The following is a 42621-nucleotide window of genomic DNA, read 5'->3' on the forward strand; positions in this document are numbered from 1 at the left end:
TGGCGGCGGGCCCTACCATTTTTTTGAAAGGAGCTCGCGAAGGGCGGCTGCATCGAGCATCTGCTCGGCAAGAAGCTTCTTCAGCTTCGCGTTCTCCTCCTCCAGGGTTCTCAGCCGCTTGGCCTCGGAGACATCCATGCCGCCGAATTTGGCCTTCCAGTTGTAGATCGTCGCTTCGGAGATCCCGTGCCTGCGAGCCAGATCGGCCGTCTTCGCCCCGGCCTCATGCTCCTTCAACACCGCGATAATCTGCTCTTCCGTAAACCTTGCTCGCTTCATCTGTCCGTCCTTCTTCAGGCCGGACTCTAACTACTTCTGGAGGAAATACTCAGTGGCAGGTCAAAGGCATTGCCGACCGCGCCTATCTCTCAGCGGCCCTTCATTTGGATGGTCAGTGGAACGCAATGCGAAGGGCCGGGCTGCATATTCTGCCGACCGAAGGAAAGTCGAACATCCTTCAGTTGCTGACGATCGCTCAAGAGCTGGAGATTCCCTCTTTTGTCATATTCGATGCCGATGGCGATGAAACGCATCCCGCCCGTCGGCGCCGCCAGGAGGTCGACAATAAGGCGTTGCTGACAGCTCTCCAGCTAGAATGTGGCGCCTTCCCGCCGCAGATTGTGTGGAATGACTGCTGTGCGATCTGGCCTAACAATATCGAAGATTCGGTTAGGCTGTGTTTTGACGCTGCGGATTGGGACAGGATCAACAATGAGGCTCGGCGCGCCATCGACCCGTCTGCCGGAGGTCTTGGGAAAAATCCTGCGTTGATTGGCGAGCTGCTTGCCGTGGCGTGGGCTGAGGGTAAAAGGCCCGAGGTTTTGGTGGAGCTCATGAAGCGGCTGCATGCATTTGGCGACCAGAAGGAAGCCGCAGCATGATGAGAACACCGGTCCGATCGGCGACATTGGTCTCTGTGGGCTACGATGAAGTCAAACAACTGCTAGAAATCGAGTTTCGAAAGAGTTCCGTCTATCAATACTCAGGGGTGCCAAAGTCGGTCTACAAGCAGCTGATGGCCGCCTCATCGAAGGGTAGGTTTTTCGACCAGCGTATCCGAAACCAGTTCAAGACCTTGAGACTCTCCTAATCCGAACGTGCTTTGACGGCCATCTCACAGGCGGGTGACTTTGTCCGGAGGGCGCTCGGCCCTGCGGAGCTCCTTGCGTTTTTTTGGGCATTACGGAGACGGCAGCCGAAGCGCATCTCGAACGCCTTTCCTCTCTAATTTTGATCGCTAGCCCACTCGGGCCGGGCATTCTCGCTAAATCTCGCACTTCTCAGAACTGGTAGGAGAAGGTCGGTCGCATTCGGCGTATTCGTGGCGAGCACGGTGGCATGCGACTAGCGTCATAGCGTCCTTCACCCGCAACGAGGTTTGATGTCGCTCCATTCTATAAGTCGCCCGACAATTCAGCGACTGTTCGCGATGCGAGCCGGCATGCCTACGTCACCTGCGCCTCAGCCGGTCACGAGGGCACACGATGACTCCGCTCCTCGACTCCACCTCGCGTAGCTCGGCCACAAGAATCGTTCTTGTTGGCAGGAATCGGGCCGGTTGCTGGGTCGCGCTTGAAGAACGGGGCTGCTTTGGCGGCCTATTTGTCAACCGCGACCAAGCCATAAAATATGCGCTGGTCGAGAATGGAGGCCATCCAGAGAGCATCATCGAGGTCACGCGTGAGATTGAACTGGAGATTCGTACCAGCCCATGAGCGGCGCAGCGAGGTTTCGCAAACAGATGGGGCGAGCCGAACATTGCAGACATCAGCCCAATGCAGGATTGCCATACCCGCCACTCGCGTCCATGCCGCACGCGAATACGACGTTAGAGCTTAAGCAGAGCAATCCACCTGAACTGCCGACCCACATCCATAACGAAATGCCCCGCTTTTTCTTCCCGTGTCACCTATTATGCGATCAAGATCTCACCTCACCTAGTGGTCCGCGGCGCCCCGCAGAGACGATCGGCGACGAATTAGAAGCACGCCTACCCATAGTAACAGCGCCTGTATGTCGGCTATGCAGCTGCGGCCGCGCAATTCACTCGCGTTCCGCCGCAGCGACCTACAGTTGCCCGTTACATTTCGCTAGATCTGCGTCAGCAGAACCGAACCGCGGCCGTTACTCGATAAGACGCAAACGTCGCGCCTTGACGACGCATTGGGTACGGCTGGTCGTTTCCAGCTTTCGCATCGCATTCTTGACGTGAAAGTTGACGGTGTTCTCGCTCACTTTCAAGATGACTCCGATGGCCCAGGATGACTTCCCTTCCTCGACCCATCGCAAGCATTGTCTTTCCCGTTCCGACAGCACAACCTCTTGCACATCCGCCATGAGTTTCTCCTGGAGCCGAGAGGACGTGGAACGAGATCAGCAAATGCCATACCAGTCAGCGGCACCGCAAACTCTCGCGGCAGGACAGGATCGTAGGAGATTGACGGCTCACTTCTCCGGAAGACTGCCATCCAACTACAGCCCTATCAACGCAATCGCGACATATGTCGCAAACGCAACAGCAGTAACTACGACAACCATAGGAGCCGATGTTCGCTCAACATCGGTGTGAGCTGGATATTATCTTTTGGCCAAGCGTTCCTCCCGCAAGGGGGGGGAATGCTCTGTGAGGGGCCGTAGCGCCCGGCTTGCGAGCCAACGTCTCGGCTCGGATACACCCATAACAAGCCCCGCGCTCGGCGCCGATCCTCTGGCGATCATGCAAGCTTTTACGTCCCAATCAACTACCAGCGCTGGTCATTGATCGGCATCCCACCAAAAAGGTATGAGCAGTGCAGTCTGCGCCAATTGAAGGCCGGCTTCCAGGATTTCTGCATGAAGTATCAACTACAATCCGCTCCGCCGAAGGCAAGTCATCAATGCACTCGGCCATCGCCTGTTGAAATGCTTCGCGCCGAGGTCTGCTCGAATGGTGAGCTCTCGTATCTGATGGAGGCGCATGATGGCCTGTCCGCTACGATCGCCGAGCGCTCCGGGTTCAAGGGGCTCTGGGCGTCTGGTCTGTCGATTGCCTGTTCTCTAGGTTACCGAGACGCGAATGAAGCGTCGTGGACCCAACTTGTCGACGCCGTTGAGCGGATCGTGGATTCAAGCCAACTTCCTGTCCTGGTCGACGGAGATGGCGGCTTCGGGAATTTCAACAATGCTCGCCTCCTGGCTCGCAAGCTCCTCCAGCGCGGTGCAGCCGGCCTCGCACTGGAGGACAGCTGTTTTCCGAAGATGAACTCGTTTGTTGGGGATAGGCACCCCCTCGCCGACATCGACGAATTCTCGGGCCGCCTCCGGGCAGTGAAGGATACAGTCGCAGACGACTTGGTTCTGGTGGCAAGGATCGAGGCGTTGATCGCTGGGTATGAGATGGACGAAGCACTTTTGCGCGCTCACGCCTACGCCGACGCAGGAGCCGATGCGATCCTCATTCATTCGCGAAGGAACACCCCGGACGAAATCCTTTCGTTCGCGCGCGCTTGGCAGAGCAGATTGCCCGTCGTGATCGTTCCGACGAAATACTACCGAACGCCGATCTCTGTATACCGTAAGGCCCGCATCTCCACGGTGATCTGGGCCAACCACTCCATGCGAGCGGCAATAAAGGCAATGCGGCAAGTCTGCAGTCGCATCATCGCTGAGGAAAACATCGCAAGCGTTGAGCCGAATATTGCTACTCTCGACGAAGTCTTCGACCTTTTGAAGTACGACGAACTCGCCCGTGCGGAAGCGTTATATCTGCGGCCCTATACTGAATTGCGCAAATAAATGTTTCCTCGACACAGGAGCATATTCGTTGCCCAAGCCTACCGTCCTGGACTTCCTGCTACCTGGCCAGGTGCGACCCAAATTGATTTCGCTGTACTGAGATGTCCTTAGATGGCCTAGCACGTCTCACTCGGCCGAAATACGCATTTCGCCATCTGGGCAGCACCCCGAGGTACCGGATCCATGGCCTCCCTCCTCTTTGAAAAAAGGACCGACGAGGACCATTTGCCGGCCGCCACGCTTGGAGCCCGATTTTCAAGGGTCCGGCAGGGTTGACTTCGCTTCAGCAAGCACACGCTGCGGGCAACCACACTCGTCGGTGTTTCACTTTAGGGGAACGACGAAAAGGAACTGAATTGGTGATCGACGCTCCGAAGAACGCCGTTATTCTCGCCGCCGGCTGCGGCTCTCGCCTGCGTCCTCTGACAGATCTGAGGCCGAAGCCGCTCATCGAGGTCAATGGCATTTCGATTCTTCACAATGCTTTGCGCAATCTTGAAACTGTTGGCGTGGAAGAGGTGACGATCGTCGTGGGTTACCGCAAAGACGCCATTCAGTATGCCTGCGGCAGCCGCTTTGGCGGGCTCAGAATCAAATATGTCGAGTCGACTGTTTTTGAGCGCACCGGAAGCGCCTATTCTTTGTGGCTGGCGCGCGACGCTCTTCTCTCTGGAGACTGCTTTCTTCTCGAGGGCGACGTCTTTTTCGAAGAGGACGCGTTGCGATATTTGATGATCTGCCGGGGGACTGACGTCGCTGCAGTCGTTCCCTTCGATGCTTGCATGGAAGGATCAGCCGTTCTGCTGTCGCAGAACGGCTTCATCTCAGGCTTTCGAATGAAGCAAACGGCGTCAAATCTTGTTGCGGATGGCCCAAAGCTATTCAAGACGATGAATCTATTGCGTCTCTCGGCGCCGACACTCAAGGCAACGATCATTCCCGCGCTGGACGATATCATCGCTGCCGGGGCTAGGCAGACCTACACCGAAGCACTTTTGGGTTATCTGATAGAAAAACGAGGTCTACAGCTCGCCGCGGCGCGATGCGATGGCCTCAACTGGTACGAAATCGATAATGCTGAGGATTTGCAAATTGCCGAGCGCATTTTCAGGAACCGAATGAACCCCTACACGCCCAGACGTGATTTGCAGACTAGGTGACGGTCCAATGCTAAAATATCTTTGGGATCCAGCGAACGCCATAACGATCACAGGTCTCCTCTTTTCCTCCACCAGCCTATTTCTTGCTCTCTCTGAGCGCCTCGAGCTATCTGTGGCAGCAGCGCTTTGGGCCGTTCTATCGGACCACCTCGATGGGTTTGTGGCAGGTCGTACGAAGGGCCGCGATCCAGATGTAGCAAAGATGGGAGCGAGCCTCGACGGATTTGCCGATATCGTCTATGGAGCCGTTCTGCCTGCGGTCATTGTGGTACAAGTCAGTCAGGCCTCCCCGCTCGCCCTTGCGAGCGCAACCATGCTACTGATCGCTGGTGCAGTAAGGCTTAGCTACTTTGCGAACTTTGGTCGGTCATACGATCAATGCTTCTTAGGCGTTCCCTTGTCTTACGACGTGCCGTTTCTGGCGCTCTTATTTCTTCTTAAACCTCTCATTCCTGCTGAAGCATTTTCCGACGTCGTGAGCATTGGCTTCGTGCTGCTCGCTATGGCGCATGTCGCGCCTGTTCGTGTGCCACCACTCAACGCAACAATGTATGCGGCAATAAGCATCTTCGCAGTCGCATCATCGGCGGCTTTGGCCAGTCGGTGCCTTTGATTGCGGATGGACGTATGATCCGGCGAGTGCTGCTGCGTATTACAGGGTTTTCTACCATACAGGTCACGTGATGATGTTTAGTCTCGCCAATCGCAATGTGCGCTCCCCAGTCTTTGCCGGGCAACTTTCCACACGAATCGGCTCTGAGCGATGGTTGTTCGCCGTGAGCTAATCGAGAGGACGCGATCGTTCTGGAATATTCGTCGGCCCTGAAACATTTCAGCTGGTCTCACTCATGAACAGCACTGCACAAACCAGCCCACCACTTCGGTCGGACGACATCTCTGTCCTCATCAACCGATTCCCCGGCGGCTATTGGAAATATGACATGAAGGACTTCGTCCTTCTGGTGAATCCCTATTTTCCGCCGCAAGCCTTCCTTGACGAACTCAAGGACGCTCTCCCGCGGCTTATCACCTGCTATCCCTCTCCTAACGTGGAGATGGTTCAGCTTCTTGCCGATACCGTGAAGATTCCGGCACATAATCTTGTCATTTGCAATGGCGTGGCTGAACTGATTCCCATCCTTATTGGTCGGCTCGGTATGCGGATTGCGGTCCCGGTCCCAACCTTCAATCCCTATGAAACCACCGCTTTGCCCGGACGGTTGTCGCGCTTCATCCTGCCACCGCCGGATTTTGAACTCGATGTGCAGGGCTATGCAGCGTTTGCTCATGCAAATCGTGTCGACGCCGCGGTCGTGATATCGCCGAATAATCCAACTTCGCGGATGGTTCCTTATGCGGATTTGCTATTTCTGGCTTCTGCGCTTCGAGCTCAACAGCAACTTTTATTGATCGATGAGTCATTCATCGAGTTTAGTGAATTCGGTCGAGGTGCGAGCCTGGAAAATCACTTACTCGACTTTCCCAATGTGATCGTTCTCAAAAGTCTCGGAAAGATTTACGGGACATGCGGTTTGCGAATCGGGTATGCGGCATCTGCAAATGCACAGATGATGAAAGAAATGAGAGCTGCCCTGCCCACGTGGAATGTCAACACGTTTGCGGAGTTTTTTCTAAGCAAGCTTCCTCACCTGGCGCACGCGGCAAAACAGAGTTGGATGAGGGTGGGCAGTGACAGGGACAAATTGTACGCAGGCCTGTGCAGCATCGACGGAATGAGAGTTCTGAAACCAGATGCAAATTTCGTGTTCTGCGAACTCCCGCCCCATTTTCCGGATGGGGACGTGATCGCCTCAAAGCTATTAAAAAATAGACGGATGTTGATCAGACACAATGGCGGCAAGACGCTTCAGAATGGCAAACGATTCTTGCGCATTGCAAGCCGCACCGAAGACGACAACAAGCTTTTGGTGGAAGCACTGAAAGATCATTTCTGATTAGCGCAACGGGATTTCCGCGACGGTCTGTGATGCGATAAATAGATCCTGGTCTAGCCGTGCTACCATCCAGCCAACAGTGACTCTGACGGCTGCGGTTTGATGACGTTACTGATGATGCGCCCTTTTTCGCACGGCCGCGTCAGGTCGAGATCGGCGCCGACGAGTGGCGAGCGACGGAATGCGTTCAAGACGCCAGTGGGCTTGGAGGGCGAGACGGCCTGTTGAATCGTGCGCCGGAGATTGCCGACTTCCGGCCCTTCATCAGTCAGCTTGCGCAAGTGCTCTGGTGAGGTCGCGATCGGTCTCGAGGGCCTGGAGTTCGAACCGCACAATGTCGCACTTCGTCAGCCGGGATCGGGCTCTTGCTCACTGATCGCCTCATTATATCTGGTTATACATCGGGATATTCGGCTCGCTGAAGGCCGCCGCTCGTCTGTGATCACGAGAGTGGCGTCGGCGCCAGGATCTTAAGATCCTGCCGCCGTCGGCACAAACCGTTGGTCTCTACATGACTGCACATGATCGCCTGCGCTTTGGGCGCGCGGCGATGGGCGATCGCGGGGCCAATTCGTCTCGACGAGTGCGCGCCGGATCTCGGCCTTCACCTGAAATTTTGCTGCGGGGCGAGCGCTCTACCGTTGTACTGTCGGCCGCCGACTACGACGCGCTGCGTGCCGGTCGACCTACCTTGATCGACGACTTGCTCGCCGGTCCAACTTGGACGACGAACTAGGTCGTGTACTCAAATTCGTCTAGCGGATCAGGGCGGACCATGATTCAAGCTACCGAACATCGGAGCTGGGATCATGCGCTACGATCTGACGGATTTTGAGTGGAGTGTTATCGAACCTCTTCTCCCGAAGGACCGTCGAGGTCGCAAGCCAGGCAACAACCGGCGTGTTCTCAACGGCATTTTCTGGGTTCTGCGCGCGGGAGCGCCGTGGCGCGATCTGCCCAAGCGCTACGGGCCTTATACGACCGCTTACAATCGTTTCAACCGCTGGCGCAAAGCCGGCATCTGGGACCGGCTGATGGATGCGGTCGTCAAGGCACACGATGGCAAGGTGCAGATGATCGACAGTTCGATCGTGCGGGTCCATCAGCATGCTTCCGGGGTGAAAAAAAGAAAAAGGGTGGAGATCGTTGTGTGGGCCGAAGCCGAGGCGGCCTCACCACCAAAATCCACGCACGCGTCGACGCGAAAGGTCGCCCGGTCCGCCTCATGATCACCCCCGGCGAGGCCCACGACGTGACGTGCGCCGAGGCCCTGCTCGACGGACTCGATGCGCGCGCCGTCGTCATCGCCGACAAAGGCTACGATGCCGATCGTGTTCGTGCCCACATTCGTGATCAAGGTGCGATCCCCAACATTCCCAACAAATCCAACCGGAAGAAGAGGTTCCGGTGGAAGAAGGCCATCTATCGCGAGCGCAACCACGTTGAGCGCTTCTTCAACAAGCTGAAGCAGTTTCGACGCATCGCCACCCGCTACGACAAGCTCGGCGCGACGTTCTTCGCTTTCGTTCAACTTGCTTCCGTGCGAATTTGGCTTCGATCAATTGAGTCCACACCCTAGCACTACTTTGGCAGAATGTGTCTTCGCCGCTGTTTTTCAAGGATTTGCTTTCGGCAATATGGGCACTGCTGAGGCGACGGCCGAAGGATGAGATCGACGATGGCGTGACGTACGGCGGGCATGGTTGGTTGAGGTGGAGGCCCGTTGATTCTTTTTTTTCCGCCCCGCGTATGCGAGGCGACGATGTTGCAGGAAGGCGTAGGCAATCATTGTCATGAGGGCGTGGCGATGAAGTCCTTGCCATGATCGCCCTTCGAAGTGATCAAGTCCAAGCTCCTCCTTCAACTGTTGATGCGCTTGCTCACAAATCCACCGTGCTTTGATGGTGGCGGCCAGCGTGCGCAGATCCGTCGTCGCCGGAAGATTGGCGAGATAGTATTTCTTCTCCCCGGAGGCACGTTGCTCGCCAATGAGCCAGGCTTCGTCGCCTGGGAGATGCTGCTGACCTTTATCCCATATCCGCTGCGGTGGGCCGTCGGCGGTGCGGACACGGAGAGCAGCAAATCGGGCTTTGAGCGGACCTTTCGTCCCACTACGCCAACTCACGGTTTTCCATTTGGCGCTGGCCAGCATTTGTTCTGCCGCAATCGATAAGATATCGGGCACGTGGTGCTTTCGTGGTTTGCCACGAACTTTGGTGATCGGCCAAATGAGCTTCACATCGACCGGATACACCTTCTGATGCCGAGGGATACCGACAGCCCAGGACAGCCCGCGCTCTGTTAGCCCTTGTCGAAACGGTGCGCTAAGGCCGTATCCTGCATCCGCCAGCACACATCCAAAGCGCATGTTGGCTGCTATCGCGCGGTCAATCTCGGCCAAAGCGATCTCCGGCTTGGACCGTGGCGTTCGGTGTTCGACTGGCACGCGAGCTCGCTTCAAACGAGGCAGGTCGCTTGTCCAGCTGTCAGGCAGAAAGAGACGTAACGCGACCATCACGGGCACTTCGCCACGCGCGAGTGTTAAAGACACCAGCGTTTGGCAATTTGCGGTTTTACCGAGAGCCGACGCGTATTGAGCCGCAACACCGACCGATCGCTCACCCTTCTTCGGCAGTGAGGTGTCATCAATAACAAGCACCGCATCCCTGCCGCCGACAAGTCGGTCCGCCTGGTTGATAAGCTCTGTCTCCAGCGGCGTCGCGTCCCAGACACCGTCTGCAATGAAATGGTGCAACTGGTCGTAGGTGCTCATGGCGAGGCGTTCCGCCATCGGCTGAACGCTCTTGCGATCGCCAGGGCCGATCAAACCCGCAACATACAGAGGACACATCCGCTGCCGGGTCTTATGACCCAGCCGGTCCAAGAACGGCATCAGCCAGCGTTCGAGTTCGTCTTCCCATCCCGGCATGGTCAGCCCTCCAAGAGCCGACCACCCATGAATCATTGAAAAATCGATTCGGGAATCCTATAAAACGCGCCAAAATCAACAATCTGCCAAAGTAGTGCTAGCCGAGGCAGCCATGTGGCGCGCCAAGATGCCAAGCCGCGACACGTCGCTCTGAAGTATGTCGTCGACACCATTGCCGTCTCGGAGGCGCGGGGGGTTCTCTGCAGGTGAGCGCGTGGCTGCGCTCGGTCGCCCCGTCCACAATCCACCTGAGCATACTTACGCTCGGCGAGATCATACGAGGCATTGCGCTCAAGCAGAGATTCGCCCCGAAGGCAGCCGGTCATCTCGCGGAATGGCTTCGTAAGCTCGGCCACGACAGTGCCGATCATACCTTCCAGTGACTGACCAGATCTCGTTGGAATGGGACGGGATTGGCTATCCGGCTGCGCGATGACATTGACGGGCTGATCGCAGCAACCGCGATCGTCCACGACCTCACCTCTCAGAATAAACTAGGACACTCGGGGTCAAGTACGGACAGTACCCATCGATCAAACCGGCCAAGGTTGGCAGGCTTTCTTTTCCAACAAAATCGATCACTTATAGAAATGCACTTGAGTTGCCGAGGCCTTGGCAACGCTTGGCGGTTCCATATGCGGGAGTTGCACAGTTAACGCAGGCCGGATAAGGCGCTGAACGGAACGTTTGCAGTTCAAGCATCCAACTAAGACGGGCCGCGTCACGGTCCCACATCCCAAGATGGGATAACCCGATCGGAACGCTCAAGAGCATCGAGAAACAAGCCGATTTGAAGTTAGAATGACAGCGCATAGAGAGGGCCATCGGCCCATCCAAGGAGGGGAGCTTTCATGCGACACTACATTGCCCTGATCCATATAAGGACGCGGCCAGCGATTACGGCGTTTCTTTTCCTGATCTTCCCGGCGTGATCACCGCTGGTACGGATCTGGACGATGCGCGCGCTATGGCCGCTGAAGCCTTTGCCCTTCATCTACAGGGACTGGCGGAGGATGGCGAAGCCGTACCTGAACCCTCCTCTCTCGAGGAGATCATGGCGAGCGCCGAGAATAGAGAGGGCGTTGCCGTGCTCATTGAAGCACCTGCGGAAGAGGTAAAGAGTGTGCCCGTCAACGTCACCCTTCCCGCCGACGTTTTGAGCGAGATCGACCACTATGCCGAACAGCACGGCTTCACTCGATCCGGTTTTCTTGCGCAGGCCGCGAAGAAAGCGATCGCTGCCTGACCAGAGCTGCATCTGATCAAGCTGCACCGTCTCCAAGGCCGCAAGTTGTTGCGGCTGAAGTCGCACGCCAATCAGCGTCGCGCAGGGAGTGGGCCCCGAAGGGCTTATACGAAGCAGAGGACCGTAACATCGTCGAGACGTTATCACCCAGCCTTTCTTGAAGTGGAAGATCCGGTTCGTCTTGGCCGCCGGACAGGGTTTCGCGGGATGCGATCGCACGCGACACTGAGGTGACCGAGGCAACGCTCGCCTCGACAATCTTCCGGGCACGACGCAATGTCTATCCCAACCGCGCCCCGCCCGCACGTTAAGCCGTTGATCACCCCGCTTACTCTCGTGACGCGCGTTCGCCTGACCTTTTTTGGGAGCGCGCAGCGCGGCGTCGATTTCGATTCTGATGACGAGCGAACCAAGCCTGCCCACCGAACACCTCCGCGACGGCTGGGGCGACGATACCGTCAAGGTCATCTTCAATTCGGTCGAGTTCGTCGCGCGAGAACTTATGCCGCTGACGAGAGCTACGGCCAACCAGCGCATGCGCCTGGCGGTCAATCGCAGATTTCAGAACAAACGTAGTTGCTGAGGCCTCGGCGACTGCGGTCCAGCGCTAGGCCCATTTTTCGACGAATTCCACCATCGATCACAGACCGAGATACGCAGCGCGACTACTCCCTTGATGAGGTTTGCGGATCGACGCTCATTTATGTCAGGTTGCTGGGGCGTGCTACGACGTCAGCAGAATCAAAATAGACGACCTCGCCGACCTTCACACGACGAAGGTGCTGCCGGTATGCGCCGCTGCTGGCCTCGTATATCTTCTCAATCATACGATGCGGGCCCTCTCCATCATGAATAAAGACCTCTGCGAGGGCACGACCGGTCATCGTTGCCGGCTGCGAGAGGCCGAGAAGACCGAGCACTGTCGGCGCAAAATCGCAAATGCTCGATGGGACTTGTGAGGCGAAGCCGCCTTTGATCTGCGGTCCCGCCAAAATGCCGACCGACGACATCTCCTTGGCATGCAACCCGCCGTGCACTCCGAAGCCGATAGGCCCGTCCGCACTCCAAGTGCGGCCGCTAAGGCCAAATGGATCGAGCATGTTATCCGACCGGAACGAGAACAGGATGTCCGCCGATCGGGCATGGTCGGCGAACACCAAATGGCGAGCAAAGCTGCCTGGTGCAATTCCGTCGACCGCGCCACCCGCGGTGAACACCGGTCCGCACCAGGGCCTTTCCATCATCGCCCCGACCGCGCGGCGGATAAGGCGTTCCGATGGCTCGGTGAGGTAAATTGCTCCGACCTGCCCAGGTATGACGATGGCATCGATCCCGGCCGCCGGTGTCGGGCCGCAGCGCAGCCCCGCAGCCTCTAGCGTCTCGAATAGATCGGCCTGCGCATGGACGGTCACGTGTCCATGATCGGAGGCGGCGATCAGGTGCACGCCTTGGGATAAGCCCTCAGCCTCCCACCAATCGAGCACGCGGCCAAACTGTCGATCGACAAAGCTGATTGCTTCAAGCGTCCTTGGCGCGCCAGTCCCACAATCGTGCGAGGAGATATCGGGCTCGCCGAAGGAGAGGATTGCGACGTCGGGCCGAAGCCGAGGCCAGATGACGGCGAGAAACGCTGAAGTCAGAAAGGCTTGAGAGGCAAGATCCGGAGTGCCCGTGGGCGGGGGCGGTGGCGTCGGCCCAAGCAGAGTCTCCACTTCTGTGAGCATCTCGGCCGAGGTCGCGATGCGAGGGGAGTGACCGGAGAGCGTCACTTGGCCAAACTTTCGAGCCTTATGGTTCAGCAGGCGCGTTGCGCCCGCCGAGTTGGAAGCCAGGACCGTGAATGTCCTGCCGTTCGCCGCGAGGATCTCGCCAAGTGACGGCACACCTAGCAGATGGCCGCCGCTAGCGATATCAAGATCCTCGATCATGCGCGCATCACTCGTGTCGACGGAGCGCGGAATCGGCGACTGCCGGTCGAGATATGAGTTTCCAACGATGCCGTGGCGATCCGGCGTCGCGCCCGTCACGAGGCTCGTGAGCGCTATTCGTGTTTCGCTGGGATAGACGGAGCGCTGCCGGGCCAGCACCGCACCGCGGCGCTGCAGCCTGACCAGATTCGGTGTGAGTGATGGCTTGACGAGATCGGGTCGAAGCCCGTCGAACAGCACGATGAGAACCCGACTCCGGTGCGGTCGTTCGAACATGATCGAAAAGCTTTCGTCTAGCTGCGAGGTAGCGGAGCGGGCGAGGCCAGGACTTGGCTGAGGTACCAGCGCCATCGACTGGAGCCGGCGCTGATTTCTAGCGCTAGCGCAATGCGGGTACGGAGCTCCCGGCTATGCTGACAACGCCGGGCTAACGTGTCGGACCGGCCCCGAGCCCGGACTAGCCGCTCGCGAGCGCCAGCAGCTCTCCTCAGCCGCAGTCTGGGCCGAGTTGGAATGGAAAGCGGCTGCAGTGTCAGCAATTTGGTCTGAGCATGATCGCCTGATGTACGTCTCCAGGCGCAGCGCAAAGCCTCGGAATTCATCACAGCTCCCGAGGGCCGCCGAACCTCGACGGGACTGATGTGAGTCGTTTCGCGTGGCGGCTTGATTTCCAGCGATGCATCTCGTGTGCTTGGGAGGATTCCGCAGCTGTGGAGCTTGCGGATACCGGTCGGTGTGTTGAAAAGAATTGATATGCCCGACTGACGGTGATCGCTTGGGCGCCCGATGCGCGCCGCTCAGCCGCACGATTTATGGGCTTTGCTCTCAAACGGAGGGACCCGTTGAGCCATTCTGCGAAGAGTGACAAGTTTGAAGCCTGCAAGTGGTCAGAGGACACTTTGAGGATTCTTACTGGCTCTCAAACGAGCTAACCACTTCGGTTATCGATTTTTGAAATGAAACGATCGAAGAATACGATGCTAGTTGCTATCTCCTCTTACCTATCTTTCCACTGGCGCCATGAATCGCAACGTTCACTTGCTCAGCCAGTCTTTCGTTCAACCGGCCAGTATGCTGGCGTACCGTAGCCGTCTGGCAGCAGTGATGCTGCGCGCATCAGTGAACGCGTCTTGTCAAGTGGCAGAACCGCAGGACGAGGAGCGCCGCATGGATGGTGGTTCCGATCGACAAGCCAATCCATATACCAATTACGCCTAAACCGACGCTCAGACCGAGCCAATAGCTGAGGGAAAAGCCGATCAGCCACCAAGCGATGGCCGCAAACAGAAGCGGGACCCGCGTGTCCTTCAATCCGCGCAGGCCGCCTGCCGCAATGCACTGGGCGGCGTCAGCGACAAAGAGGGTTGCGCCGACGATGAGGAGCTTTGCAGCAAGAGCAATCGTTGCTTCGGAATCGCGCGCCGATCTGCCCAGGAACAGCTCGATCATCTCAAAACGCGCGGCGATCAGCGCGAGCGTTAGCGTTGCAGCTATGACAATACCGATCAACATCGCGGCCAGATTTGCCCACTTGACGCCTGCACTGTCGTCGCGGCCGGCTGCATGGCCAACGCGCACGGCTGCGGCCATGGCAATGCCGGCATAAACCATGAACAGGATCGCGGCGATCTGAACAACGATCTGATGAGCGACCAGTGCACTGGTGCTGATCAAGCCCGCCAGCAGCGACGTCGCCCAAAATAGTCCAGACTCGATCAATGACGCGATGGAGATCGGCGTTCCGATTGCGATGAGCTGCCGCATTGCGCGCCAATCGAAACGCCAGAGTTGCGCAAGCACATGGTAGTCACGGAACGGCAGGCGCAGTGCAGCGAACCACAAACCGGCCAAAAACATGCCGCAGTTCACCAGTGTGGTCGCGAGCCCTGCCCCGAACAGCTCCAGCCGGGGCAGCCCAAGCTTCCCATAGATCAGCATATAGACCAGCAAGGCATTGAGGGGGATCGCTGACAGCGTAATCCAGAAGACAGGCTCTGGCCGATGGACCGCCCCCATGAAACTGCGGATCGCAAAAAACGACAGTGCCGGAGCCGCGCTGAAGGCTAGTCCGAACAGGTATTGCTGGGCGAGCCGCGCCACATCTGGGGCCTGGCCTAGCGCAAGCAATATTTGCTCTGCGCGCAGCGCCACAGCAATCATCGGGAACGACAGGATCAGGGCCGTCCATAAGCCCATGCGCAGCGTACGCCGGACCGCGGCTCGATTATTCGCCCCGAACGCCTGCGCTGCCAAAGGCGCGATCGCACTTAGTAGCCCCACGCCGAAGGTGATGCTGATGAGATAGAACCTGCCTGCCAGCGCTGCCGCGGCGAGCGCCTCAGTGCTGATGCGCCCGTTGAATGCAAGATCGGTCGTCATCATTGCGATCTGCCCAACTTGCGTCAGCACCATCGGCCAGGCGAGTTTCGCGGTTTCGCTAAGCTCGACAACGAAACGATGGATGGCCGACCGTCCAGCCACTATTCGCGAGATTGATTCCGGCCTTGTCTTGGCTATTTTGTTCATCATCCTGCCGCCGTTTGCGTCGGCGAGCGACGTGCCGCCTCATTCACGGGCCGCTTCCTAAGCGGAATTCGGGCTCAGTTCGCGATGCAGGTGAAGCCTCCTGCGGCCGCACGTTTAGGCGCGAAAACGGACCGCAGCTTGGACGCATGGCTTCGACCAGAGCGGTCTCGATTTTCGCAGCCGATAAGCGCCAAGGAGAGGCTGCAGGTGCCGCCGCAAACTTGAATAATTACGCAATAGCGCAGCGGTGACGGCGCGCATCGGGCTCGAGCGAGGTCGATCACAGAGGCAAATTCACACGCGAGCCACTGCTTTGATGCGAAGTTGGAGGACCCGAACTCGGGCCCGTTCCACGCCATGAACCGAGGGCCATCTCGCGTAAGCCACACCTGCACTCCCTGAGCAATGATGAGATTCTACCCTTCAAGGCCCATGCCAACTGCGACAGCTTGATTGTCGATGCTTGCTCATCCAAGCGGCCTTCTCGCGGGATCGACAGCATGTCGTAAATAGGACAATCGGCATTGCACGCTCGAGCCCCTGAGGGCGGCAATGCGACCACACGATGAGTGGCGATTTCATCGGTTATGAAGATCTGGGGTCATGAAGATCTGACTGGATGAGTCGTCACGAGCTCAGAGCGATCGCCAAGTCCTTCCGACCGTCTTGATCAGGAAAACCATTTCCTCACTTTTAACGCGTCAGTCGTGTTCGCCTCCGCAAGTGATCACCAGCCATACCAGGCGATCGCGGTCACGGATCTGCGGATGGCGGGTCATCGCCGAACCCGAGGCATGCAGTAGCGCGGTGATGCGAATACGTGCGCCGAGAGACTCGAGTTGCAACGATGATCGTTATCGCCTCGGAAGCCGCGTGGAACAGCAGCCCGTAAGTGCCGATCGCATCCCGATAATCGGCAAGACTAGCGACCCTGCACCCGCGGTCAGCGCGCCGCAGGCAAGGGGACGATGATCTTGCCGTCCGTGATGTCGACGACTTCCTTGCGCTTTCTCCTGTCATCGCACCGCCATTCGAACGTCACGCTCGATGCAGATGGGGCAAAGGGCTCAGACGTAACGCTGATCCACCCCTCCGCCAAATTCAGAATGATCGGTCGGTCCGCCCGAAATCGGGCGTCAAGCAGCACCAAGTCCAATCGCAGAGACTGGAGCCGCAGGTTGAGCCGTCGCCGCACGCCATCACGTGGCCAGATACGCAGGGTATGAGCGAACGTCTCCATCGTGCCACCGTAACAAACCTGCCCAAAGATGGGATCGTCGGCAACGATCGTCGCAGCAGCGCGGACCGCCCCGCAAAATCCCAGGTCGATCTCGCACGAGTAATACCACGCTCCACGGTGATGCGGCTGACCGAGCCATGTGGTCCCGCGCGGCGCCGGCTCGAAGCCGCCACCGGCCGCGCCGTCATTCTCCTCGCCCGGATACCAATAGCCATAACCGGCCGACGCAGGGCCGCTGTTCAGCAAAGCCCACGCGCTGGGTTGTGACGCATAGCCTAGACGAAGGAGCGGATGCGGGTCGTCTGCATCGTTCAGCGCATGATCAAGCAGCGCCCAGCCGCCCATCTGCGCCATGTAAGTCAGCGTATAGGCGTCGCCCGCAGTCGCGCGATAATCGCTGCCGAGGTAGTAATATGCAGGTTCCAGCCAGCCACGGCAGAATAGATTTGCAGCGATCTGACGCTCCGCGAAGGCACGGGCTGCCGCCTTCGAAACCCCCATGGCGACAGGTTCGTCTAGGGCCGAGCGCGCCAGTGCCTGCGTTGATTCGAAGGCTGTGGAATCGAACGGATATTCCGATTTGAACAGGTCCGCCTTTCCATCGACGAAGGCGCGCACCTTACGCGCCCAGTGCGCCTCCAAGGTCACTGCCTCGCGCATCAAGCCCGCCGTCGTAAGCGCCGAAGCCAGTTCGGGGATCACACATTCGTTGGTGTAGCCGGTCTGGTGGGCAGACCACATCACCACGCGCATCGGCACCGTGAACATGGCCAGCGCCGTACCGTAGGCGCGTACCAAGTAATCTAGTGCGCTCTGGCGGGTGGGTATGGCGGGATGGTCACGCGCGATGCGGTGCATGGCCAAATACATCGCGAAGATGTGCGGATAGTCATAAGGCCGCCAGATATGCAGGCGGCCCTTGGCACCGGGATCGCTGCTTTCCCGGTTCTGCTTCCAATCGGGTATGCCGTAGAGGCCGTAGGCGTATTCCTCCTCTGTGGTACGTTGCAGCCCGCCCCAGACGAACGTATCGATATATCGGTCCAGCGCCGCCACTTCCGCCGCATCAGGATGCTCGGCATTCTTGGTCGCTAAGTAAGCGGGCTTGCTCAGCCCGGGATCGTCGCACGTCACCTCGTAGATGCGCCAGCCCTTGATCCGGTCGTAATTGTCCGGGCCAAGCAGGACCTGCGTCTCCATGTTCCACTCGCCAAACAAACCATCGTACCATTTGGACGGGTCACGATGCTGCCGCTTCACGATGAAGGCTGCGCGCTTCTTCATCATCGTCTCGACGCGCTCGGTCGCGAAGAATTCAAGAAAGGTCTGGCGCGCGCCCGGCTGGTGCAGGGTCAGCCGGTTCTCGCCCAATCGCGCAAACCGGACCCGCCACAGTCGCCTGCCAACCCGATCCGGCAACCGTTGCACCACGGTGTCGCCGGGAAATTCCGCTTCGATTCGCTCCACCGGAATGGACGACGCGAGCGCAATGTCGACATGCAGGTCGTTGGGAACCGTCATGCCCGGCATGACTTCCACGTCCACTAGACCTGCGTCCGCCATAGCCCTGCGCGCCGCCTCATAATCGGCAACCCACTGGAAGCGGAGACGGTAACGCCGTTCCTTGACCGGCGACAGGGACAGGGAATGGGTCGGCTGTCGCCAGCGAGTCCCTCCCGCCATTGCCTCGCCGGCGGCCGCCCCGCCCAAAATGTACGCGCACCACGTCCCACTGGCTTCGGCCGAATCCTTGTGAACATCCCAATATTCCAGTGACGTGTCCGCCTCCGGTAAGAGCATGAGGAAGGGACCGGTGCTGTTGCCGCGAATCCAGAAGATGTGCGATCCATGCCCCGAAACGAAGCTGTGCTTCAAAACAGCCATCGACACCGGTTGCCCTGCCGGAAATTCAGTGTTCATCGGCATGGGCAAATAGAGGTCGCCAACCTCCACGCTCGCTATGCCGTCGTTCCGCAGCATGATCTCCCAAGTCAATCCAGCCTCGTCGACTGCGAGGCGGGTCGTGAGAAGGACGCCGGCATCGCGGGCTGCTAGTTCCAGGGCCGCGCTATGCATCGGCTTCGTTGCATCAACGCCGGCTCGAAGCGTATGCCACTCGGATCCGGCACGCCGAACTCTGGCGTGAGCTGTCCCCAGCACGGCTCCAGGCAGGACATAATCCGTGTCATACGTGTCGTGACGATAACGTAGCGAGGTAATGCCGTCTTGTGTGCACCCGACGACGAAAGGAGAGTCGGCCGCCTTCAACATCATGGCAACCTTGCGCTGCGGCCGATGGGGTGTAGACACCGTAACGTCCCCGAACAACGCGCTAGCCAAGAAGCTACTGCCCAACAGCATCGTACACGCGTATACCTCCAGACTTTGGACATGCCTTTGGTCTTCGTCATCGACCGTATCCGGCATTGCCTCCTCCGGATGACTCAATGCATGCCGTTTCGCGCCGTAAACGTCAACGCGACAAAGCGACAGGCCTGCAATAGCAAGATGCCCAAGGGGCAAGATGACCTCTCGAAAGGCGCTGAAGAAGAATTTGGCAGGGGCAACTAGCCGGCCTTGGGCAGCGCCGGTATTGTTGTGCTTTCGTTGACTCTTTGCGCGCGCATGTGAGCTTTCAGCTGTCCATACTGAAGATACTGCCGGGCAATCGGACGGCCGAGCTAGTCTTGAGCTCATCAAGCAGCGCTTGGTCAGCTTTTACACAAGCGGGCCCGAGTGGCCGGCGAGCAAGCCGCGGGCCCAACCTCGATGTCTTCGGACGAAAGCCCATCCACCGGTAGGTGGATACGGGACCATCACTGAGGAAGGACGGAAATTCCTTGACGCCCTCGAGAAGCTCGATCGAAGTGTGACGCAAAGCTAGCCCGAGGCACAGGCCGAGGAGCCACCTGGCGATGAGCGAGCGCAATTGCCGGCTGCTCCCCCACGACCAATCGCCCGGAGGAACCGTCCTCGGCGAAAACGATTGTGCACGCGTGAGGGGAGCTCGGGCGTGAGATGTACCCTATCGGGACGTCCTTATTAGTCAGGCACCCCTACGATGAGACCGCGGACGTTCAGTTTGGAGATACTGCAATGGAATGGGGACTGTGAAGTGGTTCAACGCGGCCCAGGGTTACGGCTTCATCCAGCCGGAAGACGGAGGCGCTGACGTCTTCGTTCACATCAGCGCGGTCGAAAAAGCCAGCTACATCAAATGCTGCATGTGGGCGATATCGTGAACGTCGAGTGTCTTGCAGCTGGGCGTCTGCATATCAAACTACCAAGGGCTGTTCAGCGAATTCACCGATCACATGCGTGTCGGCTTCGCCATCGCAGGCTTCATCTTTCCGGACGGCTTCGTTGCCGAAGACGAACGTCCCGCTTTCGCTCACGCGGTTTGCCGCAGTACGGCCTATACGGTTCGCGAATTCATTTCGGATATTTATGTCGTGATCAGCATGGGCAAATTTCCCAACTTTGGATCAGAGCGTGCCGAGGACCTTCAGGACGTGTCGCCGTTCCTTGCGAGGATTGCTGGTAAATTGTCGTTCCCGAAGGAAGGTGCCGACGTCTGACGCTCTCGCCCAGATCGATGAACCGCGGGCCTTCAACTCTGCCCTGTCGACCCTCGCGTCGGCCAAAAACCACTACGTCTGGTCCCATCGAGCAGAAAGACGGCGAACGTTGAGCAATCAACGCTGATTATCGTCATTGCTGGAGTGCTAGCGGGAGTTCTGCCGATCAGCTGGGGCAAGCATGGCAATCGCAGGCGCGGCCACCGCGGTCATCGCCGGCGGCGACCGCAGAGGGCCCGGCACCGCCTGGCTTCCACGTTGTTCACATATTTGCAAATGAGTTGAGGTTCTAATGTCGTTCATCTATCGCCCTATGCTCAAGACGAAAACGGGTGAGGCCGCTGCCCTGCTCCAGTTGGGCGCGCCCCAGCGCGACAGGATCGAACCTGTCTTCCACGTCGGAGAAAGGCCACCGGCAAACTTTGTGGCGCGCATGGCGGCCGCGTGGTCAAGCCGAAGATGCTTCTTGGACGGAGCGTTCAACTTCAATGTCAGCGGCGGCCCGCAAGCCTTCAGCAGCATGCTCCGAGCTCTCGTCGCGGCTGGCGTGCAGGTAATTCCTGTAATCGAGCTCGGCGCCGCAACCGCCTACAATCAGGCTGCGCGTTCCCACGTCGGGCGAGGCGGTCCGGGCGCCATGCTGAAATGCACGGCAAGCCAGCTGTCCGGAGCGGCAGCGTTCGCGCAGCAGCTGCAGCTCGCGCCTTCCGATGTTGATCTCCTGGTTGACGCGGGTCATGTGGCCGAGTTCGATCCCACATCTTTCGGGGGATACCTTGGCAGCATTCTGCAAGCGAACGCTCTGGGAACTCGTTGGAGGTCTCTCACGCTAGCGAGCTCGTCAGCTCCGAAAGATTTCGGCCAGCTTGGACCGGGCCTGACGGTTGTGCCGCGAATAGACTGGCTCACTTGGCGCCAGCTACCGCAAGGCAATCGACCTATCGACTACGCCGACTTCGGTATCTCGCATCGAGACTTGACCGAACCGCCAGGAATGGCCATGGCCGCGGCAACAGTGAGCGTGCGCTACACGATCGACGACAACTGGATTATGATCAAAGGAAAGCGCACTACGGGAGCGTCAGGCGTTCCAATGGGAGACCAATACCGGACGCACGCACGAACCCTGGTGCGGAGGCCTGAGTTCGGTGGACTGCCTGTTTGTTGGGCTGACCAAAGGATATCAACGATCGCAGGCACCCTCGGCGTGAGCGCTGGCGGAAGGGCTCAATGGGTCGAGATCAACGCCAACCGCCATTTCGCCTTTATCGTCGATCGACTTCCTTGACCAATTGGTCCGAGCTTTCAATACCTCACGAACCTCAAGCCTGATCACGTCGAGGGGTAGCTCCGCGGCCAACCGTCGGCATAGCTTCTCGACGGTGGCGCTGCGGTACCCCTTCGCGAGACCGCGGCGCTCCAACATCGCCAGGGCCTCTTGGCGCCAGAGCAGCCGCGCGACTTGCAGAGCGTCAACGGCGGGATTTGGGGAAGCCAGCCGCGTCTGCCGTAGGAGCACCTCGTCTCCCCCCGCAGAAGTCGCGACGAGCGTTCCCCACCAGGATGGCACGAGCTTTGCTGCCTTCTCCGCATGATGCTCGGCGACGACCAGCGTCACACGATCGAAAACCTGGCTGTAGAGCGCCTGCTGAGCCGGCAGCCGCGCGAGCGTGTCGCGGGCGCTTTTTATCTCGTACCCGCAAAGCTGGCCGTTGATTACTGCAAGGTCCACTCGGACGGAGCCAGCCCAAATACCCATCTCCTCGACGATGCGCGTTTGCGCGTCATCGCGGTGTTGTTCGTCGAGATCCCGCCGCAGGGCCTTTCGGACGTCGAAATCTCTCATCGCTCTTCCAATCAGCGTCCTGGTGGCCTGCATTAACGCACGTTGGGCGAGCAGTCTACAACACAGCGCTTAAACCCGACAGCGGTTCCGGATTGCAAACGCGGGACCGTATCCATGGGTCGGCCGTCAGTCACCGCCGCGCCGGCGCGTCCGTCGATGCTCCGGGATGAGCTGGAACCGCGGCTTCTAACGCGGCATCGACCTCGGGCCGCGCGGCGACGTAGCCGACGCGCGTTGGCTGGACGCGTAGCGCATTTTGAGGGGTATCCCCACCCTTGATACCCCGGAGACCTCGACGTTCAGAGCAGCCGCATCGGCTTCCAAGCCGCCTAGGAGAGTTGCGGTCACGCGCACCGCGGCCGAGTACGAGGCGGGCCGCGGGCAACGAGACTGGAGGGGTTGAGAAGACCAAATACACTTTCTGACGCTGCCCCACCCAGCTGCAAGGCACTGCGCGATGCTTCTGCAACGAGGTAAGTCAGTCAACGGCATCCGTCGTCTCCAAAGGGTTGGCCTTTTCCGAACGATTGTTGGTATCGTCGCAGCCCTGTTTAGGAGATACCAACAAGAAATCGCGGTAGCTGACGGAGGGGAGCGAAGGTCGACGTAAGGAAAAGCACCTTATTTTCTGGGAGCTAACCCGGGCGGCTGCTGCCGGAGCGGAGAGTAGCGAAGGCCGGGATAGTCAAATGGTGCCGGCTGCGGTCATTGAAACCGGCGCGCCTTGCGGGCTCCAGCGCTATCGCAAGCTGTCGGTTGAATCGTGCTCACCAGAAATTTCTGAAGCTAGATGGACGACGATTGAAAGGCGACCCCATCAAGGGCACTAATAGAATCAGCACCGAGTTAAAATCCTCCTTCTGCTCGAAACGGACCGTGCCGAGAAGGTTATGATCGACCCTCCTGCGCAACGATTTGTCGCGCGTTTGCACTGCGCATTCTGTCGACGTTCCAAGCCGTGCGACGTCGACTCTGATGCCTCAGTGCATCACCTCGTATCGTCGTCGGGGCGAACTTGGAGACGACCGAGACGGCGTTACCCTGATTCGAGTTTGATTTCCCCTGCGGCTTCGTGACCGGCGCGCCAAAGGCGCGATCGATGGGAATCATTGCGGGAACGGAACGAGTCGACACGAGACGCCTATTGCGGTTCGATCGGCGCAAATCGGCAGATGAGCACCAATACTGCGATTGGACTAAAGCCTGCTTTCATGCGGGTAGCGGGATAGCGGCAATGTCGGATCCAGAGGCTACCCTCGCCTCACATGCCCAGCAGGTCGCCGCTCGGGCCTCCCAACGGATCCTGCCTCCGTGCGACGAAGTGCCCTTCACCATTCGATGACGCCGCCGCGGCATCGCTGCAGCTAGTCGAGAGGCGAGATGTCGCGGGGCTGACGGATCGACAGCAGGGTTCCGGAGGCCTCACGATAATGTTTTGTCGATCCGGTCGCGCAGCCAATCGCCGACGAGCGAAATTGACAAAGTCGTGAGCGAGATGACCACCGAAGGCAGCACAAGGATCCAGGGAGCCCGGGTCAGATAGTCACGACCGTAGCCGACCATATTGCCAAGCGACGTAAGCGGCGGCTGCACTCCAAGTCCAAGAAAGCTAAGACCGCTCTCGAGCAGAATGACGTCCGGAAATGCGAGCGTCATGGTGACGATCAAGGTCGAGGCGATGTTCGGCAGGATGTGGCGCAGGTAGACGCACCATGGCCTTGCGCCAAGCTGGCGCACGGCGATCACATAGGCTTGCTCGTTGGCACTCATCGCGAGCGCGCGGGTGACGCGGGCGTAGCGTTCCCAACCGTGCAGACCAATGAGCCCCACGAAGAGGGGTAGAGAGTTCCCGAAAAAAGCAAGCACTGCGAGTGCCAAAACGAGAAACGGCATGCTTGCCTGGAAATCAACACAACCCAGGATAACCTGCTCTACCCCGCCGCGGAAATGAGCGGCCAAAATACCAAGCGTGATGCCAAGGACGGCGCCGATCAACGTCGCCCCGAAGGCAATAAGTAGGCTGATGCGGATCGATATGGCCAGTCGCGACAGCACGTCCCGGCCGAGCTCATCCGAACCGAAGGGATGCGCGATGGTTCCGCCGAGGCCAAGAGGCGCAGCAAGGCGATGATGAAGGTCGAGGGCTGCGTAGTCATAAGGGGCGAGGCGATCAGCAAAGAGGACGACAACAAGCATGAGGCATAGCCAGGCAACCGCTAATCCGATCGGGCTGTCCCCCCACCACCCCAGCCTGCGCATCCTCGAAGACGGCAGAACTTTCCCTGCGGAAATACTCGACACTTACCGCCTCCCAGAGCGCAAGTCGCGCAAACGTGGATCGAGCATGCCGTAGAGCAGATCGATCGTGACATTGGTGGTAATCATGGCGGCGGCCACGACCAGCAGGATGCACTGGACGACAGCCAAATCACGACTCGCAACTGAGACGACCAGCAGGCTGCCAATGCCTGGCCAGGAAAAAACGCTTTCGACGAGCACCGTTCCCGCGATGAGATTGCCAACCATGAAGCCGACGATGGTCAGCACCGCTATTGCCGCGTTGGGTAGAGCGTGGCCGGTCACGACGCGGGGCCAAGGCACACCCTTGGCGCTGGCGGCACGGATATAGGGCTGCCCAAGGACCTCGAGCATGGCGCTGCGGCTGAAGCGTGCCAAAACGGCCGCGCCCCCCAGACCGAGCGTGATGACAGGCAGCACCAGATGCTGCCAACCGCCGGCGCCCCCCGATGGGAACCAGGGAAGCTCGACTGCGAAAGCCAGTACGAACACGAGGCCAAGCACGAAAGATGGCACGGTGAAGCCCACGACCGCGACCATCATCACCAATCGATCCGCGATGCTATCTCGTTTGAGAGCAGCGTAGATGCCGGCTGGAATGCCGATCAAGAGATTGAGGATCAGCGCCGGCACCGTCAGCATCAGCGTGACAGGAATGCGCTCGGCGACGACGACAATCGCGGAACGGCCATCACGCATCGATTGGCCGAGATCTCCATGGACCACCGCAAAGAGATATCTGGCATATTGCACCCAGAGTGGCGCATCGAGTCCCCAGGCCCTTCGGAAGGCCTCGACCGCTTCCGCCGGGGTTTCCGGCGACAGCAATGCGCGGGCGGGATCGCCAGAGGCGCGCAGCACCACGAATGCGAATGTGACCACAATTGCTATGGTCAGCAACGCGCGCGCCAAGCGGACCGCTATGAAGCGAGCCATCATGCCTCCTTGTTGAGTTCGCCACCATGGTCGCCGATCAGATGGCAGGCGACGCGGCGCCCGTCAGGAGCGGATCTGAGCGATGGTGCGAACCGCGCGCAAAGTGAAATCGCTACCGGGCAGCGAGGATGGAATGCGCAGCCGCCCGGTCGCGCAGCCGGATCGGGCGGATCTCCTTGCAGGATCGTGCGAGAGCGATGTTTCCCGGGCCTCGGCACCGCGGAAACGAGCGCCCGCGAGTAAGGATGCAAAGGATCCAGAAGAACCGCTTCAGAGGCGCCTTCCTCGACGATGGCGCCGAGATACATCACAGCAATCCGATCGCTGATCAGCCGGACGACCCGCAAATCATGGCTGATGAAGATCATCGCCATGTGCCGCCGCTCCTGCAGGTCGCGTAAAAGATTGATCACTTGCCCCTGGACCGAGACGTCGAGCGCCGATACTGGCTCATCGCAAACAATGAGTTCTGGATCGGTCGCAAGTGCACGAGCCAGGACGGCCCGCTGGCGCTGGCCCCCTGAAAGCTCATGCGGATAGCGCCTGAGGTGATCGGTCCTGAGCCCCACATCCGAAAGAAGCGCATTGACCCGCCCCTCTCGTTCTGACTTGCTGCCAAACCGATGAATTTCCAGCGGCTCGGCCACTTGCGCGCCGATCGTCAGGCGGGGATCGAGCGCAGCTAGCGGATCCTGAAACACCATTTGGATTCGCATCCTGAGCCGGCGCCAGCGAATATCGCCCATGGCAGGCAAAGCTTCTCCGCCGAAGGTCACCGTGCCGGCATCCGGTCGGTCCAGGCCGATCAGGAGCCGGCCCGTCGTGGACTTACCGCAGCCGGATTCGCCAACCAGTCCGAGCGTTTCGCCCCGACCCAGCCGCAGAGAGAGCCCATTGACCGCGCGGACCATCGCTGGAGGAGCGAAAAGGCCCTGTCGGAAGCGATAATTGCGGACAAGCCCATCGGCTTGGAGGATCGGAGGAGCACTCGCGCTCATGCAGCCGCGACCTCGCCTGCGGGCGGTTCGCTCGTGACGTGCAAGCAGGCAGCCCTGTGTCTGATGTCGCCATCCAGCGGGGCGAGCTCAATGGCCCATTCACTGCAGCGTCCGATCCGCCGATCGCAACGAGGGGCGAAAGGACAGCCTGGCGGCAATTCGGCTGCGTTTGGCACGACGCCCGGAATGGCAAAGAGGCGTTGCCGCGGCGCATCCAGACTTGGAAGAGCCGCAAGAAGACCTCTCGTATAGGGATGAGCAGGTTGGTCGAACAGACGGCAGGCCGGCAATTCTTCGACGATGTGCCCCCCGTAGAGGACCACGACGCGTTCACAGACCTCGCTGACGACGCCGAGATCATGCGAGATCAGGACCAGCGCCATGTCTGTCTCGCGCTGGATCTGCCGCAGAAGCTCAAGGATCTGCGCTTGGATAGTGACATCCAAGGCGGTGGTAGGTTCATCAGCGATCAAGATGTCGGGCTGCCCTGCGAGAGCCATGGCGATCATGACGCGCTGATTCTGCCCGCCGGATAATTCGTGGGGATAGGCGCCAAGGCGGCGCGCTGCATCGGGGATGCCGACCTGGTCGAGGAGACGTCGCGCTTCGGCGACCGCCGTGCGGTGGTCCATGCTGCGATGGAGGCGCAGGGCTTCAGAGATCTGATCGCTCACCGTGCGCACAGGATTAAGCGCGCTCGCCGGGTCCTGGAAGATCATGGCGATCTGCCCGCCGCGCACCTTGTCGAGGCGAGAGGCTGGCGCATGGAGCAGCTCCTCCCCGGCGAGGCGTACGCTGCCCGTTATTTTAGCGCGCCCCGTCAACAGTCCGAGCGCAGCAAGCCATGTCACGGATTTGCCGCAGCCGCTTTCGCCGACCATGCCCAGCGACTCGCCACGCCGTAAAGTGAGATCGATTCCGCGCAGCGTCGGCACACCGCCAAACGCCACACGCAATCCTGCGATCTGAAGAAGCGCCTCCATGCGAGCTCCCTGCCCTTCCCGCATCACAGGGATCGCATCAGGTCGGTTGGAACGCTGCCCTTGCCGCGGCAGGAGAGAAACGATGCTACAGCGGCATCCTCGGGTGGCAACTCCGCCGATATCAGGCGATCAGCGGCAAGCGTGCCTACCCAGCGGGGCAATTGCACGACAGGTGTGTGCGCGCGCCTGGGCCTGCTGGCATTGACAACGTCTGCAAAGGAGCCCGAACGCTCCCCAAATGAGAGCGTATCATGCGCTTCGGAACGACCGATGTTCGTGCAGCTTTCACATATGGGCCGGGCAGCCCCGACAGTCTTGACCTCGCATCTGATCTCAAGGCGCTCCGTCACTTGCCGGCGCGCTGTCAGATCGTGGGCGCAGTCCGGAGGCAGACTTGGATGAATGCGGCGCAGCGTCCGCGCCTCCCGGGCGGCGCGGCGCTCCCGTCGGATTATCGGCGAGACTTTGAACAGGATTGCAAGATCGCCTGCGGCAAGGTTGTCGTCAAACCAAGTCATCGCCAAAGACCTCTGGCCGAGGGCTAGCTCCAAAATGGGGCGATTGCTGTCGCACAATGCTCGATTCAAGGTGTGCCTCATCGCGATCAGGTCCGGATCAGAGCTCTGTTGAACGGGCCAAAATTGAGATCGAGCGTCAGCCCGGGCAGCCACGGCACGTCGCGACGCTTGCCATAGAACTGCCCCGACACGTGCAGGATCACGCAAGGCGGATCGACCTCATTGATGATCTCGAGCATGCGACGGATGATCGGCCGGCGCTGTTCGCTTTGGACGGTGTCTTGGAGCCTTGCGCCGAGCGCGAAATATTCCTCGTTCCTCCAGATTCCAATTGACTTTGGCAGGGTGCCGCTTGGACCGTATTCACGCCAGGGATGGCCGAGATGATCCAGAAAGAGTGCCGTATTGGACGTATCAAAGATGGCACGCACCGGCTGGCGCTGAATTTGCGCGAAGTTTTCCATCATCTGAAGTTTGACGTTCAGGCCAACCGCACGCCACATCTCGATCATGGTCTGCGCGCCAGAGACCTGATTGGGGTAGTAATTGTTGAGCAGACGATAGGTGATCTGCTCTCCCTTGTAGCCCGCTTCGGCCAGCAGCTCCTTGGCTTTGTCAGGATCATAGGTGAGCGACGGGAACTCGTGGATGTAGCCTTCGCCGTAGCTTGGCAACTGGTAACCGTTCGGAATCGGGAGCCGGTCCTCCCACAAGCTCTGCACGATCAGCTTGCGGTCGAGCGCAAGGCTCATCGCACGGCGGACACGCGCATCCTTCAGAACGGGATCGGTCTGATCGAAGACGAGCGAGCGGATATTCTGCACGGCACCACCCACGACCTCGAGATCTGGACGCTTCTGGATGCCCGCAAACTGGTCCGGCGGAATGTCAGTGGCAATGTCGAGCTCGTTGGCGAGGAGGCCGTTCACGCGCGCGGAAAGTTCGGGAATGATGCGGTATTCGATGCCATCGAACGGCGGCCGCCCGCCCCAATACGCATCGTGGGCGGCCAAAGAGACACGAATATCCAGCTTGTGATCGGCGAGCTTGTAGGGACCGCTTCCGACAGGGGCTGTGGTCCAGCGCTCCCACGAGCCCGCCGCCACGAAGGCGCGCTGACTGACGATCTCCGATCCCCAAGCGGCCAGACGCTGCTCAAGGAGCGCGTCAGCGCCCTTTGCATGCACAATGACGGTGTAAGGATCGACAATTTCGACCTTCTCGAGCCGATCAAGCGACTGAAGCGCCTCGGACATTCCGCTGCGTCCAGGCCCGAGCAGGTGGTCAGGGCCAAGGCTGAAGGCAACATCTTCGGCCGTCAAAGGCGCTCCGTCGTGGAAAGCCACTCCCTTGCGCAAGAACAGCCGCAACGACTGCGCATTGATCCGCTCCCAACGCTCAGCCAAGCTGGGCCGTAGCGCCATGTCGCGGGCGTGGTCGAAGGTGATCAGCGTATCGAAAAGCTGCGGCATGATCCGGCGAATGGCAGTATCGGTCGCGATGACTGGATCGAAGGATCGCGGAAATCCGGACATGCCGACCCGAAGGGGCGGACGCGTCAATGTCTTAGGCTCGCCCTCCGCAGCTCCGGCGCCGGTGCTTGCGAACGCGCTTGCGGCAACGGCGCCTGCGATCGCTTGCCGTCGCGTCAGATCAATAGGGTTCATCCCCGCCTCCGGTTCACTTTCCATGGATACGACTGTCACGCCGTGAATTCTTAAGGTTGGCGCGCAATTTGGCAGACCACTTAAGTTGGCGATTGTGTTATTCAGGCATATTCGCGATCGTGCGCGACCTTAAAAACCTGAACTGATACGGCAGGATGACGTTCATCGAATAAGTCGATGTAAGCTTGCGAACATGCGATGGTCGGCGCTCCTGGCGCAGGCTGATGAAGAGGACAATCTGGGACGCAAGTTGCTGCGCGAGCGCCCAACAAAGCCGCACGAAGAACGATAGAGTTATCGCAGTCTCCATTATTTTATCCAAAGCCGCGATCGGTTCGTTTGGCCGTTCGCTTTCGGATAGATCCCCACGAAAACGCTCATTCGAACTCGTAGAATATGGTGTGTTGTCTCTCGTTTCAGAACGCCTCAAGGTGGCCCGTCCCTCTCAAACCGAGGTCATGACGGCTCGCGCGGCCGAGCTGCGCGATCACGGCGCCGATGTGATTTCGCTCAGCCAGGCGGGCCCGGATCTCGGCACGCCGCCAGCCCTCTGTGAAGCTGGCATCCGGGCAATCCGCGACGGGCAGACGAAATACCCAGCGGTCGCCGGAATCAAGCCACTGCGGCAAGCTATTCGCGAGAGCCTATATCGCGATCATGGGCTCGACTACGGTATTGACCAGATCACGGTGGGCTGCGGCGCCAAGCAGGTTGTGTTCAACGCATTATTCGCCAGCCTTGATCCGGGCGACGAGGCTGTGATCCCGACGCCGTGCTGGGTCTCCTGTCCAGACATGGTGTGGGCGTCCAGCCTCGAGCCGTCAGCGCTTTGTGGGCTGCCCGACATGCGCCTGATTTCGATGACACAGCACTTGGACACGCTGCGGGCGATGGCCGGATGCATGAGGCTGCCGATCGTTGGCGATATACGGGCTATGGCAATGCGTTCAATGTCATCAATGCTATCACGGAATAGATGCTAGCGCGTCCTGGGCGCCACGTCCGGAAGCATTCTTCAGGCGCCTTTGCATCAACGCTCACGCGCGCCTCGGTCACCAGACTGCAAAAGGCATGTGGGACGATCAGGCCATGCTCTAGTCCCTCCAGCACAGCCAAATAGCACTAGGCCTACGGAGATGCGGCCAGCCATGTTTTGGGCTGGCCCTCCGCCGAGAGCGGACCGCACTCGACGGCCTGCCGCTCGAACAGACTGCGATAGATGCCGTCGGGTTGCAAGATCAGTGCCGAATGCGCGCCCTGCTCGACGATCTCGCCGCGATCGAACACCAGGATGCGGTCGAGGCCGCGCACCGTCGACAGGCGGTGTGCGATGACGATCGAGGTGCGGTCCTTCATCAGCCGTTCCATCGCCTCTTGGATCAGCGCTTCCGATTCCGAATCCAGGCTCGACGTCGCCTCGTCCAGGACCAACACTGGCGCGTCAACCAAAAACGCGCGCGCCAGCGCAATGCGCTGCCGCTCGCCGCCGGACAGATTTACGCCGCGCTCACCCACCAGCGTGCCGTAGCCGTTGGGCGATCGTATGATGAAGTCATGCGCATTGGCGAGCCTTGCCGCCTGCTTGATCGCCGCCATGCTGGCGCCGGGGCGGCCATAGGCGATGTTTTCAGCCAGCGAGCGGTGAAACAGGATCGGCTCCTGTTCCACGATCGCGATCTGGCTGCGCAGCGACCGCTGCGTTGCTTTCGCAATGTCTTGGCCGTCGATCAGGATTCGGCCGCCGGAGACGTTATAGAGCCGCTGAAGCAGCTTGACGAAGGTGGTCTTGCCGGAGCCGGAGCGCCCCACCAGAGCGATCCGCTCGCCGGCGCGGATCTTGATCGACAGTCCATCGTAGAGCGGCACGCGATCCCCGTCATAGAGGAAGGTGACGTTCTCGAAGGTGATCCTCCCGCTCTCAATGACGATCGGCTTGGCGTGGGGGCCATCGACAATGCCGATCGGCTCGCCGTAGATACTAACCAGTTCCTCCATGTCGTTCACCGAGCGCTGCAGATTGTTGATGTGCATCCCGACATCACGCAAATAGCCGTGGATGATGAAATAGCTTGTCAACACATAGGTGACGTCGCCCGGAGAGGTCCGCCCCGCCGTCCACAGCAGGATGGCGCCGCCGATCACCGAAGCACGAAAGCACAAGAGCATTATGAGCTGCACCGTGCCCGTGCCGTTGGAGCGCAGCCACGTGCGCTGCACCCGCGCCCGCCAGCGTCTAATGACACCGTCAAGCCGCGCATCCTCGCGCGCCTCAGCACCGAAAGACTTCACCACTGTATTGCACGTGAGCGCATCTGCTAGCGTGCCGCTGACTTTGCTGTCCCAGGTGTTGGAGACGCGCGCCGCTGGCGCGATGTAGCCGATCGTGAATGCCATCGTCATGGCGACATAGATCACTGCGCCGAGGCCGAACACGGCTCCGAGCTCGGGCCAATGCAGGCCGAGCAGGATTGTCGAGCCCACCAGCACCGCGAACGACGGCAACAATGCCATCAAGATCGTATGATTAAGCAGGTCGACCGCCCACATGCCGCGGGTGATCTTGCGTACGGTCGAGCCTGCGAACGAGTTTGCGTGCCAGTCGGTCGAGAAGCGCTGCACGCGCATGAAGGCCCCACGGGCCACATCTGACATGGTCTTCAGCGTGAACGGCACGATCGCCTGCAAGCCCGTAAATCGCAATATAATCGAGAGCAGACCAACCGCGAGGGTACCAACGAACGCAAGCAGTGCCGCATCTCGCGCCGCTTGGTCGGAGGGAACCGACGTCAATGCATCCACCAGACGGCCGGAATAGACTGGCATAAACAGGTCGGCGGCCGTCGCTCCTAAGAAGTCGACGAGGATAATCGTGGCACGACCGGGCTGCTTCAGCCAGTGCTCCAATACAAACGGGAGAACCAGGCCGATTGCGGCGGGTCGTTTTTCATCTTGACTGGTCATGGCAGCAGGGATTTGTGACGCACACGGTACAAAAACCGCTCGATCCAAGCCCGGTCCCTAATACTTGGCGGCCGTCCGCGCGCTAGGGATGGGGATAAGTGCTCGGAGTCTGGGAGCTGCAGCCGAACTCTTCTATCCATTTCATCATTCTCCGCGCAAGCGCTTAGCCGAAGCCTCACGCTTTGCGAGCTCCTCCAGCTGAGAGCATCGATCTGAGCCATCGGCCAGCTTCGCGCGATCCGAGCCTGTCTGAGCCAGGTAGGCGGGATCGGCGTCGCTCATCTGTGCCCCTGCAGAAGCGTTGGGATGACCACTTCGCCCGCCCTCGGCCATGGCTGTACGCAAGGAGTGCATTTTGATAAGGGAGTGTTCAGCAAATGACCCGCCAGAGACTTTGCGTCATGGGACCGGACGCGACCTCACTTGGAAGATCACCCTCGCGTCGATCCGGCCTCGCAAACGATCCACCGCCATGCTCGTGGATCGTTAATTGCCGATGCCCCAGCGGATGACTAGTCGAATTGAAAAGTGAGCAGCTCAGATCGTTACCCTTTTTCATCTTTGCTCCTCCGGCGCTAGCGCTTTGGTACTTTGCGACGCTCCGCGCTGCGGAGTCGCACAAAGAGCCCCATAGCACGCCTTCTGACCGTTGTAGTTGGCCAGCGCTTGGACCGATACCGCCATAACCTGCTGTTTCAGTTCGTTCGGGATAGGCCAGCGACTCCAGCATCACCTCGATCAACTCGATGGCGCGATCCTTATTGCTGCTCTCGTAATAGTACTGAGCGACCGCCGGATAAGACAGGAACTTAGGGGCCTCGCCGCGTTGCGGAGGATTTACCGCCAAAATGTGTTCGGATAACTCCTTGCCCATCGCAAAGCGCTCGCCCTGCGGCAAATGAGAGTTGTCATTCGCCGGATTAAAGAGTTGGCGCATCGCTCCGGCCATCCACAGCGCGGATTTTTTGTTCACCGCATCACGAACAAATTGGCGCATCACCGGCATGCCGGCCTGCAAGTCGTGCATTTTGTGAAGCAACAGATCCGCATCTAGCACCCGGAAGCTCACGTCATCCGGCAGAACAGCGACGGCTTCTTCGACCACCGAAAGCGCCTTCGCCCAATCCTGTGCCTTCATAGCCGGCATCAGTTTGGCGAAGATGGGCATTGTGCGTTTGCCCTCCGCGATCCGCTCTGCATCGGCGGCTTTCGCTTCATCGGTGATGCGCCAGCTGCCGGTCAGAATCTTCGGCAAAACGTGATCGAGTCGCGTCGGCGAACCGAAAGGCGATGCGGCCATCGCGGTCGACCACGAACGAGGTGGGAATCCCGACAGAAAAGCTGGACTCCATCCAAAGCTTGTCCATTTCGCGTGTGTAGTTGAACCCGATCCGATAGTTGAGATTCGGCAACTTTTCGGTCAACCATGCGTCCAACTTGGTTGCGGCCTCTTGCGCTGTTCGAGCGCGTTCACGAGCTGCTATTCCGATGACCTCAACCCTGTATTTCTCTTGCAGCTGTACGAGATCGGACAGCGCCGCCACACATGGCGGCGCACCAAGTTGCCCAAAATTCAACTATGTACACTTTCCCGGGCTGGAAGCTCGTAAGGGGCTGACCACGCAGCCAGTTCGCCACCTTGATCGGAGGAGCTGGGGATTCTGGCCCAGCGCCATGTTACTCTCCAAAGTTATTGTCAGAGGTTGGGCGACGTATTGCGCTAGCTGATCTTTGATTGCCACTGCGATCGAGAGGGGTGGTGCATTAGTGTAGATGGGCTGCCGAGCGAGATCCGCAGCAGATCTCGGTGCCGGCTGCGCTAAGCGCAACGACACACAAAGCCACAAGCAACAAGCTCTTTCTCTTACGCGCGGACCACATCGGTTCAAGGACGGAGAGCATTGCTGATCTCGCGTTTGCCGCGCTCAGCACTTTCAGTACTGCTGAACCCTAGTAGCAACGTCCGTGCCAGCATCGTCTGCGCGGATTAAGTATCTAACTGCGCATGAAAAGCTCAACTGCACTTCACGGCGACCGGCGTTTCGAATCGGACGGACTTTGTGCCGCTGTCGGACTTTGAACAAGAATTGCGCACTTGGCGCCGTCAGAAAACTGATTTGATGTTGTGAACCGCCGAACGGAAACTTGGTATCTCTTAGCAAACAGGATTAGGCGAGCGACAATTTAGATCGGGCCCGAACGAACCAGAGTCCGCAAACCGTGGACGCGTGTTCTGGTCGATGACGGTAGAACCATGCGCGGGGCACTGCAGACGGTGCCGTGCATAGGGTACGCTTTGAAACTGCAGTGCTTCCCATCACGCCTAGCGCTTCCTGCACCAAAACTGGCACTTCGATTAGTCTGCTGTCCAGCCGCGTGTATCAGCGGTTGCCGGCGCCCCTATCGACTTCGAAAGTGGTACCCCTGGTATCGAAGCAGATGCCGCCTATCGCGTCGACAGAGCTAAGGTTTCACAGGTTTTTTTGCGGCGCGAAGTAGGTCGTCTTCAACGCGAATGTTGCAACTCTATGCAGCTGTCGAGGCGCTGTCTGATCGCGGGTCATTCGAGGCAATTCGTGCGCATTTCCGCAAGGCTCCGAACTTATTGTCGCTAAGCTGAACCTGGCTGAAGGACCATCGCCTTGCCTGGCGCATTCTACCTTTTTCCTACTGCGCCGGTTGATCGGCAAACACGCGGCGGTCGGCAAGGTGACAATGATTGATACCCATGTTCGCCATGTATCTTCTCGATGCGTTTGGGTCCCGGTGGTGCCGCCCCGGCGGCTTCCTAGTCGCGCGCTACATCCGCATCTGTCATGCGGAGGGAGCAACAATTCGGTAACTCGCATCGAATGATTCGATCGAAACCACCAATTTAGCGATCTTTTTATGTTGGTTATAGCCTGTGGTTTGATGGCCGTCGAAATGGCTGCCTTCGCGCATGAGAGCTCGTGCGCTTGTGGCTTACAATGTGCGCCGGATCCGCGTCCTGCGCGGTATTCCGCAGGAGCAATTGGCCTATGATGCAGGTGTTGATCGCTCCTACATGAGTGGCCTCGAGCGCCAACAGGCGAACCCGACAGTCGATCTTCTCGATCGCCTTGCCGACACGCTCGGCGTTGCTGTCTCCGACCTGTTTGTTCGGCCATCCAAGGGTGCCCCGCCACCCGCGACCTTACCTAAAGGTCGAAAGCCAAAAGCGGCACGCAGCAAAAGGACATAGCCGCCCTGACTGCAGCGAAGGAAGAGCTTGGGCGTGACCAGTTATCAATGCGCTCCCACGCGGATTTTGTGCGCAACTGCGGGTTGCTTCGCCGCAATCCCGCTATGGACATCGAATAATATGATGGATGTTCATTCTGGCGCCGGAGCAGACAATGGCGGCTCAAAACGATGAAGTTCCTTTGAATGCCATCCGCGCTTTTGTGACTGTCGCACGCGAAGGCAGCGTCACGCGCGCAGCCACCGCTTTGGGAACAACGCAGAGTTCGGTCAGCCGCTATTTGTCTGTACTGCGGGACTATTTAGGTGCTGACCTCATCGAGCGGCGAGGCCGCCGTAGTGATTTGACCGAGTTCGGAAGACTATTTGCTAACGCAGTCTCTGAACCGCTCGAGACAGTCGGCTTCACCGCAAAGAGAATGCGGCGGCGGGCGGCCGCAGGAACCAATCGGATTGTCGTCCGCACGTCACTATCGACCTTTGCTTTCTCTTTTCTGATTCCAAATCTGCAGGCGTTTTCTTCTGAAGCGGGCGGCGTTATCGTGGACGTCGTGAGCTCGCTCTCGCCGCCGACATCTTCGGATGATTTCGATATTTTGATTACACGCGACCTTTCCGTCATCGAACCCGCCGACAGTTGGGAGATCTACAATGAGGAGCTGGTATGCGTCGGCCCGCCAAATCTGGTCGCGGGCAGAGAGCTCTCGATCGTTCGCTCAACCCCGATACTAAACATCACATCACGTCCCGACATCCTGCCGACATGGCTGAGGGCCATGAACCTGTCCTCAAACGACATACGAGCGGGCGCGCGCTATGATCACAACTATCTTGCTCTGCCGGCAGTCATGACAGGAAAATGCCTTCTTGTCGCACCGGAAATTCTCGTCAGCGACCTCGTGCGAGGGGGCGCTTTGCAAGTCATCGCCGGCTCACGCGCTCCAAGTGGCATGCAATATCGCGCCTATGCTGTGGATCGAAGCGAGCATCCCGAGATCTCTCGCTCGTTTTGCCGGTGGGTCGCTCGCCTTTGCAAGAAGGCAGCACTTGCGCAGGCTGCCTGAAGACTAGCAGGCGCCCTCAATCCGGTACAACTCGAGATCGATGCATGGCCCGCTATTTCAAGTCGAGAGCACTCGACTTGAGCACACCATCCGAGCAGGGTCGTCAAACCCTTACGAAGATAGCGCCTCTCTGTTGCAGCTATCCAGACGCTCAAGTCTGAGAGATCGGAACGCAAAGATCTCATCCTATCCGCGATCTTGATCGCTTAATAGCTCATGAACTGTCCTTCCTGCGTCTGCCCTTGTGGAAGAATGCGTGGCAGCGAACGCGGATGAGACGCCGCCCCAGTTTTAAAAGTCGAATGGTTCGGCTGCGCAAATCGTCTGTTTTCCAGCCCCGTTCAGCAATACGATGGCTTCCGAACAGGCCTTGCGCGATTTGGCGGTAGCTATTTCCCTCCTGCCATCCATCCAGTGCGCGCAGCGCGAGTATCTGCCGACGCTGCTTCAAAGCTGGCAAAGCAAGAGGAGGCGTCCCGAGCGGCCGATGTTCAAGCGCAAGCCACAATCGACGTGCGGCCTGCACGCGAAGCTCGAAATTCGCATCGAGCGGCAGATCGAGGACGACAGCAGACCCACCCAGTGGAAGCTTGCTCAGCCAAAGGCGATGCTTTGCTCCCCCGAGCGTCACGATTGCATGCCATCCGTCCGGCGCGCGACGAAGCACGCTGCCCGGCAGATTGGCGAAATCGAGCTTGCAGCTTTTGGGCGCCACGCAGTTGGCTGCCCGCACATGAAGGACGGTCGGCAGCACCTCGGGTGCCCAGAACACTGCTTGTTTGTCGAAAGTCTCTTCCGGATCAGCTGGAAAACGAGAGCCCCCACTTGCGTCGGAACTGGCCCGCCGCTGCGCTTGAACGTTCGCGGCGAGACAACCGCCTATAATCCTCTTGGTAGTCGCGATCTCGGCGCAGCCACTCCCAGGCCAGGTCGGCCGCTTCTGCGCTCTTGAGGCCGCTATATGCCTCCTCAGATCTCCAGTCAGTATTCGGCATCTCTCCATTTCCCGCATGATCTTCACAGGCGGTGAACTGCAGCCGATGATTGTGGCGCTTTACTGCTGCATACGCACCGTGTGCCCGTTTGGCATGCACTTAATCGATGGCAAGATCATCTTTTGCGATTGCTGGAATTCTGTTGATCCTGCGACCCGCCCTGTTCAAGTCAACCACCTCGGAGCAGATCACGATAGCCTTGACCCGCTAGCCACTTGGCGCGAGCCAGGTGACTTTCGAAGCTGCGTCGCGCCCGGTCCGGTTCTAGGGCCGTGTCAAGTCGCAGCACAATGCGCGATTTCGGGCCAATCTGCCTTGTCAGCGTTGGCATCGAGAGCTCGCATGTAGGTGATAGCGTGCTCCTTGTCATATGACGAGAGCTCGTGCGCGCTAGGCGCCAAATCTGCGATCTTCGGAGTTGAAAAATCTATCGAAATCGGAGCAACGATAACGGACTTGGAGCCATTTTGGTACGGCTCGAATCGTCGCGGCCCCAAGCTATTTTTCCCTAACGTCGTAACTGCGACCGCATATCGGCTCACAATGACCTGATGACTCCATTCTGAGCCTTTGCTCTTTGCTCGGCGCTGGATCTATTCGCGGTCCATACCGCCACTGATCGCAGATTTGCCACACAGCTTAAGCCGTCCTTGCTCTTTACGTTCCCGGAACGGAATGGATGTCTGACGTTTTCCCGCGCGCTGGCGAAAGGCCACTCCCAAAGTTAGCCAAGCGAAATAAATTCGCTCCTTTCGAGCTCCAGCTGATCGCCACTCCATCTGGGCGCGCCGCCCGAAAAAGCCGCGTTCCCTCTGGGACATTTTGCTCTCCCGCCAGTAGCGAGCTGTCGCCCGTGAGCGCGCCTGTGATGGGTGATGGCATTCGAAAACTACAAACTCCACTAATCTCCCGTCTCTCGGTGGCCTGCTCCGTAGCAGCAAGCATGTCAGGAGAGCAAAGGGCTTGTGTGAGCTTACCGCAATAGCGTGGCTATAACCGGTGGTTTCATAATCGTCAGAATGGCTGTCTTTGCTCATGAACGCTCGTGCGCTTCTGGCCTGGAATGTGCGCCGGATCCAGAGCGCGGCATTCCGCAAGACCAATTGGCCTATGATGCCGGGATCGACCGCTCACGGCGCATTGAGCAGAAGAAAGAGAACCCGACCATTGATCTTATGGACCGTATCGCCGCGACTTTCGGTATTCACTTGTCTGAATTGTTCGCTGAGCCGCCAAGGGTGGATCCTGTCCCTGAGCGTGGTGTAGCTGGCAGCGGGTCACCGCGTTCGCCGCCATGGCCGGACTGATCAGCTGGCGATAGCCTGAAGGCTGACGGTTGGATTATCGCTCAATGGCGCGGTGGTTTCCAGCGTCATGTAACGGGCGCGCCGGACGGCCCATTCATCATTCTGTTCGAGAAGGATCGCGCCGATGAGGCGGACAATCGCGTCCTCATTGCGGAAGATGCCGACGACCTCGGTCCGGCGCTTGTTCTCGCCGTTGAGGCGCTGGATCGGGTTGGTCGAGTGCGGGTTAACGCCCCGGCGATACCAATCTGGCGAGGCTGATCGGGTGGGACGGATCACAAAAATCGGAGATGGAGAGACGCGCACAGCCTTGTTCGAAGCTACCAACGTCGTTCTCAGGCCATCAACCCGATGGTCTCCGATGAAGGCCTGGGCGGTACGTGTTGCCCACCGGCAAGGAAGCAAGCGTGCGAAGGTCACGCTGGCCAGAAAGATGGCTGTCATCCTTCACCGAATGTGGGTTGATGGAACCCAATTCCGATGGACGACGGTGGCGTAAGGACGCCATCGCCCCCCAAGAGACGCCCGTCGCGGGGCGTGGGGATGGTCGAGTTCGTATGATCTGTCGTGGGCGTCCGCCCTCCAGGTCGGGTGACTACGCCGAAGAGCTTGAACCGACCATTCAACCGAATCCCATAGTGTGGCGGTTTTGCCGACCACGAACAGGAGCGAGGTACCCGCGGCAGCGGTCTTAAGGGATTGACAGAAGCAGACCGAATACAGAAGCAGATCATCGGGATTTTGAAGGAGCACGAAGCTGGCGTTTCGGTCCCCGATCTGTGCCGCAAGCATGGCGTCAGTGACGCCAGCATCTACAAATGGAAGGCAAAATTCGGCGGGATGGAGGTATCGGAGGCCAAGCGGCTGAAACCATGGAGGACGAGAACACACGGCTGAAGCGGCTCTTGGAGACGCCATACTGGATAATGCGGCCTTGAAAGATCTCCTGGGAAAGAAATGGTGATGACCGCTGCCAAGCGGAAAGCTGTCGCCCATCTCGTGAACGTCTACGGAATGAGCGAACGGCGGGCCTGTAAAGCCATCAGCTGCTGCCGCATGACGATGAGATACAAGGCGACCCGCGCAGATGATGCCGGCCTTCGCCAGCGCATGAGGGCGATCGCCCAGGAACGTCGCCGTTTCGGTTACCGACGCCTGCACGTACTGCTCAATCGGGAGCGTTGTCTGGTCAACCACAAGAAGCTCTTCCAGCTCTACCGGGAAGAGAGGCTCGCGGTACGCCGCCGTGGTGTCCGCAAACGGGCAATTGGGACCAGGGGGCCGACGATGGCGCTGATGGCCCCAACGATCGTTGGTCGCTCGACTTCGTGTCGGATCAGCTCACCGACGGCCGTCGCTTTCGCATTCTGACCTCCTCGTTGCGAGAGCGCGATCGACTGCCGCTCAGGGCCGAACGGGTCGCGGCGTTCTCTTGTCTCAGTAACGAGCGCACCACTCCAGAACTGTGATGCGCGCTTTCCATAGCCGCAAACATCAATTTTGGACAACGTTCTGTATCATGCGTGCAATTCCGCGACCGTACAGAATCAAACAGACGCTTTTTGCGCCGGTAGCCCAATCTTCAGTTGCGGACGAGTTCTGACGTTTTCCCGCTGTTTGGTTTTCGACAACATCGTCAGAGATAACACTCTGATCTGCTTCCAATTGAAGTTTTCAGCACCACTTGGTTAGTTAGAGAGAGGGCAACGTTGGCACGCCGGTTGCTACGAATAATTCAGCAACACTGAGTGATTCCGTCGGTCCCACGTATGTCACAGCGGCAAGCCCGTGCTACGGGGATCCGAGCACTGTCTTCGCGACAATAACGAGATACCACGTTCGACATGCCCCTCGCCCCTTGATAGCGATCAAAGTTTCAATGGCGGGAGCTAGTTCGATGCTCGTCTGTCTAATTGACTAGGAGAAGTTGATGAGATTGCTTATTCTTACAAACACCCTCGATTGCCTAGGTGAAAACGATGCGCCCATCAGCAACGCTTTTCGCCGCCGTGACTACGAGGTCGTTCTCGGTGAGCTGAATTCAATCGCGTTAGATAACTATCGTCCCTTCACACGAGGAGTGCTCGTACCGAAAACTGGCGAGCCGTATCATCCCGGCTGTGCGGCACTGGGGGATCGTGGCACCTACTTCTTCGACGAATGCCAGCTGATCTGGGTGTTAAACCATCCGCAGGAACGCGTCGCTCGCGATATCTGGCAATTGCTCTGGCTGGCTTCCCAGCACACTGCCTTCGTTAACAGCGTGGAAGGATTGATATTTCTCAATCCTAAGCACGCGTTGGGCCATATCGTCCCAAAAGAAAACAGAGCTCCTTCTTATATCTCGAATGATTTCTCATTTCTCTGGGAATGCTATCGGCAGCGCTCAGATCAACGCTGGGTGGCCAAGCCGCCGAACTCCACGTGTGGACAAAACGTCTTCCTACTTCCTCCGGATGGAACGAACGTCCGAGCAATCCTCCAATGCCTTACCGGAAACGCTGTCGTGCAAGACATCTACGGAGATCTCGGCGGATTCCAAGCAGAGTACGCCGTTCTTCAACGGTTTATCCCTGAAGTAGCCAGAGGCGAAAAACGCGTCATCGTTGTTTGCGGGAAGGCAGTTGCCTGGCATGGCCGCCAAGCGAATGCAGAGGACCATAGGTCAAATATAGTGCTGGGAGGAAAGCTCATCTCGGTCGACTTGGATTCCGCTGAAATAGAATTGGCCGAGTTGATCGGTCGAAAGCTCATGACATATGGTGTTAATTTCGTCGGGATAGATTTGGCTTACCCCTATGTAATTGAAGTTAATCTCGTGAACCCCGGGGGGCTATATGACGCCCAATTAGTTACTGGAGTAGATCCCTCAGACCGAGTTGCGGGATTGGTCATTACTCATTTCAAGAAGTAGATTCTCCCGATGTGCGCACTTGCCGGATCGCTCCGCCGACGCCAGAGAATGTTCTGAAAATGACTTATTAGCACGGCCGTTTTTTTCTGGATTCGCGATCGCGGCGAGGTCACGGTACTCCTTCGTGCTGACCTGCCATTGAATTTTCATCCAGCGGCAGTTAGAGTTTCGGGGTTTTGTGCGCCAAGTGGCGCGGTGGAGCAACGGACGATCGGCGGAGGCTGCGCAGCCGGTCGTCCGTTGCGGTGAGGTGGGTCAGGTATTTCAGCGACGAGTGAGGCCGCTGGAGATTGTAGTCGGCAACCCAGTTCGCGATCTTGGCACGAGCATCGTCAAGTTCGAAGAACAGGGTCTCGTTGAGCAGTTCGTCGCGCATTCGGCCATTGAAGCTCTCGACAAAGCCGTTCTGCATCGGCTTTCCTGGTGCGATGAAGTGCCAGTCGATGGCTGCGTCCTTGCACCAGGCGAGCATGGCGTTGCAGGTGAACTCGGTGCCATGGTCGGACACGATCATTCCTGGCTTGCCGCGCCGCTCGACGATCGCCGTCAGTTCGCGGGCCACGCGCCGCCCCGAGA

At 58.8% G+C, this 42621-nt stretch carries 34 protein-coding genes and 10 pseudogenes; 23 read left to right on the plus strand and 21 right to left on the minus strand.

Annotated features, from left to right (window positions below; genetic code table 11):
• Window positions 1-18 precede the first annotated feature (18 nt).
• A pseudogene (locus tag BM374_RS36600) lies at window positions 19-279 on the minus strand (transposase); the annotation flags it as partial.
• Here BM374_RS36600 and BM374_RS36605 point away from each other — a divergent pair.
• The 3 genes from BM374_RS36605 to BM374_RS36615 all read left to right on the plus strand — a co-directional run bounded on the left by BM374_RS36605 (window position 267) and on the right by BM374_RS36615 (window position 1715).
• Window positions 267-881 (plus strand): TOPRIM nucleotidyl transferase/hydrolase domain-containing protein, encoded by a 615-nt coding sequence (locus BM374_RS36605; protein ID WP_143270344.1) that lies wholly within the window; start codon window positions 267-269, stop codon window positions 879-881. The pseudogene BM374_RS36600 and the gene BM374_RS36605 sit on opposite strands and share 13 nt — an antisense overlap.
• Window positions 881-1090, plus strand: coding sequence for a KTSC domain-containing protein (locus BM374_RS36610; protein ID WP_244552850.1), 210 nt, complete (start codon window positions 881-883; stop codon window positions 1088-1090). Before BM374_RS36605 ends, BM374_RS36610 begins: the two co-directional genes overlap by 1 nt.
• 394 nt (window positions 1091-1484) lie before the next feature.
• Window positions 1485-1715, plus strand: coding sequence for a hypothetical protein (locus BM374_RS36615; protein WP_092303707.1), 231 nt, complete (start codon window positions 1485-1487; stop codon window positions 1713-1715).
• Between the two features lie 409 nt (window positions 1716-2124).
• On the opposite strand, the gene BM374_RS36620 is transcribed toward BM374_RS36615, so the two are convergent.
• A complete protein-coding gene (locus BM374_RS36620) occupies window positions 2125-2337 on the minus strand; it encodes a response regulator transcription factor (RefSeq protein WP_018321443.1) in 213 nt (70 codons plus the stop codon).
• Between the two features lie 564 nt (window positions 2338-2901).
• Between BM374_RS36620 and aepX the strand changes: the two genes are divergently transcribed.
• The 4 genes from aepX (at window position 2902) to BM374_RS36640 (ending at window position 6889) form a co-directional block, all read left to right on the plus strand.
• Window positions 2902-3774 carry a phosphoenolpyruvate mutase gene (gene aepX / locus BM374_RS36625; RefSeq protein ID WP_092303709.1) on the plus strand — a complete coding sequence of 291 codons (873 nt, stop codon included), beginning with the start codon at window positions 2902-2904 and terminating at the stop codon, window positions 3772-3774.
• Window positions 3775-4133: 359 nt separating this feature from the next.
• A complete protein-coding gene (locus BM374_RS36630) occupies window positions 4134-4934 on the plus strand; it encodes a phosphocholine cytidylyltransferase family protein (RefSeq protein ID WP_502689494.1) in 801 nt (266 codons plus the stop codon).
• Between the two features lie 7 nt (window positions 4935-4941).
• Window positions 4942-5547 carry a CDP-alcohol phosphatidyltransferase family protein gene (locus BM374_RS36635; protein WP_092303713.1) on the plus strand — a complete coding sequence of 202 codons (606 nt, stop codon included), beginning with the start codon at window positions 4942-4944 and terminating at the stop codon, window positions 5545-5547.
• 328 nt (window positions 5548-5875) lie between these two features.
• A complete protein-coding gene (locus BM374_RS36640) occupies window positions 5876-6889 on the plus strand; it encodes a pyridoxal phosphate-dependent aminotransferase (protein WP_244552843.1) in 1014 nt (337 codons plus the stop codon).
• A gap of 62 nt (window positions 6890-6951) precedes the next feature.
• On the opposite strand, the gene BM374_RS36645 is transcribed toward BM374_RS36640, so the two are convergent.
• Entirely contained in the window at window positions 6952-7170 is a 219-nt protein-coding gene (locus tag BM374_RS36645) for a hypothetical protein (RefSeq protein ID WP_349510023.1), read from the minus strand.
• A 332-nt stretch (window positions 7171-7502) separates the two neighbouring features.
• Here BM374_RS36645 and BM374_RS39770 point away from each other — a divergent pair.
• Window positions 7503-7613 (plus strand): annotated as a pseudogene (locus BM374_RS39770) (prevent-host-death protein); the annotation flags it as partial.
• Window positions 7614-7698: 85 nt separating this feature from the next.
• Window positions 7699-8468 (plus strand): IS5 family transposase gene (locus tag BM374_RS36655; RefSeq protein ID WP_502689495.1). Its coding sequence is split into 2 segments (ribosomal slippage): window positions 7699-8031 and window positions 8034-8468, totalling 768 coding nucleotides; the frame shifts between segments, so codons are not numbered across the junction.
• Between the two features lie 36 nt (window positions 8469-8504).
• Here the strand turns inward: BM374_RS36655 and BM374_RS36660 are convergent.
• On the minus strand, window positions 8505-9854 hold the full coding sequence (locus BM374_RS36660; protein ID WP_092303719.1) for an IS701 family transposase: 1350 nt from the start codon (window positions 9852-9854) through the stop codon (window positions 8505-8507).
• A gap of 114 nt (window positions 9855-9968) precedes the next feature.
• Here BM374_RS36660 and BM374_RS39775 point away from each other — a divergent pair.
• The 4 genes and pseudogenes from BM374_RS39775 to BM374_RS36680 all read left to right on the plus strand — a co-directional run.
• A pseudogene (locus BM374_RS39775) lies at window positions 9969-10297 on the plus strand (PIN domain-containing protein); the annotation flags it as partial.
• A 208-nt stretch (window positions 10298-10505) separates the two neighbouring features.
• Window positions 10506-10623 (plus strand): annotated as a pseudogene (locus tag BM374_RS39780) (type II toxin-antitoxin system HicA family toxin).
• A gap of 46 nt (window positions 10624-10669) precedes the next feature.
• Window positions 10670-11064 (plus strand): annotated as a pseudogene (locus BM374_RS36675) (type II toxin-antitoxin system HicB family antitoxin).
• A 397-nt stretch (window positions 11065-11461) separates the two neighbouring features.
• Entirely contained in the window at window positions 11462-11647 is a 186-nt protein-coding gene (locus BM374_RS36680) for a hypothetical protein (RefSeq protein ID WP_092303721.1), read from the plus strand.
• Window positions 11648-11765: 118 nt separating this feature from the next.
• Here BM374_RS36680 and BM374_RS36685 read toward each other — a convergent pair whose 3' ends face one another.
• From BM374_RS36685 to BM374_RS36695, 3 genes are all read right to left on the minus strand, one after another.
• Window positions 11766-13268: an alkaline phosphatase family protein gene (locus BM374_RS36685; RefSeq protein ID WP_244552845.1), complete on the minus strand. Its 1503-nt coding sequence runs from the start codon at window positions 13266-13268 to the stop codon at window positions 11766-11768.
• Window positions 13269-14108: 840 nt separating this feature from the next.
• A complete protein-coding gene (locus BM374_RS36690) occupies window positions 14109-15518 on the minus strand; it encodes an MATE family efflux transporter (RefSeq protein ID WP_092303750.1) in 1410 nt (469 codons plus the stop codon).
• 943 nt (window positions 15519-16461) lie between these two features.
• On the minus strand, window positions 16462-19185 hold the full coding sequence (locus BM374_RS36695; protein WP_244552846.1) for a DUF5695 domain-containing protein: 2724 nt from the start codon (window positions 19183-19185) through the stop codon (window positions 16462-16464).
• A gap of 674 nt (window positions 19186-19859) precedes the next feature.
• Here BM374_RS36695 and BM374_RS36705 point away from each other — a divergent pair.
• The 3 genes and pseudogenes from BM374_RS36705 to BM374_RS40415 form a co-directional block, all read left to right on the plus strand.
• Window positions 19860-19964, plus strand: a pseudogene (locus tag BM374_RS36705) (cold-shock protein); the annotation flags it as partial.
• A gap of 48 nt (window positions 19965-20012) precedes the next feature.
• On the plus strand, window positions 20013-20336 hold the full coding sequence (locus tag BM374_RS36710; RefSeq protein WP_092303727.1) for a hypothetical protein: 324 nt from the start codon (window positions 20013-20015) through the stop codon (window positions 20334-20336).
• A gap of 313 nt (window positions 20337-20649) precedes the next feature.
• Complete coding sequence (locus tag BM374_RS40415) at window positions 20650-21624, plus strand: beta family protein (RefSeq protein WP_502689496.1); 975 nt, start codon at window positions 20650-20652, stop codon at window positions 21622-21624.
• Here the strand turns inward: BM374_RS40415 and BM374_RS36720 are convergent.
• From BM374_RS36720 to BM374_RS36750, 7 genes are all read right to left on the minus strand, one after another.
• Complete coding sequence (locus BM374_RS36720; protein WP_143270345.1) at window positions 21520-22182, minus strand: sce7726 family protein; 663 nt, start codon at window positions 22180-22182, stop codon at window positions 21520-21522. The two genes, BM374_RS40415 and BM374_RS36720, sit on opposite strands and share 105 nt — an antisense overlap.
• A gap of 1422 nt (window positions 22183-23604) precedes the next feature.
• A complete protein-coding gene (locus BM374_RS36725; RefSeq protein ID WP_092303731.1) occupies window positions 23605-24441 on the minus strand; it encodes an ABC transporter permease in 837 nt (278 codons plus the stop codon).
• A gap of 42 nt (window positions 24442-24483) precedes the next feature.
• Entirely contained in the window at window positions 24484-25416 is a 933-nt protein-coding gene (locus BM374_RS36730; protein WP_177248799.1) for an ABC transporter permease, read from the minus strand.
• Window positions 25416-26414, minus strand: a complete 999-nt coding sequence (locus tag BM374_RS36735; RefSeq protein WP_092303735.1) for an ABC transporter ATP-binding protein — start codon at window positions 26412-26414, stop codon at window positions 25416-25418. Before BM374_RS36735 ends, BM374_RS36730 begins: the two co-directional genes overlap by 1 nt.
• Window positions 26411-27397, minus strand: a complete 987-nt coding sequence (locus tag BM374_RS36740; RefSeq protein WP_092303737.1) for an ABC transporter ATP-binding protein — start codon at window positions 27395-27397, stop codon at window positions 26411-26413. Before BM374_RS36740 ends, BM374_RS36735 begins: the two co-directional genes overlap by 4 nt.
• Before the next feature lie 23 nt (window positions 27398-27420).
• Window positions 27421-27915, minus strand: coding sequence for a hypothetical protein (locus BM374_RS36745; protein ID WP_143270346.1), 495 nt, complete (start codon window positions 27913-27915; stop codon window positions 27421-27423).
• Window positions 27916-28001: 86 nt separating this feature from the next.
• Window positions 28002-29582: an ABC transporter substrate-binding protein gene (locus BM374_RS36750; RefSeq protein ID WP_092303753.1), complete on the minus strand. Its 1581-nt coding sequence runs from the start codon at window positions 29580-29582 to the stop codon at window positions 28002-28004.
• Window positions 29583-29806: 224 nt separating this feature from the next.
• On the opposite strand from BM374_RS36750, the gene BM374_RS36760 reads away from it, so the two are divergent.
• Complete coding sequence (locus tag BM374_RS36760) at window positions 29807-30565, plus strand: aminotransferase class I/II-fold pyridoxal phosphate-dependent enzyme (RefSeq protein WP_244552848.1); 759 nt, start codon at window positions 29807-29809, stop codon at window positions 30563-30565.
• Between the two features lie 145 nt (window positions 30566-30710).
• Here the strand turns inward: BM374_RS36760 and BM374_RS36765 are convergent, their stop codons facing one another.
• From BM374_RS36765 to BM374_RS40210, 3 genes are all read right to left on the minus strand, one after another.
• A complete protein-coding gene (locus tag BM374_RS36765; RefSeq protein WP_092303742.1) occupies window positions 30711-32543 on the minus strand; it encodes an ABC transporter ATP-binding protein in 1833 nt (610 codons plus the stop codon).
• A gap of 370 nt (window positions 32544-32913) precedes the next feature.
• Complete coding sequence (locus BM374_RS40205; RefSeq protein WP_349510024.1) at window positions 32914-33798, minus strand: hypothetical protein; 885 nt, start codon at window positions 33796-33798, stop codon at window positions 32914-32916.
• Window positions 33758-34120 carry a TlpA disulfide reductase family protein gene (locus tag BM374_RS40210; RefSeq protein WP_349510025.1) on the minus strand — a complete coding sequence of 121 codons (363 nt, stop codon included), beginning with the start codon at window positions 34118-34120 and terminating at the stop codon, window positions 33758-33760. Before BM374_RS40210 ends, BM374_RS40205 begins: the two co-directional genes overlap by 41 nt.
• A gap of 1364 nt (window positions 34121-35484) precedes the next feature.
• Between BM374_RS40210 and BM374_RS36775 the strand changes: the two genes are divergently transcribed.
• A complete protein-coding gene (locus BM374_RS36775) occupies window positions 35485-35766 on the plus strand; it encodes a helix-turn-helix domain-containing protein (RefSeq protein ID WP_092303744.1) in 282 nt (93 codons plus the stop codon).
• Window positions 35767-35893: 127 nt separating this feature from the next.
• On the plus strand, window positions 35894-36829 hold the full coding sequence (locus tag BM374_RS36780) for a LysR family transcriptional regulator (protein ID WP_092303746.1): 936 nt from the start codon (window positions 35894-35896) through the stop codon (window positions 36827-36829).
• Window positions 36830-37043: 214 nt separating this feature from the next.
• Here the strand turns inward: BM374_RS36780 and BM374_RS36785 are convergent, their stop codons facing one another.
• A complete protein-coding gene (locus BM374_RS36785) occupies window positions 37044-37583 on the minus strand; it encodes a DUF2285 domain-containing protein (RefSeq protein ID WP_092303755.1) in 540 nt (179 codons plus the stop codon).
• A gap of 46 nt (window positions 37584-37629) precedes the next feature.
• Window positions 37630-37824: a transcriptional regulator domain-containing protein gene (locus BM374_RS40420; protein WP_373568198.1), complete on the minus strand. Its 195-nt coding sequence runs from the start codon at window positions 37822-37824 to the stop codon at window positions 37630-37632.
• Window positions 37825-38843: 1019 nt separating this feature from the next.
• Between BM374_RS40420 and BM374_RS36795 the strand changes: the two genes are divergently transcribed.
• The gene (locus tag BM374_RS36795; RefSeq protein ID WP_244552849.1) at window positions 38844-39131 is read left to right on the plus strand and encodes a helix-turn-helix transcriptional regulator; all 288 of its coding nucleotides are present in this window, start codon (window positions 38844-38846) and stop codon (window positions 39129-39131) included.
• Here BM374_RS36795 and BM374_RS36800 read toward each other — a convergent pair.
• Window positions 39132-39353 (minus strand): annotated as a pseudogene (locus BM374_RS36800) (transposase); the annotation flags it as partial.
• Between the two features lies 1 nt (window position 39354).
• On the opposite strand from BM374_RS36800, the pseudogene BM374_RS36805 reads away from it, so the two are divergent.
• From BM374_RS36805 to BM374_RS36815, 3 genes and pseudogenes are all read left to right on the plus strand, one after another.
• A pseudogene (locus BM374_RS36805) lies at window positions 39355-39630 on the plus strand (transposase); the annotation flags it as partial.
• A 200-nt stretch (window positions 39631-39830) separates the two neighbouring features.
• Window positions 39831-40504: pseudogene (locus BM374_RS36810) on the plus strand (transposase); the annotation flags it as partial.
• Window positions 40505-41061: 557 nt separating this feature from the next.
• The gene (locus tag BM374_RS36815) at window positions 41062-42045 is read left to right on the plus strand and encodes an ATP-grasp domain-containing protein (protein ID WP_092303748.1); all 984 of its coding nucleotides are present in this window, start codon (window positions 41062-41064) and stop codon (window positions 42043-42045) included.
• A 146-nt stretch (window positions 42046-42191) separates the two neighbouring features.
• On the opposite strand, the pseudogene BM374_RS36820 reads toward BM374_RS36815, so the two are convergent.
• Window positions 42192-42621, minus strand: a pseudogene (locus BM374_RS36820) (integrase core domain-containing protein); the annotation flags it as partial.

The organism is Bradyrhizobium sp. Ghvi, from assembly GCF_900115265.1.
Classification (GTDB): domain Bacteria; phylum Pseudomonadota; class Alphaproteobacteria; order Rhizobiales; family Xanthobacteraceae; genus Bradyrhizobium.

Coding starts and splice junctions, on each gene's coding strand:
- aepX (WP_092303709.1), top strand. CDS start 2,902: ATGCTTCGCGCCGAGGTCTGCTCGAATGGTGAGCTCTCGTATCTGATG.
- BM374_RS36660 (WP_092303719.1), bottom strand. CDS start 9,854: ATGATTCATGGGTGGTCGGCTCTTGGAGGGCTGACCATGCCGGGATGG.
- BM374_RS36725 (WP_092303731.1), bottom strand. CDS start 24,441: ATGCGCAGGCTGGGGTGGTGGGGGGACAGCCCGATCGGATTAGCGGTT.
- BM374_RS36750 (WP_092303753.1), bottom strand. CDS start 29,582: ATGAACCCTATTGATCTGACGCGACGGCAAGCGATCGCAGGCGCCGTT.
- BM374_RS36620 (WP_018321443.1), bottom strand. CDS start 2,337: ATGGCGGATGTGCAAGAGGTTGTGCTGTCGGAACGGGAAAGACAATGC.
- BM374_RS40415 (WP_502689496.1), top strand. CDS start 20,650: ATGCTCAAGACGAAAACGGGTGAGGCCGCTGCCCTGCTCCAGTTGGGC.
- BM374_RS36685 (WP_244552845.1), bottom strand. CDS start 13,268: ATGTTCGAACGACCGCACCGGAGTCGGGTTCTCATCGTGCTGTTCGAC.
- BM374_RS36760 (WP_244552848.1), top strand. CDS start 29,807: ATGAAGAGGACAATCTGGGACGCAAGTTGCTGCGCGAGCGCCCAACAA.
- BM374_RS40420 (WP_373568198.1), bottom strand. CDS start 37,824: ATGCCGAATACTGACTGGAGATCTGAGGAGGCATATAGCGGCCTCAAG.
- BM374_RS36775 (WP_092303744.1), top strand. CDS start 35,485: ATGAGAGCTCGTGCGCTTGTGGCTTACAATGTGCGCCGGATCCGCGTC.
- BM374_RS36735 (WP_092303735.1), bottom strand. CDS start 26,414: ATGAGCGCGAGTGCTCCTCCGATCCTCCAAGCCGATGGGCTTGTCCGC.
- BM374_RS36745 (WP_143270346.1), bottom strand. CDS start 27,915: ATGACTTGGTTTGACGACAACCTTGCCGCAGGCGATCTTGCAATCCTG.
- BM374_RS36635 (WP_092303713.1), top strand. CDS start 4,942: ATGCTAAAATATCTTTGGGATCCAGCGAACGCCATAACGATCACAGGT.
- BM374_RS36640 (WP_244552843.1), top strand. CDS start 5,876: ATGAAGGACTTCGTCCTTCTGGTGAATCCCTATTTTCCGCCGCAAGCC.
- BM374_RS36690 (WP_092303750.1), bottom strand. CDS start 15,518: ATGAACAAAATAGCCAAGACAAGGCCGGAATCAATCTCGCGAATAGTG.
- BM374_RS36795 (WP_244552849.1), top strand. CDS start 38,844: ATGGCTGTCTTTGCTCATGAACGCTCGTGCGCTTCTGGCCTGGAATGT.
- BM374_RS36720 (WP_143270345.1), bottom strand. CDS start 22,182: ATGAGAGATTTCGACGTCCGAAAGGCCCTGCGGCGGGATCTCGACGAA.
- BM374_RS36610 (WP_244552850.1), top strand. CDS start 881: ATGAGAACACCGGTCCGATCGGCGACATTGGTCTCTGTGGGCTACGAT.
- BM374_RS36740 (WP_092303737.1), bottom strand. CDS start 27,397: ATGGAGGCGCTTCTTCAGATCGCAGGATTGCGTGTGGCGTTTGGCGGT.
- BM374_RS36780 (WP_092303746.1), top strand. CDS start 35,894: ATGTTCATTCTGGCGCCGGAGCAGACAATGGCGGCTCAAAACGATGAA.
- BM374_RS36730 (WP_177248799.1), bottom strand. CDS start 25,416: ATGGCTCGCTTCATAGCGGTCCGCTTGGCGCGCGCGTTGCTGACCATA.
- BM374_RS36695 (WP_244552846.1), bottom strand. CDS start 19,185: ATGCCGGATACGGTCGATGACGAAGACCAAAGGCATGTCCAAAGTCTG.
- BM374_RS36815 (WP_092303748.1), top strand. CDS start 41,062: ATGAGATTGCTTATTCTTACAAACACCCTCGATTGCCTAGGTGAAAAC.
- BM374_RS36765 (WP_092303742.1), bottom strand. CDS start 32,543: ATGACCAGTCAAGATGAAAAACGACCCGCCGCAATCGGCCTGGTTCTC.
- BM374_RS36615 (WP_092303707.1), top strand. CDS start 1,485: ATGACTCCGCTCCTCGACTCCACCTCGCGTAGCTCGGCCACAAGAATC.
- BM374_RS36680 (WP_092303721.1), top strand. CDS start 11,462: ATGACGAGCGAACCAAGCCTGCCCACCGAACACCTCCGCGACGGCTGG.